This window comes from Citrobacter sp. S-77 (genome assembly GCF_963864895.1).
Lineage (GTDB): Bacteria > Pseudomonadota > Gammaproteobacteria > Enterobacterales > Enterobacteriaceae > Citrobacter > Citrobacter murliniae.
Genome location: NZ_CAWLWU010000002.1, coordinates 880,395 through 937,943 on the forward strand (window position 1 = coordinate 880,395; position 57,549 = coordinate 937,943).

Genomic DNA, 57,549 nt, shown 5'->3' on the forward strand with positions numbered 1-57,549 from the left:
CAGTCACGTGAAGCGTATCAGAACAACGTTTATTACCACCATGCAGCAGGACAGGATATTGTGCAGCGTGAGTGGGATGAGCCGCTGACTGCGCAGGCTGGCGGTTCCACGTTCTATGGCGGTGATCTGGACGGTATCAGTGAGAAACTGCCCTATCTGAAAACGTTGGGCGTAACCGCGCTATATCTGAACCCGGTGTTTACCGCACCAAGCGTACATAAGTACGATACTGAAGATTATCGTCATGTTGATCCACAGTTTGGTGGCGACAGGGCGTTACTGCGCCTGCGACACAATACACAGGCGCAGGGAATGCGGCTGGTTCTGGACGGCGTATTTAACCACAGCGGCGATTCGCACGCCTGGTTTGACCGGCATAGTCGGGGAACGGATGGCGCATGCCATAACCCACATTCCCCCTGGCGCGATTGGTACCATTTTTCAACGGAAGGCGTCGCGCTGGACTGGCTGGGGTATTCAAGCCTGCCCAAACTGGACTTTGCATCTGAAAGCCTGGTGAATGAAATCTATCGCGGCGAAGACAGCATTGTCCGTCACTGGTTAAAAGCACCATGGAATATGGATGGCTGGCGGCTTGATGTCGTACACATGTTGGGTGAAGCCGGTGGTGCGCGCAATAACCTCCAGCATGTTGCCGGGATCGCCCAGGCGGCTAAAGAAACTCAGCCAGAAGCATACATTGTTGGCGAACATTTCGGTGATGCGCGTCAGTGGTTGCAGGCTGATGCTGAAGATGCCGCGATGAACTATCGTGGCTTTACCTTTCCCATATGGGGATTTCTCGCCAATACCGATATCTCTTATGATCCGCAGTTTATTGATGCCCGAACCTGTATGGCGTGGATGGATAACTATCGTGCAGGCTTATCACATCAGCAGCAACTGCGTATGTTCAATCAGCTCGACAGCCACGACACGGCCCGTTTTAAATCGCTGCTAGGTAAAGATGTCGCGCGCCTGCCTCTGGCGGTAGTCTGGTTGTTTACCTGGCCGGGGGTTCCCTGTATCTACTACGGTGATGAAGTGGGGCTGGACGGTAATAACGATCCGTTTTGCCGCAAGCCGTTCCCATGGCAGAAGGACAAACAGGATTCTGACCTGCTGGCGCTGTATCAGCGGCTGGCTAAAATGCGTCATCAGAGTCAGGCGCTACGCCACGGCGGTTGTCAGGTGATTTACGCAGAGGATAACGTGGTGGTATTTGTACGAGTACTAAACCGACAGCGCGTGCTGGTAGCAATCAATCGTGGCCAGGCCTGTGAAGTGGTGTTGCCAGCCTCGCCATTGCTCAATGCCAGCCAATGGCTGCACAAAGAAGGCAAAGGCCAGCTCGCGGATGATATTCTGACACTACCTGCGATTTCTGCCTCAATCTGGATGTGTCATTGATACAAACGCGCAATCTCCTCACTGGTCAGCAGCGTTTCCCGCCACCAGCGCTGCGCCAGTCCGTCATTGCTATTGCGCCACGCCATATAGGCGACGTCTTTTTGACGAAAAGACAACACGGGTTTTTCCACCAGCTCGCCTGTGGCTAACCATGGGCTTGCGATGTGGCGTGGGAGAAATCCGCAACCGGTTCCCGCCCGCAGTAACATCACTTTACTGTGGAAATCATCGACACGAATCTGCGCCTGTTCATCCATCAGGTTGCTTTGTAACGGATGACAATAGCGGGCGCTGTCGCTGATGACTATCGCCCGGTGCAGGCACAGTTGTTCATTGGTTAAACTATCCGATGCCGCTGCCAGTGGATGCCCGGGTGCGACAACAAACACATTATCCAGCGTGCCGAGCATTTTGTAAGACCAGGCCGCTGATGTTGGTGGCTCATTAATAGCGCCCAGAATAATATCCGCTCCGTTATGGGTGAGTTCTTCCCAGGAACCTGCCAGCGTGTGGTGAGTAAAGTTGAGGCGAGTTTGTTTATTGAGTGCGTAAAAAGCTTCGATAATCGGCACCAGTGCGGCGAAGGGGAAGGAGGCATCCAGCGCAATTGCCAGCTCTTTTTCCCAGCCAGCGCTCAGTTGTAACGCCTGTTTTTCGAGGTCTTTGGCAGCGCTGAGGAGCAAACGTCCTTTTTCCAGCATCATCAGGCCGGTATCGGTAAATTTTGCCCGATGCCCGGAACGGTCGAGCAATTCGATATTCAGATCGTTTTCCAGCTTCTGAATCATATAGCTGAGTGCGGCAGGGGTTTTAAACAGTGATTCGGCAGCGGCAGCAAATGAACCATGCCTGTCGAGTGCGTCGAGGATGAGCAGAACGTCCAGATTGATGCGCATAAGCTGAATATATCCTGAAAATTAAACACCTCATTTTTACAGAATAGAGAAAAACAATGCCAGTGAATAAATTAGATAAGACATTCGCATTTTTTTGATGATGATTGAGATATATCTCAAGACAAAATTATTATCATCACTCGATGATAAGTTTTCTTTAATAACTCGTTAGAAAATTCCCGCTATACTCAACAAGCTTTCTGATTCAGGATCCTGCTGCTGACGGCAGTTACAGACCGTTGCCTTTTAACTCATTGATTAAGAAGGTGTGCTATGTCTATTCGGGAACTGATTGACCCACAAAACTCAACGCTTATTTTTATTGACCATCAACCGCAAATGTCATTTGGTGTGGCGAATATTGATCGCCAGACGTTGAAAAATAATACTGTAGCATTAGCCAAAGCCGGAAAAATATTTAATGTTCCAGTGATTTATACCTCGGTTGAAACGAAAAGTTTTAGCGGATATATCTGGCCGGAATTGTTAGCTGTTCATCCTGATGTCAAGCCTATCGAGCGTACTTCAATGAACTCCTGGGAAGATGCGGCCTTTGTTAAAGCCGTGGAAGCGACCGGGCGTAAAAAACTGATTATCTCCGCACTGTGGACCGAAGTTTGCCTGACATTCCCGGCGTTGATGGCGCTGGAAGCGGGTTATGAAGTGTATGTGGTCACCGACACTTCCGGCGGTACATCCGTGGATGCTCATGAACGTTCTATCGATCGTATGGTGCAGGCGGGTGCGGTACCAGTTACCTGGCAGCAGGTGCTGCTGGAGTACCAACGCGACTGGTCACGTAAAGAGACTTACGACGCGGTGATGGACCTGGTGCGTGAACACAGCGGTGCGTACGGTATGGGCGTGGATTATGCCTATACCATGGTACATGGTGCACCAGAACGTAAGATTTAATTCCGCTGGCGGGGCAATCCCGCCATTATCCTTCAGCAAGGAACCCTTCATGGCGCAGAATAAACATGTGACATTGGTGATTACTCACACCTTGCGGCCTGACCAGGCGCAGCGGTATGAGCAGTGGCTGGGGAAAATCATGCCAGTGGCCGCAGAGTTTCCTGGTCATCTTGGCGCTAACGTCATTCGCCCTACCGACGGACAAAACCTGTGGAACATTATTATCCGCTTTGACACCGTCGAGCATCTGTATAACTGGACCCAGTCTGATACGCGCCGTGCGCTGGTCGAGGAGATCGCGCCATTGCTGGCGGAGGGCGACAAAACCGAGATTCGTACGGAAGCGGCATTTTGGTTTACCCCGCCTGCATCACATGTTCGCCAGCCTAAACGCTGGAAGCAGTTCCTGATAACTCTGCTGGTGATTTTTCCCAGCACCAATCTGGTGCCGTGGCTGACCGGCATCGTGCTGCCCTCAATGAAGGGATCATTGCTCCTGCATCTGATTAATGATGCCTGTGTGGTTGCGCTGGTGGTCTGGTTCTGGATGCCTATCGTAACCCGTCTGTTTGCCGGCTGGCTGAAAAAAGCCTGACCGGTTTCTCAGGAGATTGTTATGTCTCAAACTGCAACACTTATTCTGACTCACGGAAAAATCCATACTCTTGATCGCCAAAGCCCTCAGGTGGACGCCGTGGCGATTAAAGATGGAAAAATTCTGGCGACCGGTTCTCATGATCAGATCATGAATTTTGCGACTGATGGGACACAGATTATTGATCTGAAAGGTCATACAGTGATCCCAGGTTTAAACGACTCACATCTGCATCTCATTCGCGGAGGGTTGAATTACAACCTTGAGTTACGTTGGGAAGGTGTGCCGTCGCTGGCGGATGCGCTACGTATGCTTAAAGATCAGGCTGACAGAACACCCTCGCCGCAATGGGTTCGCGTGGTAGGCGGCTGGAGTGAATTTCAGTTCGCTGAACGCCGTATGCCGACGCTGGAAGAACTCAATGAAGCCGCGCCGGATACACCGGTATTTGTGCTGCATCTCTACGATCGGGCGTTGCTAAATCGCGCGGCACTAAAAGCGGTTGGTTACACCAAAGCGACGCCGGATCCGGTAGGGGGAGAAATTGTTCGCGATGGCAATGGTAATCCTACGGGGATGCTGATCGCCAAACCGAACGCTATGATCCTCTACTCTACGCTGGCGAAAGGACCAAAACTTCCGCTGGAAATGCAGGTTAATTCCACCCGTCAGTTTATGCGAGAGCTAAATCGACTTGGGCTCACCAGCGCCATTGACGCCGGCGGCGGCTTTCAGAATTACCCGGAAGATTATGAAATTATCGAGCAACTACATGCCAATAAGCAGATGACGGTCCGTATTGCCTACAACCTGTTTACCCAGCGTCCTAAGCAGGAACTGGAAGATTTCGAACGCTGGACCGATATGCTCAAACCAGGGCAAGGGACTGATTTTTATCGTGCTAATGGAGCAGGGGAAATGCTGGTCTTCTCGGCGGCGGATTTTGAAGACTTCCTGCAACCGCGCCCGGATTTACCTGAAGGCATGGAGGATGAGCTGGAGCGTGTCGTCCGCCACCTGGTGGAACATCGCTGGCCGTTCCGTCTGCATGCAACCTATGATGAGTCCATCAGCCGGATGCTGGATGTCTTTGAGAAGGTGAATCGTGATATTCCGTTCAACGGCCTGCACTGGTTCTTCGATCACGCAGAAACGATTACCGAACGTAATATTGAGCGCGTAAAAGCGCTGGGTGGCGGTATTGCAGTTCAGCATCGGATGGCGTTCCAGGGCGAATATTTTGTCGATCGCTATGGAAAAGATGCGGTTAAACATACGCCACCGGTAGCAAAAATGTTGGCGGCTGATGTTCCGGTTGGACTGGGGACCGACGCAACCCGCGTGGCAAGTTACAACCCGTGGACGGCGCTCTACTGGCTGGTTTCCGGACGTACTGTCGGCGGGATGGCGATGTACGACGATAACAACCGACTGGCGCGCGATGTGGCGCTGGAACTGTGGACCGCAGGCAGTGCCTGGTTCTCCAGCGAGCAGGGTAAGAAAGGTCACATTGAAAAAGATCAACTTGCCGACCTGGTGGTGTTATCAAAAGATTATTTCAGCGTACCGGAAGAGGAGATCAAAGGTATTGAGTCGGTGATGACCATTGTTGATGGCAAAGTCGTTTATGCTGCCGGGCATTTCACGCCGCTGGCACCGCCTGCGATCCCTGTTGTCCCTGACTGGTCGCCAGTGGTAAACGTTCCGGGGCATTATCGCTCTGCGCCACCTACTACTGCGAAAGTTGGTGCTATGGTCCAGATGCATCAGTGTTGCGGTAGCTGTGGCGTTCACGGACATCAGCACGATATGGCGCGTAAATCGGGGATCCCGGTGTCAGACGATCGTGCGTTTTGGGGTGTGTTGGGTTGTTCTTGTTTCGCGTTTTAATCATTGCCCGGTGGCGCTTCGCCGCCATCCGGCAACAAAAAAGGCTCGCCTGCGCGAGCCTTTTTGCTAAACGTTAGCCGATTACAGGCTGGATACGTTTTCGGTCAGGTATTTTGCAACGCCGTCCGGAGACGCGTTCATACCTTCTTTACCTTTTTCCCACTGAGCCGGGCAAACGTCACCGTGCTCTTCGTGGAACTGCAGCGCGTCAACCATACGCAGCATTTCGTCAATGTTACGACCCAGCGGCAGATCGTTTACAACCTGGTGACGAACAACGCCGTTAGCGTCAATCAGGAAAGAACCGCGCAGAGCAACGCCCGCTTCCGGGTGCTCGATGCCGTAGGCTTTCTGGATTTCGCGCTTAACGTCAGCAACCATTGCGTATTTCACTGCACCAATGCCGCCTTTGTCGACAGGGGTGTTACGCCATGCGTTGTGGACGAATTCAGAGTCAAAAGAAACACCAACGACTTCAACGCCGCGTTTCTGGAATTCTTCGTAACGTTTGTCGAACGCGATCAGTTCTGACGGGCAAACGAAGGTGAAGTCCATTGGCCAGAAGAACAGAACGGTGGTTTTACCGTTGGTATGCTGTTTGAAGTTGAAGTTTTCAACAATCTCACCGCTACCCAGTACCGCAGCTGCTGTGAAATCCGGAGCCTGACGAGTTACCAGTACCATATAATTCTCCTGCAAAGTTAAGGGGTTTTTGGAACGCAACGCGGGCCAGTATAGAGACTGTTCGGGAATAAGACAAAGAGGCGCTGGCAATCAATGAGACAGGTTTTGGCTATCAATGCATTACCGGATAGCGGTTTCGCCTTATCCGGTCAGCAACCCCTGATACAACAGGCAGGCCTGATAAGTGTAGCGCCATCAGGCAATCAAAGAGCCTTGCTGCTGGCCTGCGCCATCATGCGCGGATAAAACTGCCAGAAACGTGCTTCCAGGGCATCGTAATGCGCATCCAGGTCATACCAGGAGTCGCGCAGTGCGTCGAGTTTTGGACGGCGGCTGGCCATGCCGTTTAAGACATTCTGAATAAAGTCCATATCGCGATAGCGCTCCAGCCATTTCTCTGACCACATAAAGTTGTTCAGATTCACAAAGCGCGGCGGCGATTCAGGCAGGATAGTGGCAACCTGCGTGTAGGCGTAGCTGACAAAGGCCGCGAGCGGGAAGTCCGGTGATATTTCTGACCAGTGACGCGACAGGAAGTGATCCCACATGACATCCAGCGTAATAGGCGCGACGCGGCGAGTCTCGCGGCGAAACCACTCTCGGGCTTCACGCACTTCAGGCAGGTTATCGGTCATTACGTCGATACGACGGTGCATAAAAATGCCTTCCACCACGTCAGGTGGAAAACTGGCTTCCGGGTTCCCCCGAACAAAATCGGCCAGTAAATTGCCAGAAAGCGAACTGTCGGCAAGATGGGCTAAGTGCAGGTGTGCAAGAAAATTCATATCCACTTCATCCTTCAAACTGCCCCTTTGTTGGCTGCTGAGTTACTCGTCTCATCCATGAGACTCGCCCATACGGACCGCCGCTCTGCGACGTTCAAATCTGTTCCCTACAGATTTGTCACTTACCCCAGTCACTTACTAGTGTAAGCGCCTGGGGACTCATTCACTTGCCGCCTCGATGCATCTTGAATGATTTTGCGTATAGATTATGTCACTCATCTTGAGGGGTAAAGGTTGCAGGGAGAGCGCCCCGGCACTAGACTACCCGCCTCTTATTTTAGTCTGAGTCAGTGTCATGCGCGTTACCGATTTCACCTTTGAACTACCCGAATCCCTGATTGCCCACTATCCGCAGGCAGAGCGCAGTAGCTGCCGCTTGCTGTCACTGGATGGGCCGACTGGCGCGCTGACACACGGTACTTTCACTGATTTGCTCGACAAGCTCAACCCCGGAGATTTGCTGGTCTTTAACAACACCCGCGTAATTCCGGCGCGTCTGTTTGGCCGTAAAGCCAGCGGCGGCAAGATTGAAGTGCTGGTCGAGCGTATGCTGGATGATAAACGTATTCTGGCACATATTCGCGCATCTAAAGCGCCGAAGCCGGGTGCTGAATTGTTGTTGGGCGACGATGAAAGCATTAAAGCGACAATGGTTGCCCGTCATGACGCACTGTTCGAAGTGGAGTTTGACGACGAGCGCAGCGTGCTGGACATCCTGAATGCTATCGGCCATATGCCACTGCCGCCGTATATCGACCGCCCTGACGAAGATGCCGACCGCGAACTGTATCAGACGGTCTACAGTGAAAAACCCGGTGCCGTGGCGGCGCCGACTGCTGGTCTGCACTTTGACGATCCGTTGCTGGCAAAACTGCGCGATAAAGGCATTGAGATGGCGTTCGTGACACTGCACGTTGGCGCGGGGACGTTCCAGCCGGTGCGTGTCGACACCATCGAAGATCACATCATGCACTCCGAATATGCGGAAGTGCCGCAGGATGTGGTCGACGCGGTGCTAGCGGCGAAAGCACGCGGTAATCGTGTTATTGCGGTGGGGACGACCTCAGTTCGCTCGCTGGAAAGCGCGGCGCAGGCGGCTAAAAACGACCTGATTGAGCCATTCTTTGGCGACACGCAAATATTTATTTACCCGGGCTATCAGTACAAAGTGATCGATGCGTTGGTGACTAACTTCCATCTGCCTGAATCAACATTGATTATGTTGGTTTCAGCGTTTGCGGGCTATAAAAACACCATGAACGCCTATCATGAAGCCGTAAAAGCGGAATATCGCTTTTTTAGTTACGGGGATGCCATGTTTATCACGTACAATCCGCAAGCTATTTCCGAGCGTGTCGGGGAGTAAATCCCCGGCATGAGTGTTTAACGTCAGACTGTTTTTCTGACGCAGGAGTTAAAATGAAATTTGAACTGGACACCACAGACGGTCGCGCTCGCCGCGGCCGCCTGGTTTTTGATCGTGGCGTAGTAGAAACGCCAGCCTTTATGCCGGTTGGTACTTACGGCACCGTGAAGGGCATGACGCCGGAAGAAGTTGAAGCTACCGGTGCACAAATTATTCTCGGTAACACTTTCCACCTGTGGCTGCGCCCGGGTCAGGAAATCATGAAGTTGCATGGCGATTTGCATGATTTCATGCAGTGGAAAGGGCCAATCCTCACCGATTCCGGCGGCTTCCAGGTCTTCAGCCTGGGCGACATTCGTAAAATTACCGAACAGGGTGTGCATTTCCGCAACCCGATCAACGGTGATCCGATTTTCCTTGATCCAGAAAAGTCGATGGAGATCCAATACGATCTCGGTTCCGATATCGTGATGATTTTCGACGAATGTACTCCTTATCCGGCTGACTGGGACTATGCTAAACGCTCGATGGAGATGTCTTTGCGCTGGGCGAAGCGTAGCCGTGACCGTTTTGACGGGCTCGGCAACAAAAATGCGCTTTTTGGCATCATTCAGGGCAGCGTTTACGAAGATTTACGTGATATCTCTGTCAAAGGTCTGGTAGATATCGGCTTTGATGGCTACGCTGTCGGCGGTTTGGCTGTGGGTGAGCCGAAAGCAGATATGCACCGCATTCTGGAGCATGTTTGCCCGCAGATTCCGGCAGATAAACCTCGCTACCTGATGGGCGTCGGCAAACCAGAAGATCTGGTTGAAGGTGTACGTCGTGGTATTGATATGTTTGACTGCGTGATGCCAACACGAAATGCCCGTAATGGTCATTTGTTTGTGACTGACGGCGTGGTAAAAATTCGTAATGCGAAACATAAAAGCGACACCAGTCCGCTCGATGCCGAGTGCGATTGCTACACCTGTCGCAATTATTCACGCGCCTACTTGCATCATCTTGACCGTTGCAACGAAATATTAGGCGCGCGACTCAATACGATTCATAACCTTCGTTACTACCAGCGCTTGATGGCGGGTTTACGCAAGGCTATTGAAGAGGGTAAATTAGAGAGCTTCGTGACCGATTTTTACCAACGTCAGGGTCGACCTGTTCCACCTTTGAACGTTGATTAATTTTAATAATGAGGGAATTTGAATGAGCTTTTTTATTTCTGATGCGGTAGCGGCAACAGGTGCTCCGGCGCAGGGCAGCCCGATGTCTCTGATTCTGATGCTGGTGGTGTTTGGTCTGATTTTCTATTTCATGATCCTGCGTCCACAGCAGAAACGCACCAAAGAACATAAAAACCTGATGAACTCCATTGCCAAAGGTGATGAAGTGCTGACTAACGGTGGCCTGGTCGGTCGCGTGACCAAAGTAGCAGAAACTGGCTACATCGCTATCGCGCTGAACGACACCACTGAAGTGGTTATCAAACGTGATTTCGTAGCTGCCGTTCTGCCGAAAGGCACGATGAAGGCGCTGTAATTTATTGTTTTCCCGAAGGGAACTGCCGTGTTAAACCGTTATCCTTTGTGGAAGTACATCATGCTGGTCGTCGTGATTATCGTCGGCCTGCTTTACGCACTTCCCAACCTGTATGGTGAGGATCCGGCTGTTCAAATCACTGGCGTGCGCGGTGCCGCCGCCAGTGAGCAAACGCTGATCCAGGTCCAGAAAACGTTACAAGAAGAAAAAATTACACCTAAGTCTGTGGCTCTGGAAGAGGGCGCTATTCTTGCGCGCTTCGACTCCACCGATACCCAACTGCGCGCACGTGAAGTGCTGCTGGGCGTGCTGGGTGATCAATATGTCGTGGCGCTTAACCTGGCTCCGGCAACACCACGCTGGCTGGCTGCCATTCACGCAGAACCGATGAAACTCGGTCTTGACCTGCGTGGCGGCGTTCACTTCCTGATGGAAGTGGATATGGACACCGCGCTGGGTAAACTGCAGGAACAAAATATCGACAGCCTGCGCAGCGACCTGCGTGAAAAAGGCATTCCTTATACTACCGTTCGTAAAGAAGATAACTACGGTCTGAGCATCACCTTCCGTGACAGCAAAGCCCGTGACGAGGCTATCTCTTACCTGAGCAAGCGTCATCAGGATCTGGTGATTTCAAGCCAGGGCAGCAATGCGCTGCGTGCGGTGATGACTGATGCGCGTTTGAGCGAAGCTCGTGAATACGCGGTACAGCAGAACATTAACATTCTGCGCAACCGTGTTAACCAACTGGGTGTCGCTGAGCCGGTTGTTCAACGCCAGGGCGCTGACCGTATTGTGGTCGAACTGCCTGGTATTCAGGACACCGCGCGTGCGAAAGAAATTCTGGGTGCGACTGCTACGCTGGAATTCCGTCTGGTAAATACCAACGTTGATCAGTCTGCTGCTGCATCCGGGCGCGTACCGGGTGACTCAGAAGTGAAACAGTCCCGCGAAGGACAGCCAGTTGTGCTGTATAAACGCGTGATCCTGACCGGCGACCATATCACCGACTCCACGTCGAGCATGGATGAGTATAACCAACCGCAGGTTAACATCTCGCTGGATAGCGCGGGTGGTAACATCATGTCTAACTTTACCAAGGACAATATCGGTAAGCCGATGGCGACCTTGTTCGTCGAGTACAAAGACAGCGGTAAAAAAGATGCCAACGGCCGTGCGATGCTGGTGAAACAGGAAGAGGTGATTAACATCGCCAACATCCAGTCTCGCTTGGGTAACAGCTTCCGTATCACTGGAATTAACAACCCGAACGAAGCGCGTCAGCTGTCGCTGCTGCTGCGTGCCGGTGCGTTGATTGCGCCGATTCAGATTGTTGAAGAACGGACTATCGGCCCGACTCTGGGTATGCAGAACATCAAGCAGGGTCTGGAAGCCTGTCTGGCTGGTCTGGTGGTTTCTATCCTGTTCATGATCTTCTTCTATAAGAAGTTCGGCCTGATTGCGACAAGTGCGCTGATTGCCAACCTGGTACTGATCGTCGGTATCATGTCGTTGCTGCCGGGTGCCACGCTAAGTATGCCGGGTATTGCGGGGATCGTCTTAACCCTTGCCGTCGCGGTCGATGCGAACGTACTGATCAACGAACGTATCAAAGAAGAGTTGAGCAACGGACGTTCGATACAGCAGGCGATCAACGAGGGCTATGCGGGCGCGTTCAGTTCCATCTTCGATGCGAACATTACGACGCTGATTAAGGTCCTGATCCTGTATGCAGTCGGTACTGGGGCAATTAAAGGGTTCGCGATTACTACCGGTATTGGTGTGGCGACGTCGATGTTCACCGCGATCGTCGGTACACGTGCCATCGTAAACCTGTTGTATGGCGGCAAGCGCGTCAAAAAGCTGTCAATCTGAGGAGTGCGATGTGGCACAGGAATATACTGTTGAACAATTGAACCACGGCCGTAAAGTCATCGACTTTATGCGCTGGGACTACTGGGCTTTCGGCATCTCTGGTTTTCTGCTGATTGCGGCCATCGTGGTGATGGGCGTACGCGGATTTAACTGGGGGCTCGATTTTACTGGTGGTACGGTAATTGAAATCACGCTGGAAAAACCAGCGGAAATGGACGTGATGCGCGATGCGCTGGAGAAAGCGGGCTTCGTTGAGCCGCTGCTGCAGAACTTCGGTAGTAGCCACGACATTATGGTTCGTATGCCGCCAACTGAAGGTGAAAACGGCGGGCAGGTACTGGGTAGTAAAGTGCTGAGTGTAATTAACGAAGCAACTAACCAGAATGCCGCTGTGAAACGTATCGAGTTCGTCGGACCCAGCGTGGGTGCTGATCTGGCGCAAACCGGTGCGATGGCGCTGATGGTGGCGCTGATTTCCATCCTTGTGTATGTCGGTTTCCGCTTTGAGTGGCGACTGGCCGCTGGGGTCGTGATTTCCCTTGCGCACGACGTGATTATCACCTTAGGGATCCTGTCGTTGTTCCATATCGAGATTGACCTGACAATCGTCGCATCGTTGATGTCGGTAATTGGTTACTCGCTAAACGACAGTATCGTGGTATCTGACCGTATTCGTGAAAACTTCCGCAAAATCCGTCGCGGTACGCCTTACGAAATCTTTAACGTGTCACTGACCCAGACGTTGCACCGTACGTTAATCACCTCCGGTACGACGTTAGTGGTTATTCTGATGCTGTACCTCTTTGGTGGTCCGGTGCTGGAAGGCTTCTCGCTGACCATGCTTATCGGTGTCTCCATCGGTACTGCCTCGTCTATCTACGTAGCATCGGCGTTGGCGTTGAAGCTGGGTATGAAGCGCGAGCACATGCTGCAGCAGAAGGTCGAGAAAGAAGGGGCGGATCAGCCGTCTATTCTGCCGTAACCGAAGCTGCGCGTAAAAGCTGGAATCCCGATCGCAAGGTCGGGATTTTTTTTGCCTGTAGCACGCTGATTTCGTGTGGATATTAGCGAGTGGAGTAGAATCGCCCCAAGCTGGGGTGACCCGGTGAGGCACAGTGTTGCGGGGCTTGATCCCCGTTGGCCTTGTCGCCGCGTGGCAACATGCGCCCGAAACGGGCCAGAGGGAAACTTTTGGCCCTTTTTGCAAACACTGCTGACAGTATGCTGTCAGTAGTCCTGTTTTATAGTCCTTCTGAGATTACCCACAAAGGCAGGAGGATGTATGAATAACGTGATTAACTGGTTTGAAATCCCGGTAGCGGAAATGGATCGTGCCATTGCTTTTTATGAACCGGTGATGCAGGTTTCGCTGCGTCGGGAGAATATGGATTGTGCTGAGCTGGCAGTGTTCCCGCATCAGGACCCAGCCCCCGGTGGCGCACTGGCTAAATTTGATGGTATTACGCCTTCGCAGCAGGGCGCTATTATTTATCTGCATACGGACGATCTCCCGGCTACGCTTGCGCGTGTCGAAACAGCGGGTGGTAAGTGTGTGTTTGGACCACTTGAGCTGGGGCAGGATATTGGCACGATTGCGTTATTTACCGATAGTGAAGGTAATCGCGTTGGCTTGCACCAGCCTGCATAATATTTCTAAATACAGAGGGTTAAGATGACCAGGCGCGCTGACCGTTTATTTCAGATTGTACAGATCCTGCGTGGCAGGAGGCTGACAACGGCGGCGCATCTGGCGGAGCGGCTCGAGGTTTCTCCTCGCACGATCTACCGCGATATCTGCGATTTATCAATATCCGGCGTGCCTGTTGAAGGGGAGGCGGGCAGCGGGTACCGTTTAATGGCAGGATTTGATCTGCCACCTTTAATGCTCACTCACCGTGAGTCAGAAGCACTGATGGTCGCAATCCGATTACTGAAAACCTGGGGCGGTGATTCGCTCTCGCGGGAGCTGGAATCGGCGCAGGAAAAAGTGTTGGCGATCCTGCCAGAAGAGAGTCGTCGCAGGGCAGAACAGACGCGTATTTTTGCCCCTGACTTTGGAACTCAATTACATTCTCGTAGCACATTTGATCTTATACACCGGGCTGTATCTACCCAACAGGTTCTGGCACTGCATTATCGTGACGAAGCCGGGCAACTCTCCTGGCGAGATGTGCAGCCGCTGGGGTTATTTTTCTGGGGAGAGCACTGGCTACTGGTTGCATGGTGTGAAAGGCGTGAGGATTATCGTTGTTTTCGTGTTGATCGTTGTCTCTGTGTTACCCCTGTGGACAGGCATTTTCGTGAGGATACCGGACGTTCGCTAAGCGACTTTTTGCGTAAAGTTCGCTGTGACGATAAGCCATAAAAAAGCCAGCGGTTAAGCTGGCTTTAACATGCTGGTCTCCGGGTCGGCGCAGTGCCGCCCGGTATCAGGCAAAATTAGAAGTTGTAACCGACAACCAGATAGCCACCCCAACCGGTAGAACGAACGTTTTCTTTCATCCAGCTCAGATCAGCGTCATCGTTCCACTGACCGCCGTTGTGCCAGTAACGAGCGACGACGGAATAGTGCCAATGGTCGTAGTTCAGTGCCAGAATGTGGCTGGAGGCGATAGAGTCGTTAGTACGCTGTTTAATACCATTCTCAGCATAAGCACTCTTATCACCGAGATCGGAACCCCAGTCAAAGTTAGTGAAACCAATGTAGCTCAGGTTACCACCCCACAGTTCGGTAATTGGCACAAAGTATTTCACTTTGAAACGGTAGCCGTCCCAATCGTTTTGATTTTCTGCACCGTAGTTCTGCCACTGATACTTAGCGTATACGTTCATGGACAGGCTCATCGGCAGGCCAGTGTCGATATCGGTACCCAGACCCATATACCAGGTGCTCTGACGGCCATCTTTGTTACGACCCATGTCGTAGATATAGTTGTTGGCGAAGTACCACTCTTTGAACGGACCAAAGCTCAGATCAGTACCGGTCAGTTTGTCGATGGAGAAACGCGGTTCAATTTCCATAAACAGCGGGGAACCGTGGTTCCAGATACCTTTCGCATCGGTGTTACCACCGAAGAAGACTGGCGCATCCATGTAACCATAGAAGTCGAACCAGTCTTTCTTAGCGAAAGCTTCATATTCCAGATAGGTATCGTTACGGATCTGTGGTCCGAAACGGGTGTGGTAGCTACCTACTACGTTAACGCTCTGATGCCACCAGTCGGAAAGATATTGCGGTTTGTCATTTTCTGCCGCATTAGCAGTAAAGGACGAGGAGAGCGCCAGTACTGCACCGGCTGCAAGTAATGTTTTTTTCATATGTATGCCACTGTTTGAAATCCCTTTCGGGAGTGAAAAAGGCGCAATTTGCGTTTCTAAATATTTCGTATTTCTTCGGAGCCTATTATAAAAATCATTGTTCACAAAAATATGTCTTGTTTCACAGTTCTATCATTTACGTAATCGATTGCGTTCACGTTTGCGTACTTTAGGCGGCGAATTGTACTGGCTCCCATGAATGTTGCCAAGTTTTACTAAAAATCTCGATGATGTCAGAGGAGTAACAAAATGAAGGCTGGTGATGTTGCGGAACGCACAAAACGTTCCGCAAAAAAGTTTATTGTGTCACAGGCTGGATGTCGTGGATGCGTACAAACCCCAGTTGCTCCGGAGACAGGCCATTAAGCTGTAACGAAATGTCTACGTCGCTGGGTGCAAGAATACTTGCCGGAGCGTTTATCAATTGATTCTGAACATTCACCTCCTGATAGTTGTCCGTGGTGCCCTGAATTTGTCCGTACTCTACGGTGGCGCTAAAAGCGGGTAAAGGGGTGTCGGATTCGCCCTGAATACGTAATGTCAGGCGCGTACCGTCTGCATTTGGTGCAATATTCACCAGTGACATGCGCAACGTACCGATCTGACTGTTCAGTCGGGCGGGGGTTTTGGAACCCGGTAGTAAATAGACGCCACTGGTGGATTTTGCATTCAACATATTCTGCTGCGTTATTTTCACCGTTTCCTGATTAAGCTGTGTCATCTCTTTGTTCAGCGTGCTGACGCTTTGATGCATTTGGCGTACTTCGCTTTGCTGTGCACAGGCGCTAAGACTAAAGAGACTTCCCACCAGGAGAATTCTTAGGTAACGTCTTGTCATGTAGGTTACTTCCTTTATTGTCGCGATAGCATAATGGTAGTGTGCAAAGAGCACGAAGGCATCGATCCTTTATCTCAAAAGTGCTCTGCCTTTGTTGTCACGCCAGTTCAGGGTAAAATAGATTTCTGTTAACCACCTGGTCAGGACGCCGTATGCATTGCCCATTCTGTTTCGCCGTAGACACTAAGGTAATTGACTCTCGTCTTGTAGGCGAGGGCTCCTCGGTACGCCGCCGCCGGCAGTGTCTGGTCTGTAACGAACGTTTTACCACTTTTGAAGTGGCTGAACTTGTCATGCCGCGCGTTGTAAAAAGCAATGATGTGCGTGAACCTTTTAATGAGGAAAAACTGCGTAGCGGTATGCTCAGAGCACTTGAGAAACGACCTGTTAGCGCTGATGACGTCGAAATGGCGTTAAACCATATAAAATCCCAGCTGCGCGCGACAGGCGAACGTGAGGTTCCGAGCAAGATGATCGGTAACCTGGTGATGGAGCAACTGAAAAAGCTCGATAAAGTCGCCTACATCCGCTTTGCCTCGGTCTACCGGAGCTTTGAAGATATCAAAGAATTTGGCGAAGAGATTGCTCGCCTACAGGACTAAGCCATGCAGGATGAATTTTACATGGCGCGAGCGCTGAAGCTTGCTGCGCGCGGACGTTTTACCACACATCCCAACCCCAACGTAGGCTGTGTGATTGTTAAAGATGGCGAGATCGTCGGTGAAGGTTATCATTATCGCGCAGGTGAACCGCATGCTGAAGTTCATGCGTTGCGGATGGCGGGTGAGAAAGCAAAAGGCGCAACGGCCTACGTTACGCTGGAACCCTGCAGCCACCATGGTCGGACTCCGCCGTGCTGTGATGCGCTGATCGCCGCAGGCGTGACGCGAGTTGTGGCCGCCATGCAGGACCCCAATCCGCAGGTCGCTGGGCGCGGGCTTTATCGCCTGCAACAGGCGGGCATTGACGTCAGCCACGGGCTGATGATGAGTGAGGTTGAACAACTTAATAAAGGCTTCCTCAAGCGGATGCGTACAGGATTCCCGTATGTGCAGCTTAAGCTTGGCGCATCGCTCGATGGCCGCACTGCGATGGCCAGCGGCGAAAGTCAGTGGATAACCTCGCCCGAGGCGCGCCGCGATGTGCAGCGCCTGCGCGCACAAAACCATGCCATTTTGACCAGCAGCGCCACGGTACTGGCGGACGATCCTCAGCTTACCGTCCGTTGGGAGGAGTTGGGGGAGTCAACCCAGGCTCTCTATCCGCAAGAAAATCTGCGTCAGCCGATCCGCATTGTCCTTGATAGCCAAAACCAGGTGACGCCGGAGCATCGTATTGTGCAGCAGCCGGGAGAAACCTGGATTGCCCGTACTCATGACGATCCTCGCAGCTGGCCGGAGGCGGTTCGTAGCCTGAAGATTCCTGAACATAACGGGCATCTGGACCTGGTGGTGCTGCTGATGCAACTGGGCAAGCAACAAATTAACAGCATTTGGGTTGAGGCTGGCCCGACGCTTGCGGGCGCGTTATTACAGGCCGGAGTGGTTGATGAGCTAATCATCTATGTTGCGCCTAAACTGTTAGGGAGCGATGCACGAGGATTATGTGTGCTGCCAGGGCTTGAGAAACTGGCTGATGCCCCCCATTTCAAATTCAATGAGATACGCCATGTAGGTCCGGACCTTTGCCTGCATTTAGTGGGCGCATGATCTCCCGGTTCGAAAGGGAAGCAGCGCACAGATTATTATGATAAAATCCGCCCCCCTGCGGGGTCTAGTGAATCCGAAGGAAGAATATGAACATTATTGAAGCTAACGTTGCTACCCCGGACGCTCGCGTCGCCATCACCATTGCGCGTTTCAACAACTTTATCAATGACAGCCTGCTGGAAGGTGCGATCGACGCCCTGAAACGTATTGGTCAGGTTAAAGATGAAAACATTACCGTCGTTTGGGTTCCAGGCGCGTATGAGCTGCCGCTGGCGGCAGGTGCGCTGGCAAAAACCGGTAAATACGACGCGGTGATTGCGTTAGGCACGGTGATTCGTGGCGGTACCGCACACTTCGAATATGTGGCTGGCGGTGCAAGCAATGGCCTGGCGCATGTCGCTCAGGACAGTGGCATTCCGGTAGCCTTCGGTGTTCTGACCACCGAAAGTATTGAACAAGCCATTGAACGCGCTGGCACTAAAGCCGGCAACAAAGGCGCAGAAGCTGCACTGACTGCACTTGAAATGATTAATGTATTGAAAGCCATTAAGGCCTGATTTTTGTAAGGGGAAATCCGTGAAACCTGCTGCTCGTCGCCGCGCCCGTGAGTGTGCCGTCCAGGCGCTCTACTCCTGGCAGTTGTCCCAGAACGACATCGCTGATGTTGAATACCAGTTCCTGGCGGAACAGGACGTAAAAGATGTCGACGTTCTGTATTTCCGTGAACTGCTGTCCGGGGTGGCGACTAACAGCGCGTACCTGGATGGACTAATGAAGCCTTACCTGTCTCGCCTGTTGGAAGAGCTGGGTCAGGTAGAAAAAGCCGTGCTGCGTATTGCGCTGTTTGAACTGTCTAAACGTAGTGATGTGCCGTATAAAGTGGCCATCAACGAGGCGATTGAACTGGCGAAAACCTTCGGCGCTGAAGATAGCCATAAATTCGTTAACGGCGTACTGGATAAAGCAGCACCTGCGATTCGCCCCAACAAAAAGTGATCTCCAGGCCGGTAGGATAGCGGAATTATATTTCCGCTGTCGCCGGCCTTTTCTTTTTTCCTGCTGAGGCATAACGTATGGCATGTGGCGAATTCTCCCTGATTGCCCGTTATTTTGACCGTGTTAGAAGCTCTCGTCTTGATGTCGAAACCGGTATTGGTGACGATTGCGCACTCCTGAATATCCCTGATAAACAAACCCTGGCGATCAGTACTGACACGCTGGTAGCGGGTAATCACTTCCTTCCTGACATCGATCCCACCGATCTGGCCTGGAAAGCGCTGGCAGTGAACTTGAGTGATCTGGCTGCGATGGGGGCTGATCCTGCATGGCTAACGCTTGCGCTCACTTTGCCTGACGTCGATGAAGCCTGGCTCGAAGCCTTCAGTGATGGCCTGTTTGAACTCCTCAATTATTATGATATGCAACTGATTGGCGGTGACACCACGCGTGGGCCATTGTCGATGACGTTGGGTATCCATGGCTACGTCCCGGTAGGACGGGCCTTAAAACGCTCCGGTGCGAAGCCAGGAGACTGGATCTACGTGACCGGTACGCCAGGCGACAGCGCAGCAGGGCTGGCGATTTTGCAGCACCATTTACAGGTTGCAGATGCAAAACATGCGGACTATTTGCTTAAGCGGCATCTGCGTCCAACGCCACGAATTTTGCAGGGCCAGGGCCTGCGCGACCTGGCGAGTGCGGCAATCGATCTTTCTGATGGTCTGATTTCTGATCTGGGGCATATCGTCAATGCCAGTGGCTGTGGCGCACGGGTTAACGTCGATGCCTTGCCATATTCGACAGCGCTTGCCCAATGCGTTGAGCCTGAACAGGCGTTGCGTTGGGCGCTCTCGGGTGGTGAAGATTATGAGTTATGCTTTACTGTACCGGAAATAAACCGTGGCGCCCTGGACGTGGCGCTGGGGCATCTGGGCGCATCATTTACCTGCATCGGACAGATGAGTGCTGACGTGGAAGGCATTCACTTTACGCGTGACGGCAAGCCTGTCACTTTTGACTGGAAAGGATATGACCATTTTGCCACGCCTTAAAAAAGATGTCGCAAAAAGCCGTTTGAGTATGCGCAATCCGTGGCACCTGCTGGCCACCGGGTTTGGCAGTGGGTTGAGTCCCATTGTACCGGGCACCATGGGATCGCTGGCGGCGATCCCGTTTTGGTATCTAATGACGTTTCTGCCGTGGCAGCTCTATTCTCTGGTTGTCATGCTGTCGATCTGCATCGGCGTCTATCTTTGCCATCAGACGGCGAAAGATATGGGGGTGCACGATCACGGCAGCATTGTCTGGGACGAGTTTGTCGGGATGTGGATAACCCTGATGGCGCTGCCGACCAATGACTGGCAGTGGGTTGCCGGCGGATTTGTGATCTTTCGTATTCTGGATATGTGGAAACCCTGGCCGATTCGTTGGTTCGATCGTAACGTGCATGGCGGTACGGGGATCATGATTGATGATATTGTGGCCGGGATCCTTTCTGCTGGGATCCTCTATTTTATCGGGCATCACTGGCCGATTGGGCTGTTCTGAGAGTGAACAGGTATGCCCGATAAGCGTAGCGCTATCGGGCAATTTGTTATTTAAATCCCACGACCGGATGCTGTTTGTACGGCATTTCCAGCTCAGCAATCTGCTCTGGTTTCAGCGTTAAATCCACCGCGTTAAGTAATTCATCTAACTGTTCTTCACGCGATGTGCCGATAATCGGTGCGGCAACACCGGGTTTGCTCAGCAGCCATGCCAGAGCCACCTGCGCACGTGTCGCGCCAAGTTCCTCACTGACTCGGGTCAGTCGTGCAGCAATTTGCGCGTCGTTTTCATCGCTCTCGTTGTACAAATTTTTGCCAACCTCATCAGAAACCAGCCGCGCTGTCGTCTCTCCCCATGGCCGCGTCAGGCGACCACGCGCCAGCGGACTCCACGGGATCACCGCGACACCTTCCTGAGAGCAGAGAGGCAACATTTCGCGCTCTTCTTCGCGGTAAATCAGGTTGTAGTGATCCTGCATGCTGACAAACTGCGCCCAGCCGTGTTGTTTTTGCAGGGCCAGCGCCTGAGCAAACTGCGAAGCGTGCATGGAGGATGCGCCGATATAGCGTGCTTTCCCGGCTTTCACCACGTCGTTGAGAGCTTCCAGCGTTTCTTCAATTGGCGTGTTGTAATCCCAGCGGTGAATTTGCAGGATATCGACATAGTCCATGCCGAGTCGTCTCAGGCTGTCGTCAATAGAACGCAAAATTTGCGCACGGGATAACCCTTCCGGCAGGTCGTCAACGCGGTGAAAAACTTTGGTTGCCACCACCACCTCCTCACGACGGGCGAAATCGCGCAGGGCACGACCGACAATTTCCTCACTGCTGCCTGCGGAGTAGCTGTTAGCGGTGTCGAAAAAGTTGATGCCACCCTCAAGGGCGTGTTTGATGATTAGGCGACTGCTTTCTTCAGGCAGCGTCCAGGCATGATTACCACGGTCAGGTTCGCCAAACGTCATGCAGCCCAGACAAAGACGAGATACCCGAAGGTCGGTTTTTCCTAAGGTGTTGTATTGCATGCTGCAGCTCCCGCTATGAATAATCTCTTAAGCATAGCAGGAGCGAAGAGGGGATTATGCCAGCCAGGCCTTGATTTTGGACTCAATTCCAGCGGCGTCAAGACCAAGATCTGCGCGGGCTTCGTCCTGGGTGCCTTGTGGAATAAAGAAATCAGGCAGACCAATATTGAGCACAGGAACCGGCTTGCGGTGTGCCATCAGCACTTCGTTTACGCCACTGCCAGCACCGCCCATAATGGCATTTTCTTCCAGCGTGACCAGCACCTCGTGGCGGGCGGCCATCTCCAGAATTAATGTTTCATCCAGCGGTTTGACAAAGCGCATATCGACCAGCGTAGCGTTCAGCGCTTCCGCAACTTTAGCGGCTTCTGGCATCAGTGTACCAAAGTTCAGAATTGCCAGTTTCTCACCGTGGCGCTTCACGATCCCTTTACCAATCGGTAATTTTTCCAGCGGTGCCAGCTCAACGCCAACGGCATTACCGCGCGGATAGCGTACGACGGTTGGGCCGTTATTGTAGTGATAGCCGGTGAACAGCATCTGACGGCATTCGTTTTCATCACTCGGGGTCATAATGACCATTTCCGGGATGCAGCGCAGGAAGGAGAGATCGAACGCCCCCTGGTGGGTTTGCCCGTCCGCACCCACGATCCCCGCGCGGTCAACGGCAAACAGTACCGGCAGTTTCTGAATGGCGACATCGTGCAGCACCTGATCGTAGGCGCGTTGCAGGAAGGTGGAATAGATAGCGACGACGGGTTTATAACCGCCAATCGCCAGACCAGCTGCAAAGGTCACCGCGTGCTGTTCGGCAATCGCCACGTCAAAGTAGCGGTCCGGGAACTTGCGTGAGAATTCCACCATCCCAGAGCCTTCGCGCATCGCCGGGGTGATTGCCATCAGCTTGTTGTCTTTCGCTGCGGTTTCGCACAACCAGTCACCGAAGATTTTTGAATAGCTCGGCAGACCGCCGCTGCTTTTCGGCAGACATCCGCTGGAAGGATCGAATTTTGGCACTGCGTGGAACGTGATCGGGTCTTTTTCTGCAGGCTCGTAGCCACGACCTTTTTTGGTCATGATGTGCAGAAACTGCGGGCCTTTCAGGTCACGCATATTTTTCAACGTGGTGATGAGTCCCAGTACGTCGTGACCGTCTACCGGGCCGATATAATTAAAGCCCAGTTCTTCAAACAGCGTGCCCGGCACCACCATGCCTTTGATGTGTTCTTCAGTGCGTTTGAGCAGTTCTTTAATTGGCGGCACGCCGGAGAAGACTTTCTTTCCGCCTTCGCGTAGCGAAGAATAGAGCTTGCCAGAGAGCAGTTGCGCCAGATGGTTGTTCAGCGCGCCGACGTTTTCCGAAATAGACATTTCGTTGTCATTCAGGATAACCAGCATGTCAGGCTTAATATCCCCCGCGTGGTTCATGGCTTCAAACGCCATTCCCGCAGTGATAGCTCCGTCGCCAATCACGCAAACGGTGCGGCGCTCTTTGCCTTCTTTCTCGGCGGCAACCGCAATACCAATGCCTGCGCTGATAGAGGTTGAGGAGTGCCCAACGCTTAATACGTCATACTCGCTCTCGCCGCGCCATGGGAACGGATGCAGGCCGCCTTTCTGACGAATGGTGCCGATTTTATCGCGGCGACCGGTAAGAATTTTGTGCGGATAAGCCTGATGTCCCACATCCCAGATTAACTGGTCGAAAGGGGTGTTGTAGACGTAGTGCAGCGCGACGGTAAGCTCCACAGTGCCCAGACCGGAGGCAAAATGCCCGCTGGAACGGCTCACGCTGTCGAGCAAATAGCGGCGCAGTTCGTCGCAAAGCTTTGGCAGGCTCTCTTTTGGCAGCAGTCTTAACTCCTGGGTGGAGTCGACCAGCGCCAGGGTCGGGTATTTGGCTATATCAAAACTCATCGCAAGCTCATTGGATATGTTAGTTTATTTATCACGCTGGATTATGTAGTCCGCTAGCGCTTCCAGTGCCGAGGTATCGAGTGACTGTGCGGCCAGCAAACTTAACGACTGGCGGGCTTCCTCAATCAAATCCCGGGCTTTATTCCGGGCTTGCTCAAGACCCAGAAGTGCAGGATAGGTACTTTTGCCAAGCTGCTGATCGGCACCCTGACGTTTACCCAATGTTGCAGTATCGCCTACCACATCCAGTATGTCATCCTGAACCTGGAAGGCCAGACCGATGCTTTCTGCGTATTTATCGAGTATTGCCAGGCATTCTCGCCCTTTATCACCCGCGCTTAACGCACCCAGACGAACGGCAGCGCGAATCAAAGCTCCGGTTTTATGGCGGTGAATACGCTCCAGCGCATCCAGCTCAACCTGGTGACCTTCTGCTGCCAGATCAAGTGCCTGTCCGCCGCACATACCGGCGATACCGCTGGCCTGAGCCAGTTCAGAGATCATGGCGATGCGGTCACGGTCAGCGACTTCCGGCATCGGCGCGTCGCTGATGATGGAAAACGCCAGCGTTTGCAGCGCATCTCCGGCCAAAATCGCGTTTGCCTCGCCAAATTTCACGTGGCAAGTTGGCAGGCCGCGACGCAGGTCATCGTCGTCCATGGCGGGCAAATCATCGTGCATCAGCGAATAAGCATGGATGCATTCGACGGCGGCTGCGGGAGCGTCAAGTGTACTCAGGCTCACGCCAAACATCTGACCGGTGGCGTAAACCAGGAACGGGCGCAGACGTTTACCGCCTAATAATGCGCCATATTGCATGGTTTCAACCACGGGAGTGTTCTGAAAGGGCAGTGGCGCGATAAAACGGCTCAGTGCCTGGTTGGCCTGCTCAACGCAAGCCTGAAGCTGCTGCGTAAAATCCATTTACTCATTATCCGGTGTAAAAGGCGTAAGGGCGGCGTCTTCCGTATCTGACAGCAGAATTTGCACGCGCTGTTCAGCCTGTTGCAACTTCACCTGTCCCTGACGCGCCAGCTGTACGCCACGTTCGAATTCGTTCAGCGCCTCTTCCAGCGGCAGGTCGCCGCTTTCCAGACGGGTAACAATCTGTTCCAGCTCGCTCAGCGATTTTTCAAAGCTGGCGGGCGCTTCATTTTTCTTCGGCATAATGAATGTCTGACTCTTAATATTTTCAGCCTGGTCATGGTAACGGACTCAGCGCAATTATCAAATAACGCGCAATGGTAAGGCAATGTGCACAGGATGACCATGATGGTGGTATACTTGCGCGCCTGGATGCAGCCGCAGGGTATGGGCTGCTGTATTTTTCCCATTACAAGTCGTTCAGACTTGCCAAAGAACCATTGCCGCCATGAAGTTTATCATTAAATTGTTCCCAGAAATCACCATCAAAAGCCAATCTGTGCGTTTGCGCTTTATAAAAATTCTGACAGGGAACATCCGTAACGTTTTAAAGCACTATGATGAGGACCTTGCCGTCGTCCGTCACTGGGATCACGTTGAGGTTCGCGCTAAAGATGAAAGCCAGCGCCTGGATATTCGTGACGCACTGACTCGTATTCCAGGTATCCACCATATTCTCGAAGTGGAAGACGTGCCGTTCACTGATATGCACGATATTTTCGAGAAAGCGCTGGTGCAATATCGCGATCAACTGGAAGGTAAAACCTTCTGTGTGCGCGTCAAGCGTCGCGGTAAACATGAGTTTAGCTCCATCGAGGTGGAACGTTATGTTGGCGGTGGACTGAATCAGCATATTGAATCCGCACGCGTGAAGCTGACGAAACCTGATGTGACCGTCAATCTTGAAATCGAAAATGACCGTCTGCTGTTGGTAAAAGGTCGCTATGAAGGTATTGGCGGTTTCCCTATCGGGACGCAGGAAGATGTTCTTTCCCTGATTTCCGGTGGTTTCGATTCCGGCGTCTCCAGCTATATGCTGATGCGTCGCGGCTGTCGCGTACACTATTGCTTCTTTAACCTCGGCGGTGCCGCGCATGAAATCGGCGTTCGTCAGGTAGCACATTACCTGTGGAACCGCTTTGGTAGCTCGCATCGCGTGCGTTTTGTCGCTATCAACTTTGAGCCGGTGGTCGGTGAGATCCTGGAAAAAGTCGACGATGGTCAGATGGGCGTGGTCCTCAAACGTATGATGGTTCGCGCGGCGTCTAAAGTGGCCGAGCGTTACGGCGTACAGGCGCTGGTGACAGGTGAAGCGCTGGGCCAGGTGTCCAGCCAGACGCTGACTAACCTGCGCCTGATCGACAATGTATCTGACACGCTGATCCTGCGCCCGCTGATTTCTCACGACAAAGAGCACATCATTAATCTGGCGCGGGAAATTGGTACTGAGGATTTTGCCCGCACCATGCCGGAATACTGTGGTGTGATCTCGAAAAGCCCAACGGTGAAAGCCATCAAAGCGAAGATTGAGGCCGAAGAAGAAAACTTCGACTTCTCGATCCTCGATAAAGTGGTTGAAGAAGCCAATAATATTGATATTCGCGACATCGCCCAGCAGACGCAGCAGACTGTCGTGGAAGTAGAAACCGTGAGTGGTTTCGGCCCGAACGATGTGATTCTGGATATCCGTTCTGTGGATGAACAGGATGACAAACCGCTGAAGGTTGAAGGTGTCGATGTGGTTTCTCTGCCGTTCTACAAACTCAGCACTAAATTCGGCGATTTGGACCAGAATAAAACCTGGTTGCTGTGGTGTGAACGTGGCGTGATGAGTCGTCTGCAGGCGCTCTATCTGCGCGAGCAGGGCTTCGAAAATGTGAAGGTGTATCGTCCTTAGTTCTTTTGTTGCCCGGTGGCGATTTGCTTACCGGGCTTACAAACGATAAATGACGTCATCCGGCAACGTTATTCAAATCGAACGGGGAGTGTCTTCCCGTTCGATTCCCAAACCCCCTGATAAACCCCCCCTTTTAAATCCAGCGTCATCTTCTCTTCAGAATCTGCAGAGGCTGTCGTTTTTAATTCATAATGCTGATTATTTTCAGCGTCACATTTACCAGTTAGTTCAATAGGTGCACCAAACTTCTCGTAGTAGTAGGCTCCGTTCAGATATCCATCTTTGCAGTTTGCCTGTAACACAATGCGCATACTTTTCCCCAGTGTGCCATAGAGCAACTTGCCGTTAAGACCCGGTGCAGAAGGGTGCGGTTTTTCACTGTTTGCGGTTGTCAGATACTGGCCATAAGGCGTGAGTTGACTGCGCAGCGTTGCGGTAGGAATCTTCGTCGTGAAGTCGCCCAGGTCGTCAAGTGCGTGGTTGGCATGATTGCTACAGCGTTCGTTCAGGAAGACCAGTTGCTCTTTTTGCAGAGAGTATTTGTCGACATAGTACAAACCGTCGGTGTAGGTGGCGCATGAGGCGTAGAAGTCGGCATAGTTAAAATCCTCGCCTTTCTCTTCTTTGAGCTGCTCAGGCGTCCGCGATTTATTTTGCTCAATAAACGCATCGATTTGGCCGCGAATATCTTTTCTGACGCGCGTATTTAATTCTGCGATGGTGGCTGAGGAAAACAGATCGTTGAGCGTAATATTCGCGCCGTTGGTTAAATCGAAATTTATCGGCACATTGTACGATTCACAATACGCCCCGCATCCTTCGGCGAATATGTTCAGCGACAGGATTTTGTCATCGCGATACTCAACTGTGTAGTCAAGGTTTGCCGTGCCATCAATGCCTGATCTGGCGAGCTGATCCAATGTGATCTGTGGGTTATTACCCGGTAACTGATTGAGGACGTTTGCGAAAACATAATCATTGATGCGCTTTGCGACCTTTGGGTTTTCAGTCGAGGAAAACCAGGGCAGGCGATACTGTATTTCAGTGCTATCAGGATAGCGGTACTCAATGTTCTTTATTTCAAGTTGGGTTGCTGTGGAGTAGCTGGAAAGGAGCATTAAAGCCACTCCGCTCAGATATCCTTTCATAACGGTTCCTTTTATAGGGAGTGGCCTGAAGTGTTACTCGTAGTAGTTATAAATACCCGCAGCTATGACCAGTTGTGACGCCACTTCATGGGCTTTTTCGCGTCCAACCAGCAGATCGATTATTTTCAAGCCGAAGTCGATAGACGTCCCTGGCCCCTGGCTGGTCAACAGGTTGACGCGAGGATCCCATACGACGCGCTTATCCTGCCACTGCTCCGCTGGAATGCGGTCTTTCAGCGCCGGGAAACCGGTCATGTTGCCGATGGGGAAAATATCATGTGGGACGAGTACGGTTGCCGCTGCGGCGCAAATCGCGGCGACAATTCTCCCGGAGCGGTGAAACTGTTTTACGGTTTCAATCAGCAGTGGGCTGTCACGGAAACATTCCGCGCCTTTAATACCGCCGGGCAGGATGATGATGTCATAATCGCCATCAGCGACTTCGACCAACGGCGCATCCGCCAGGAGCTTTACGCCGCGTGAGCAAACAATCGTCAGGTCGCCATCGCTGGCGACACTTGCGGTAGTTACCTGAATGCCGCCACGCACCAACAGGTCGATAGTGGTGACCGCTTCGGTCTCTTCACTACCAGGGGCGAGACATACCAGTGCTTGAGCGCTCATACTCACTCTCCTTTCGCTTAACCATTTCAAACAGGCGGGCATTTTCCGGGACGGCGATGCCGTGCGCACGTGCGCGTTTTAACAAATAGCCGGTAATGTAATCGATCTCGGTATGACGCAGGGCTTGAATGTCCTGCAGCATTGATGAGATGTTTTCCGCCGTACTGTCAATCACTTGCTCGACATAATAACGTAAATCATCCACTGATGTATGGTGACCTTCGCGTTCAATGACCGCAGCTACTTCCTGGCATATCAGCGCTATTTTTTCAGGATGTTGGCGTAGTTCGCCGTTAGGGCAGTCCCATAGCGCGGTGAGCGGGTTAATGACGCAATTTACTGCCAGTTTACGCCACAGCTCAGCGCGAATGTTGTTATGCCAGGCAACGTCCGGCAGCACATCCTGCAGGATTTCGGCCAGATAACTAAAATCACCATCTTGCTCACGCGCCGGGCCGATACGCGTTGTACCTTTCGCCACATGAATAATGACATTGCCGTCACGACGCGCTGCCTGCGTCGTGGTGCCTATTAACAATGGCTGCGGAATGTTATGCAGTTCTTCTATCGTTCCCATTCCATTGTGAATCAACAGAATAGGCGTGGTTTCAGGCAGAATTGTAGCCAGGCTCTTTACCGCATCAGAAACCTGCCAGGCTTTTAGTGTGACCAGCAACAGATCGCTTTTCGCCAAAAAGTCGGGGTCGTTTGCCGTCAGGGATTCATTAAAAACTGACCCATCCGTGTCAATCAGGTTAACGCTGCAATAAGGTTGTGGTACGCGTAGCCACCCTTGTACCTCATGTCCATGTTTGCACAGCGCTGTAAGCCAAAGTTGCCCTAAGGCTCCACATCCCAGTACGGTAATTTTCATTCTTCCTCCTCACCTGCAACAGCACCAGGTGTTAATCCATATCGGCCGCACCCTATTATTGTTCGCGGATATCAGTACCACGTACAATTAAAAGGTACAGCCTAGTATAGCGCTGTCTGTTGAGTAACTTTGCAGGTATTATGCTTCGCATCAAAAATGAAGGGAGAAGAAAAGATGCCATCTTTCGATATTGTCTCTGAAGTTGATCTTCAGGAAGCCCGTAACGCGGTCGATAATGCGAGCCGCGAAGTAGAGTCACGTTTTGATTTTCGTGGCGTAGAGGCTACTTTTGAGCTGAACGAGTCAAATAAGACCATTAAGGTGCTGAGCGAATCTGATTTCCAGGTTAATCAGTTGCTGGATATTTTGCGTGCCAAGCTCCTGAAGCGTGGTATTGAAGGGACTTCGCTGGACGTGCCGGAAACCTTCGTGCACAGCGGCAAAACCTGGTTTGTGGAAGCGAAACTGAAGCAGGGCATTGAAAGCGCAGTGCAGAAGAAAATTGTGAAGCTGATTAAAGACAGCAAGCTGAAGGTGCAGGCGCAGATTCAGGGCGAAGAAATTCGTGTGACTGGTAAGGCTCGTGACGATCTGCAAGCCGTTATGGCGTTGGTTCGCGGTGGCGATTTGGGGCAGCCATTCCAGTTCAAGAACTTCCGCGATTAAGTTCTTATGCCGGATGGTGGGTTACTCACTATCCGGCAAGCTCACGATCACGCCTGGCTTATCGCCTGCTCAACTTCAAATCGATTGGTCACTTTACTGTCGATTTTCACGTAGGCCGAATGTTCATTCGCCACAATCAACACTTCGCTCACCCCTTCTTTGGCCAGCAAACGCTGCTTAAGTGTGTCATCCGCGGCAATTTCCGGTGGAATTTCGACACGCAGGCTACTGACATACGGCGGCTCTTTCATTGTGCTTGCGACCAGCAGCCAGACCGCTGCCAGCAATGCACCGGCGAGGAATACAGCCTGGCCATCAAACATCTCGACAACCCATCCACCAAGTGAGCCGCCAATCGCGACACCGAGAAACTGGCTGGTGGAGTAAACGCCCATTGCCGTCCCTTTATAACCTGCGGGAGACTCTTTGCTGATAAGCGAAGGGAGGAGGGCTTCCATCAGGTTAAAGGCAAGGAAGAATAACTGAACACCCGCAATCAGGCCCCAGAAATGAATGTTTGCGATCCACAATACAATCTCAGCGGCAAGAATTAGTACCACACACGACAGGAAAACCCGTTTCATCCGACGTTTTACTTCGGCATAGATGATGAATGGCACCACGGAAACAAAAGATAGCAGCATCGTTACCAGATAAATTTTCCAGTGTTCCGCTGCGGGGAAACCCGCTTTCGCAAGCTGGCCAGGCAACGCGACAAAGGTGGACATTAGCAAGATGTGCAGGCACATGATGCCGAAATTGAGCTTCAGGAGTTTAGGCTCTGCCAGCACTTTGCGGAAGCTGCTTTTTACCATGCCCGATTCGCGGTTCAGCACATGGGTGGTGCTATTGGGGACTACCCAAATCGTCAGCACGATGCCGGTGGTGGCGAGGGCTGCAATCATCCAGAACAGCGCGTGTAATCCCAGCGCATGGGTGACGATCGGACCTAACACCATTGCAATGGCAAAAGTGATACCGAAGCTGACGCCGATAAACGCCATCGCTTTAGTGCGGTTTTGCTCACGCGTTAAGTCGGACAGTAACGCCATCACGGCGGCAGCAATCGCCCCGGAACCCTGCAGCGCGCGACCGAGAATAATTCCCCAAATGGAGTCTGAAAGTGCAGCAATCACGCTGCCAAAAACGAATATCGCCAGCCCGCCAACGATAAGCGGTTTTCGACCAATGCGGTCAGAGACCAAACCAAAGGGGATCTGGAAAACGGCTTGCGCCAGGCCATAAATGCCGATGGCAAGACCAATAAGCGCTTCGCTGGCACCCTGTAGCGCCATACCGTATGTGGTCAGAACCGGTAGGACCATAAACATGCCAAGCATGCGCAACGAGAATACGGTCCCTAAACCCCAGGTGGCGCGCAACTCACCAGGCGTCATTTTATAATCGTTCATTCCCACCTCTGTATTAATTTCGCGCCTAGTGTAAAGCGGTATGGTGGCGGGGTAAATACACGGTTAATGAGTAAATATTACGTTTCAGGAGGGATTGTGACGCACATAAAAAAGGGTGCCTAAGCACCCTTTTTCGCATCAGCAGATTTTACCAGACGTAAGTCAGCAGGTTCTGCGAGTTTGGCACCATAAAGTCGACGGACATCATCACGCTCAGCGCAGTAATGGCGATGATGGAGAAACCGAACAGCTTACGTGCCCAGACCCGGTCATCTTCCACTTTATAACCACGCAACGCCATGCCTAGCCACCAGACACTCACTGCTGCTGCAACCACCAGATATTTGTATCCAGCGTAACCACCCAGTGAGAGCATCAGCGTAGCGATGGCAAACGCAATGATATACAGAGTGATATGGTTCTTCGCGACTGAAATGCCTTTTACCACCGGCAGTACCGGGATGTTGGCTGCCTGATAATCCTTAAAGCGGAAAATCGCAATCGCGTAAGAGTGCGGCATCTGCCACAGGCTGAAAATAGCCAACAGAATCAGTGCACCGCTATCGAACTCACCAGTTACCGCACAGTAGCCAATCACCGGCGGCGCAGCGCCGGAGAGTGAGCCAATCAGCGTGCCGTAAACCGAGTGACGCTTCATGTACAGACTATATACGCCAACATACACGACGAAGCCCATAACCCCTAGCCAGCAGGCCAGAGGGTTAGCGCCAAACCACAGCAGCATAAAGCCAGCAATACCCAGCAGGGTGGCGTATACCAGCGAGACCGCAGGGGAAATCAGACCCTTAACCAACACGCGGTTTTTGGTCCTCTCCATCTTCCTGTCGATATCCCTGTCGATGTAGTTGTTAAATACACAACCCGACGCCACAACCAGTGACACCCCAACCAACGTGTAGATAAACAGGGGATAGTCAATGCTGCCTTTAGAGGCCAGCAGGAATCCCCCAATCACCGAGATCAGGTTGCCAAAGATGATGCCTGGTTTCGTTACTTGCAGGTATTGCTTAAACATCATAATCGCCGCTCTTAGTGCATCATCATGTTGTAGTTGAGGTTCCACATAATCCAGATGGAGCCCACAACCAGGATGGCGATGATAAGCACAGTAAAGACAAAGGCCGTCATGTTCCAACCTTCATCAGATTTGGTATTCATGTGCAGGAAGCACACCAGGTGCACCAGAATCTGTACCACTGCCATCGCCAGAATAGTCCCCAGAATGACGGCCGGAGAGGCAGAACCTGTCATTACCATCCAGAACGGAATGACCGTCAGGATGATCGACAGGATAAAACCTGTCATGTAGGTTTTTACGCTGCCATGGGATGCGCCGCCGCTCTCGTTAGAATGACTCATTACATCGCCCCCATCAGATAAACAACAGTGAACACACAGATCCACACCACGTCCAGGAAGTGCCAGAACAGGCTCAGGCACATGATACGGGTACGGTTAGTACTGGTAAGGCCACGACGAGCAACTTGCACCATCAACACTGCCATCCAGATAAGACCGGAGGTGACGTGCAGACCGTGGGTACCGACCAGCGCGAAGAATGCTGACAGGAAGCCGCTACGATCCGGGCCCATACCGTTAACAATCAGGTGATGGAATTCATAGAGTTCCATCCCGATAAATCCGGCACCAAACAAGAAGGTCAACGCCAGCCAGGAGATAACCTGGCTCTTGTTGTTCTTGTACATGGCGATAGCCGCCATGCCGTAAGTAATGGAGCTGAATAACAGCAGGAATGTTTCAACCAGAACGAACGGCAGTTCAAAAATGTCCTTACCTGTTGGGCCACCTGCGGTGCCGTTCACCAGAACGGCATAGGTTGCAAACAGAATAGAGAACAGAATGCAGTCGCTCATCAGGTAGATCCAAAATCCGAAGATTTTGGTCTGGCCTGCATCGTGGTGCCCGTGTTCGTGCGCGTGGGCATTCGCGTGCGTCAAAGTATCAGTTGCCATTTTTCAGCCCTGCCTTAGTAATCTCATCGAAATGCTGGTTTTCCAGTTTTTCGACTTCCGGTACCGGCACGTAGTAATCCACGTCTTCATCAAAGCTTTTCACAATCCAGCTGATGATCATGCCTGCGAAGCTTGCAATCGCCAGCCACCAGATATGCCAGATCATGGCGAAACCAAACAGTGTTGCGAAGGCGGTAATGACGATACCTGCACCGCTGTTTTTCGGCATATGAATCTCTTCATAGTGCGCAGGCTGTTTGTACGCTTCACCTTTTTCTTTCATTTCCCAGAAGGCATCACGCTCGTGAACGTGCGGCACAACGGCAAAGTTATAGAACGGAGGCGGGGAAGAGGTTGCCCATTCCAGTGTACGGCCACCCCATGGGTCACCGGTCAGGTCACGGTTCTGCTCGCGGTCGCGAATAGAAACGAAGATCTGAATCAGCTGGCACAGGATACCCAGTGCAATCAGCGCGGCACCGCAAGCGGCAACGACCAGCATCGGATGGAACTGAGGGTCAATCTGCTGGCTGAGGCGACGGGTCATCCCCATAAAGCCCAGCACGTACAGCGGCATAAATGCCACGAAGAAGCCGATGATCCAGAACCAGAATGCGCGTTTGCCCCAGGTTTCGTTCAGCGTGAAGCCGAACGCTTTTGGCCACCAGTAGGTCATACCCGCGAAGCAACCGAACACGACGCCGCCGATGATAACGTTATGGAAGTGCGCAATCAGGAACAGACTGTTGTGCAGTACGAAGTCTGCACCCGGAACCGCCAGCAGCACGCCGGTCATACCGCCGACTGAGAAGGTTACGATGAAGCCAATCGTCCACAGCATTGCTGAGTGGAATACGATGCGGCCCTGATACATGGTGAACAACCAGTTGAAGATCTTCACCCCGGTCGGGATGGCGATAATCATCGTGGTGATACCGAAGAAGGCGTTTACGTTAGCGCCCGCACCCATGGTGAAGAAGTGGTGCAGCCAAACAACGAACGACAGTACGGTGATACACACGGTTGCCCACACCAGCGAGGTGTAACCAAACAGGCGTTTACGCGAGAAGGTTGCAGCGATTTCGGAGAAAACACCGAAGACCGGCAGAACCAGAATGTACACTTCCGGATGGCCCCAGGCCCAAATCAGGTTGATGTACATCATCATGTTGCCGCCCATATCGTTGGTAAAGAAATGGGTACCCAGATAGCGATCCAGGGTCAGCAACGCGACGGTGACGGTCAGGATTGGGAAGGAGGCGATAATCAGTATGTTTGCGCACAGAGATGCCCAGCTAAATACTGGCATCTTGAACATAGTCATACCTGGTGCACGCATCTTAATGATGGTCACAAAGAAGTTGATACCGGTCAGTGTTGTACCGATACCGGACAGCTGGACCGCCCATATCCAATAATCGACCCCGACGCTTGGACTGTACTCTATTCCCGAGAGTGGCGGATACGCCAGCCAACCGGTCTGTGCGAATTCACCTACGCCCAGAGACAGGTTAACCAGGATTACGCCGACAACGGTGAACCAGAAGCTCAGGTTGTTCAGGAATGGGAATGCAACGTCACGTGCGCCGATCTGCAGTGGAACCACCAGGTTCATCAGACCGATAACAAATGGCATTGCTACGAAGAAGATCATGATCACGCCGTGAGCCGTGAAGATCTGGTCGTAGTGGTGAGGAGGCAGGAAGCCCGCTTCACCCGCAGAAGCCAGCGCTTGCTGACTACGCATCATGATGGCGTCAGCAAAGCCACGGATCAACATGACGATTGCGACGATGACATACATGATGCCAAGGCGTTTGTGGTCAACCGAAGTTAGCCACTCTTTCCACAGGTAGGTCCACTTACCAAAGTAAGTGATAAGGCCTAGTAAGGCCGCTCCACCGATGATAATGGCAGCGATCGTAACCATGACGATTGGTTCATGGAACGGGACTGCATCCAGTGTCAATTTTCCGAACATCGTATTCTTCCTCGGCCCCTTAGTGAGCGGATTCCGCGTGGCTCATGTCCATGCCTTCCATCCCTTCGTGTGCGCTGTGCTCACCTTCTGGTTTGGTCATGTCCATGCTCTTACCGTGAGCCATAAATTTGTTAATAACGTCTTTAAACAAATCCGGTTTCACGTTGGAGAAGTATTCCACCTGGTTGTATTCACTTGGCGCAGCCACTTTCTCGAACGCCGCCATGTCACTCATGGTGTTCGTGGACTGTTTCGCTTTAGCAACCCATTGGTCGAATTCGGCGCGGTCCTTTGTTGCGATAGCCTTGAACTTCATACCGGAGAAGCCTGGTCCGCTGTAGCTTGCGGAGATACCATCATAAGTACCGACTTCGTTAGCGATCAGATGCAGGCGAGTCTGCATACCGGCCATGGCATAAATCTGGCTACCCAGACGCGGGATAAAGAAGGAGTTCATCACGGAGTTGGATGTCACTTTGAATTCAACCGGAGTGTTCGCCGGGAAGGCGATTTCATTCACGGTAGCGATACCCTGTTCCGGATAGATGAAGAACCATTTCCAGTCCATGGAAACCACTTCGATGGTAATGGGCTTCTCGTCATGCGCCAGCGGTTTGCTTGGCTCAAGTGCGTGAGTGGTTTTCCAGGTGAGTACAGCAAGGAAAATGATGATCAGAATCGGCACCGTCCAGACCACAGCTTCCACTTTATTGGAGTGTGACCAGTTCGGGCTGTACTTCGCATCTTTATTGCTTGCACGGTACTTCCAGGCAAAACCAACAGCCATCAAGATGGCAGGAATAACGACAATCAACATCAGGCCAAATGCCGTCAGTATCAGTGAACGTTGTTCCAGTCCAATCTGTCCTTTAGGGTCAAGCAGCGCAGAATTACAGCCACTGAGTAATGCAGTGCCTGCAATTAATGACAACCATCCCAAACTTTTATTGTATTTCCTGAGTCTCATTTAACGACCTCAATTCCACGGGACCGGGTGGCGTTTAAAGTGTGAGGGCATTTTACGGGAAGGTTACATTACTGTAAACATCATTGGATCTGTGTTACCGGGTTCTGCCGTGCGTGTCACATATGTTGCAATATATGTCAGGTTGGCTTTAAGAACCTGTTGCAACATCATGTTATAACGAAAGCGGGTTCATGGAGAAGGTATAGAGGGCAATTGGTATAACCAATGGTAAAATAAAACAATTGTTTAACAATTGATTATCAATAAAGAGACAATTGAAGGGCGGAAAATAAATCAGTCTTGGCTGAATCGAGTAAGGAAAATAGAATTTATAAAAGGCGTCAATAATTTCCAAATTCTATGGGGCACAAAACAACAAATATTATTTTTATCAATCGTTGTTTATTTAGCCGTTATAATTACGCAGGGTGATTACAACGGCCAAATAAACCGGTCAAATTACGCCAGACGCGTTTTGCGTAGAGCCAGGTAATCCAGCAGTCCACCGAATACGATCCCACAGACGGCGATCAGGACCGCAACTTCAAGGAGTTCCGACAGGAAGGAGAAATTGGTGTAATCGAGGGCGTTCATCGTTAGCAGTAACAGCCATACAGCCAGTAGACAGCAGCCCACCAATAGCGTCATTAATGCCAGATTGTATGCTCCGCGGAATTCCGTGCGCGGGATAAAACTTTCGTTTTGCCAGCTATGTTCCAGCGTCTGACGGCAAACCAGCAACAACACGAGACCTGGGATCGCGGCAAACACAGAGAACAGATAAAATGTTGGCCAGCCGTGCGCTTCGACAAACCAACCCGCTACCGGACCTACGTAAACGCGTCCAACTGCGGAAAGGGCTGAGAGCAGGGCGAATTGCGTTGCAGAAAAAGATTTATTACACAACGTCATTAACAGGGCGACAAACGCCGCTGTCCCCATGCCGCCGCAGAGGTTTTCGAAGAATACTGCCGCGCCCATACTGAACATGTGTTTATCAGTAATGGAAAGTAACCAGTAGCCTGCATTTGACGCCCCTTGCAGAACGCCGAAAATCAGCAATGCACGGAACAGCGACAGACGCTGCATTAGGATCCCGCCGTAGAGTGCGCCAACAATTGTGGCCAGCAGCCCCAGCGTTTTATTGACGACGCCGACTTCGCCTGCGTCAAATCCAACGCCGCGAATTAAAAATGTCGTGGTCAGGCTCATGGCGAAGGCATCGCCAAGTTTATACAGCACAATGAGCAGCAGGATAAGCCAGGCGTTGTTACGCCCAAAGAAGTCACGTAGTGGGGCGACAACCGCTTGTTCCAGCGTTTTGGGAACCGGAATAGTATCTGTGGGTTCGGGGGCCAACAGGGTGGCGATAATACAAGGAATGAGTAGTGCTGCCATCAACCAGTACATTCCTTGCCAGCCCAACCAGCGATCGGCCATCCACAGGGCCAGTCCACCGGAAACCAGCATCCCCAGGCGGTAACCCAGCACGCTGATTGCCGCGCCGGTTCCTCGTTCTTCTGCGGGCAAAACGTCCGTTTTCCATGCGTCAAAGACGATATCCTGTGAGGCTGAGCAGAACGCGATGACTACTGCGAGTGCAGCCATCCAGCGTAGTTGCGAGCCAGGTTCCAGGAATCCCATTGCGGCGATAGAAATGAGTAGTAATAGCTGGGTAGTGAGCAGCCAGCCGCGACGTCGCCCTAAAAAAGGTGGCGTGTAGCGGTCCATAACCGGGGACCAGAGGAACTTAAAGACGTAGGCCTGGCCGACCAGAGAAAAGAAGCCGATGGTTTTAAGGTCGATATTCTCAACCGTCATCCATGCCTGGAGCGTACCGGAGGTCAGTGCGAGTGGTAAACCGGAGGCAAAGCCTAGCATCAGCAGAATAGCTGATTTCGGTTGCTGGAAAATGCGTAAATAGTGACTGGGCATGAGTATTTAAAGCTGACCCGGCGTTAGCCGGGTCAGGATGCAGAAATTAACGTGCGTTCTGCTTGATGAAATCATGAACGCTGGTGTCCTGAGACATATCAGAGATGGTGTCTGTCAGGACGCTGTTAACGGCGTCCGCAATATTTTTGTTAGAGGCCTGGAATGCGCCTTCAACAGAGTAGCTTGCGCGGTAGTTTTTCGTCATCTTGTTGCCGTTTGCCGCGGTTGCGATAATAGCGATGTCGGCTTTGGTGGCGATGTTATAGCGCACGCTACCTTGAGACACATCAGCATACAGTTGGCTAACGATGATTTGCAGGTTAACTGCACCGTTCGGACCTACCATGTAACCGCGCGCGGTCATCTGTTTCTCCAGTACTTCTTGCAGCAGGAATCGCAGATCGCGGGAAGCAGTCAGAGTAACCAGTTGATTGTCGCGGGTCACTTTCGCCAGTGCCTGATCCTGACGCTGGTCAGCGCCGTTGATGCTGACAGTCACACCCATCAGGCTAGGATCCTGCTGCGGCAGGGTAATTCTCGGAGAAACGTTAATGGTGGTGGGTGGAGTTGCGCAGCCAGCCAACATAAACAGCGCGACTAAAGGAAAGAGGATTTTTTTAAACATGCCAGGGCTCTCAGCGAATCTAAATTGTATGGTTAGAGAAATTTCCCGCCATCATAACATCGCCAACGACGAGGGGAAGTGGGTAACGCATGTAAATTCATCGCGTTGTCCGTTTAGTTACTTTGTAGATACCATAAGTGGAGTTTTTGCAATCAAACGAACAGATGAACCAGTGAACTTCATTCGTTTGAATGAGAAAATCAGACAAACGCTAATTATTTGTTGCTTAGGTGTAATGAAAACGGTAAAAGCGGCTAGTATTTAAAGGGATGGGTGACATCTCAGCGTTGTCGGAGGAAATATTTCATGATGATTCGTGAGCAAATAGAAGAAAAATTAAGGGCAGCGTTCCAACCCGTGTTCCTCGAAGTTGTGGATGAAAGCTATCGTCACAATGTTCCGGCAGGTTCTGAAAGCCACTTTAAGGTTGTGCTGGTCAGCGATCGCTTTGCAGGTGAGCGTTTTCTTAATCGTCATCGGATGATTTACGGTACGTTAACGGCGGAGCTCTCCACAACCGTGCATGCACTAGCCCTGCATACCTACACGACTAAGGAGTGGGAAGGGTTGCAGGATACTGTTTTTGCCTCTCCTCCCTGTCGTGGAGGTGGAGCGGGAAGCATCGCGTAGAAAAACGGATTTGCAACAACCGGCGCTTTTCCAGTATGTTGCTACAGATTATGTGAAAACGGCCTACGGGCCGTTTTGTTTTGTCTGAATTCTGAGCGAGTCGTATAGTATTCAGACAAAAATTAGCCGGGAATTGTGAAAAAAGCCGCAGCAACGCGCGATAACCGTTCTCGACTCATAAAAGTGATGCCGCTATAATGCGCGTCTTATTTTTCGGAATGTCTTCGGGATGATTCTGACGACAGGGAATGTGATTGATTATGAGAACATCCCGGTTCCGCGAAGCCAACAACCTGTGCTTGCGGAGAAGAGTTGACCGAGCACTGTGATTTTTTGAGGTAACAAGATGCAAGTTTCAGTTGAAACCACTCAAGGCCTTGGCCGCCGTGTAACGATTACTATCGCTGCTGACAGCATCGAGACCGCTGTGAAAAGCGAGCTGGTCAACGTAGCGAAGAAAGTGCGTATTGACGGTTTCCGCAAGGGAAAAGTACCGATGAATGTTGTTGCTCAGCGTTATGGCGCATCTGTTCGCCAGGACGTTCTGGGTGACCTGATGAGCCGTCACTTCGTTGACGCAATCATTAAAGAAAAAATTAATCCGGCTGGCGCACCGAACTACGTTCCGGGCGAATACAAACTGGGTGAAGATTTCACTTACGCGGTAGAATTCGAAGTATACCCGGAAGTTGAATTGACCGGTCTGGAAGCTATTGAAGTTGAAAAACCGGTTGTTGAAGTGACCGACGCTGACGTTGACGTTATGCTGGACACCCTGCGTAAGCAGCAGGCAACCTGGAAAGACAAAGACGGCGCTGCTGATGCAGAAGACCGTGTAACCATCGACTTCACCGGTTCTGTAGACGGTGAAGAGTTCGAAGGCGGCAAAGCATCTGATTTCGTACTGGCGATGGGCCAGGGTCGTATGATCCCGGGCTTTGAAGAAGGTGTTAAAGGTCACAAAGCTGGCGAAGAGTTCACTATCGACGTGACCTTCCCGGAAGAGTACCACGCTGAAAACCTGAAAGGTAAAGCCGCTAAATTCGTTATCAACCTGAAAAAAGTTGAAGAACGTGAACTGCCGGAACTGACTGAAGAATTCATCAAACGTTTCGGCGTTGAAGATGGTTCCGTTGCCGGTCTGCGCGCTGAAGTGCGTAAAAACATGGAACGCGAGCTGAAAGGTGCCGTGCGTAACCGCGTTAAGACTCAGGCGATCGAAGGTCTGGTGAAAGCCAATGACATCGACGTTCCTGCTGCTCTGATTGACAACGAAATCGATGTTCTGCGTCGTCAGGCTGCTCAGCGTTTTGGTGGCAACGAGAAACAAGCTCTGGAACTGCCGCGTGAACTGTTCGAAGAACAGGCTAAACGCCGCGTAGTTGTTGGCCTGCTGCTGGGCGAAGTGATTCGTACCAATGAGCTGAAAGCTGACGAAGAGCGTGTTAAGGGCCTGATCGAAGAGATGGCTTCTGCTTACGAAGATCCGAAAGAAGTTGTTGAATTCTACAGCAAAAACAAAGAGCTGATGGAAAACATGCGCAACGTCGCTCTGGAAGAACAGGCTGTTGAAGCGGTTCTGGCGAAAGCGAAAGTGACTGAAAAAGCCACTTCTTTCAACGAGCTGATGAACCAGCAGGCGTAATTCGTCGCTTTTTTAGCACGAAATATATACGCAAGCCCGTCACCTTCAGGTGGCGGGTTTTTTTTTGTCATGGATTTTGCATGGGAAGAGTGCGAAAACAGCGTTTCAGTGTTAGCGTTACAACAAAAGATTGTTATGCTTGAATTATGGCGATGTCGTACCCATTACAGAGGGACTAGCTGATAATCCGTCCATAAGGTTACAATCAGCACAGCAGGTTTTTTCAAATTTTATCCAGGAGACGGAAATGTCATACAGCGGCGAACGAGATAACTTTGCACCCCATATGGCGCTGGTGCCGATGGTCATTGAACAGACCTCACGTGGTGAGCGCTCTTTTGATATCTATTCTCGTCTACTTAAGGAACGCGTTATTTTTCTGACTGGCCAGGTCGAAGACCATATGGCTAACCTGATTGTGGCGCAGATGCTGTTCCTGGAAGCGGAAAACCCGGAAAAAGATATCTACCTGTACATCAACTCCCCTGGTGGGGTGATTACCGCAGGGATGTCTATCTATGACACCATGCAGTTTATTAAGCCGGACGTCAGCACCATTTGTATGGGCCAGGCGGCCTCAATGGGCGCGTTCCTGCTGACTGCAGGGGCAAAAGGTAAGCGTTTTTGCCTGCCTAACTCTCGCGTCATGATCCACCAGCCTCTGGGCGGTTACCAGGGCCAGGCGACGGATATTGAAATTCATGCCCGTGAAATCCTGAAAGTGAAAGGGCGCATGAATGAACTTATGGCGCACCATACGGGTCAATCTCTTGAGCAGATTGAGCGTGATACTGAGCGCGATCGCTTCCTCTCCGCTTCTGAAGCGGTGGAGTATGGTCTGGTCGACTCGATTTTGACCCATCGTAATTGATGCCTGAGGTGCAGGTGTGCCGCTACACACTTTATCCTTAAAGTTACCTCTTTGTAGGCTGCCAGTGCTTACCCCTGTTACTTACTTATGTAAGCGGCCGGGGATTTGCTTAGTTGCCGCCTCGATGTAGCTCGAATGATTTTGTGTATATACTAATGAAGGGCGGCACAACGCTGACAAGCGGCCTTGCGCCTGAGAATGGCATTTGCGTCGTCGTGTGCGGCACAAAGAACAAAGAAGAGGTTTTGACCCATGACAGATAAACGCAAAGATGGCTCGGGCAAATTGTTGTACTGCTCTTTTTGCGGCAAAAGCCAGCATGAAGTGCGCAAGCTGATTGCCGGTCCATCCGTGTATATCTGCGACGAATGTGTTGATTTATGTAACGACATCATTCGCGAAGAGATTAAGGAAGTAGCACCGCACCGTGAACGCAGTGCGCTGCCGACGCCACACGAAATTCGCAACCACCTGGACGATTACGTTATCGGTCAGGAACAGGCGAAGAAAGTGCTGGCGGTCGCGGTATACAACCATTACAAACGTCTGCGCAATGGCGACACCAGCAATGGCGTCGAGTTGGGCAAAAGTAACATCCTGCTGATTGGCCCGACGGGTTCCGGTAAAACGCTGCTGGCTGAAACGCTGGCGCGCCTGCTGGATGTTCCGTTCACTATGGCTGATGCCACCACCCTGACCGAAGCCGGTTATGTGGGTGAAGACGTTGAAAATATCATTCAGAAACTGTTGCAGAAGTGCGATTACGACGTACAGAAAGCGCAGCGCGGGATTGTCTATATTGATGAGATCGACAAAATCTCGCGTAAATCAGACAACCCGTCTATTACGCGTGACGTTTCCGGCGAAGGCGTACAGCAGGCGCTGCTGAAACTGATCGAAGGGACAGTTGCTGCAGTTCCGCCTCAGGGGGGACGTAAGCATCCGCAGCAGGAGTTCTTGCAGGTTGACACCTCTAAGATCCTGTTTATCTGCGGTGGTGCTTTCGCAGGGCTGGATAAGGTGATTGCTAACCGTGTTGAAACCGGCTCCGGCATTGGTTTTGGTGCGACGGTAAAAGCCCAGTCTGATAAAGCCAGCGAAGGTGAACTGCTGTCGCAGGTCGAACCGGAAGATCTGATCAAGTTTGGTCTGATCCCTGAATTCATCGGTCGTCTGCCGGTTGTGGCAACTCTGAGCGAACTGAGTGAAGAAGCGCTGATCCAGATCCTGAAAGAACCGAAAAACGCCCTGACCAAACAGTATCAGGCGCTGTTCAATCTTGAAGGTGTCGATCTGGAATTCCGTGAAGAAGCTCTGGATGCGATTGCTAAAAAAGCGATGGCGCGCAAAACCGGTGCCCGTGGCCTGCGTTCTATCGTGGAAGCTGCGCTGCTCGACACAATGTACGATCTGCCTTCTATGGAAGACGTCGAAAAAGTAGTGATCGACGAGTCCGTGATCAGTGGCCAAAGCAAGCCGTTATTGATTTACGGTAAGCCGGAAGCACAGCAGGCATCTGGTGAATAATTAACCATTTTATACAATCGGTTAATCAAAAAGGGGGGATTTTATCTCCCCTTTTATTTTTCCGTAAACATGGCGTTGAATGTGTGGGAAACATCCCCATATACTGACATACATGTTAAAGGTGGTATGAAGCACAGCAATGCCATCCGATTACCTGGCGGACACTAAACTAAGAGAGAGCTCTATGAATCCTGAGCGTTCTGAACGCATTGAAATCCCCGTATTGCCGTTGCGCGATGTGGTGGTTTATCCGCACATGGTCATACCCTTATTTGTAGGGCGGGAAAAATCTATCCGTTGCCTTGAAGCGGCTATGGACCATGATAAAAAAATCATGCTGGTCGCGCAGAAAGAAGCTTCAACGGATGAGCCGGGTGTAAACGATCTTTTCACCGTCGGGACCGTGGCCTCTATTTTGCAGATGCTGAAACTGCCTGACGGCACCGTAAAAGTGCTGGTCGAGGGGTTACAGCGCGCGCGTATTTCTGCGCTGTCTGATAACGGCGAGCATTTCTCTGCGAAAGCGGAGTACCTTGATTCGCCAGCCATTGATGAGCGCGAACAGGAAGTGCTGGTGCGGACCGCAATCAGCCAGTTCGAAGGCTATATCAAGCTGAACAAGAAAATCCCACCAGAAGTGCTGACGTCGCTTAACAGCATTGACGATCCTGCGCGTCTGGCGGACACCATCGCTGCCCATATGCCACTGAAGCTGGCGGACAAACAGTCCGTTCTGGAGATGTCCGACGTTAACGAACGTCTGGAATATCTGATGGCGATGATGGAATCTGAAATCGATCTGCTGCAGGTTGAGAAACGCATTCGCAACCGCGTTAAAAAGCAGATGGAGAAGTCCCAGCGTGAGTACTATCTGAACGAGCAAATGAAAGCCATTCAGAAAGAGCTCGGCGAGATGGACGATGCGCCGGATGAAAACGAAGCGCTGAAACGTAAGATCGACGCGGCGAAAATGCCGAAAGAGGCAAAAGAGAAAGCGGAAGCTGAACTGCAGAAGCTGAAAATGATGTCTCCAATGTCGGCAGAAGCGACTGTAGTACGTGGCTACATCGACTGGATGGTACAGGTTCCGTGGAATGCGCGTAGCAAGGTCAAAAAAGACCTGCGTCAGGCGCAGGAAATCCTTGATACCGACCATTACGGTCTGGAGCGCGTGAAAGACCGTATTCTCGAGTATCTTGCGGTTCAAAGCCGTGTGAACAAAATCAAGGGGCCGATCCTGTGCCTGGTTGGACCGCCGGGGGTGGGTAAAACCTCTCTGGGCCAGTCCATCGCTAAAGCGACCGGGCGTAAATACATTCGTATGGCGCTGGGCGGCGTGCGTGATGAGGCTGAAATTCGTGGTCACCGCCGGACTTATATTGGTTCGATGCCGGGTAAACTGATCCAGAAAATGGCCAAAGTGGGCGTTAAAAACCCGCTGTTCCTGCTTGATGAGATCGACAAAATGTCTTCCGACATGCGTGGCGATCCGGCTTCCGCACTGCTTGAAGTGTTGGATCCAGAGCAGAACGTGGCGTTCAGCGATCACTACCTGGAAGTGGATTACGATCTCAGCGACGTCATGTTCGTTGCGACCTCTAACTCCATGAACATTCCGGCGCCGTTGCTGGATCGTATGGAAGTGATCCGTCTGTCCGGTTATACCGAAGACGAGAAGCTGAATATCGCCAAACGTCACCTGCTGCCGAAGCAGATTGAGCGTAACGCGCTGAAAAAAGGCGAGCTGACGGTCGACGATAGCGCCATTGTGGGCATTATTCGTTACTACACTCGTGAAGCAGGCGTACGTAGTCTGGAGCGTGAAATCTCCAAACTGTGCCGTAAAGCGGTTAAACAACTGTTGCTCGATAAGTCACTGAAGCATATCGAAATCAATGGCGATAACCTGCATGATTACCTGGGGGTACAGCGCTTTGACTACGGCCGTGCGGACAACGAAAACCGCGTTGGTCAGGTTACGGGGCTGGCATGGACGGAAGTAGGTGGCGATCTGCTGACCATTGAAACCGCTTGTGTACCGGGTAAAGGCAAGCTGACCTACACCGGTTCTCTGGGTGAAGTGATGCAGGAATCCATTCAGGCAGCGCTGACCGTGGTTCGTGCGCGTGCGGAAAAACTGGGCATTAATCCGGATTTTTACGAAAAACGCGACATCCACGTCCACGTACCTGAAGGGGCAACACCGAAAGATGGTCCGAGTGCGGGTATTGCCATGTGTACTGCGCTGGTGTCTTGTCTGACTGGTAACCCGGTGCGTGCAGATGTAGCAATGACCGGCGAGATCACTCTGCGTGGTCAGGTTCTGCCTATCGGTGGTTTGAAAGAAAAATTGCTGGCAGCACACCGTGGCGGCATCAAAACGGTCTTAATTCCAGATGAAAACAAACGTGACCTGGAAGAGATTCCGGACAACGTAATTGCCGATCTGGACATCCATCCGGTGAAACGCATTGAGGAAGTTCTGACTCTCGCACTGCAAAATGAACCGTCTGGAATGCAGGTTGTAGCGGCAAAATAGTGACCTCGCGCAAAGAGCACTAATAAAAACAGGGCTGGCAGGTCATTTCGGACTTGCCAGCCTTTTTTTGTATAGCTAATTTAGATGACGGATTAGGTCTGCCATCATTAACGGGTGTTGTAAGGGCATGGCAGGCCTGATATAACTGCTGCGCGTTCGCACTTTGAAGGATTCAGGTGCGATATAAATTATAAAGAGGAAGAGAAGAGTGAATAAATCTCAACTGATCGACAAAATTGCTGCAGGGGCTGATATCTCTAAAGCTGCGGCTGGCCGTGCGTTAGATGCAATTATTGCTTCTGTTACCGAATCTCTGAAAGAGGGTGATGACGTAGCGCTGGTAGGTTTTGGTACTTTTGCCGTTAAAGAGCGTGCTGCCCGTACTGGTCGCAACCCGCAAACTGGTAAAGAGATCACCATCGCCGCGGCAAAAGTACCGGGTTTCCGTGCAGGTAAAGCACTGAAAGACGCGGTAAACTAAGAGTGATCCCCTTGGGGATGTGACAAAGTACAAGGGCGCATCAACTGATGTGCCTTTTTTATTTCCCATTCCGGGACTTTCTACGTGTTGTGGGCTGACAATTGCCCCTGTTTCTTGTCACAATAGACCTTTCCGCGCAGCGTTCAGAAAACGCTATGCTGCGTGAGGTATACAGTCACCTACAGCGGAGTGTGGTTACACCATGATGGACAGCTTACGCACGGCTGCTAACAGTCTCGTGCTCAAGATTATTTTCGGTATCATTATCGTGTCGTTCATTTTGACCGGCGTGAGTGGTTACCTGATTGGCGGAAGCAACAACTACGCCGCAAAAGTGAATGGCCAGGAAATTAGCCGCGGGCAGTTTGAGAATGCGTTTAACAGCGAACGTAATCGCATGCAGCAGCAGTTGGGCGATCAGTACTCTGAACTGGCGGCAAACGAAGGCTACATGAAAACGCTGCGTCAGCAGGTGTTGAATCGTCTTGTGGACGAGGCTCTACTGGATCAGTACTCCCGTGAGCTTAAGCTCAGCATCAGCGACGAGCAGGTTAAACAGGCTATTTTTGCTACTCCTGCTTTCCAGGTTGATGGCAAATTTGATAACAACCGCTACAACGCGATTGTGAATCAGATGGGGATGACTGCAGACCAGTATGCTCAGGCACTGCGTAACCAGCTCACCACGCAGCAACTGATCAACGGCGTTGCCGGGACAGATTTCATGCTGAAAGGTGAAACGGATGAGCTGGCGGCGCTGGTCGCACAACAACGTGTCGTGCGTGAAGCGACGATTGACGTCAACGCCCTTGCTGCGAAGCAATCGGTGACCGACCAGGAAGTAGCCAGCTACTACGAGCAGAATAAAAATCGCTTTATGACGCCGGAGCAGTTCCGTGTGAGTTACATCAAGCTGGATGCTGCAGCAATGCAGGAAACAGCCAGCGATGCTGATATTCAGTCTTACTATGACCAGCATCAGGATCAGTTCACCCAACCTCAGCGTAGCCGTTACAGCATCATTCAGACTAAAACGGAAGATGAAGCCAAAGCGGTACTGGATGCGCTGAACAAAGGCGGTGATTTTGCCGCTCTGGCCAAAGAAAAATCCGCCGACATTATCTCTGCCCGTAACGGCGGTGATATGGGATGGCTGGAAGAATCTACTACGCCGGATGAGTTGAAAAATGCTGGCCTGAAAGAAAAAGGTCAGCTGTCAGGTGTGATCAAATCTTCGGTTGGTTTCCTCGTTGCCCGCCTGGACGATATCCAGCCAGCACAGGTTAAACCTCTGAGCGAAGCGCGTGATGATATCGCGGCGAAAGTGAAGCAGGAAAAAGCGCTGGATGCTTACTATGCGTTGCAACAGAAAGTGAGCGATGCTGCAAGTAACGATAACGAATCCCTGGCGGGGGCTGAGCAGGCTGCTGGCATGAAAGCGGTCGAAACGGGCTGGTTTAGCCGTGACACCCTGCCGGAAGAGCTGAATTTCAAACCTGTCTCTGACATCATTTTTAACGGTGGTCTGATTGGTGAGAATGGTTCTCCGGGCAGTAATTCTGACATCATCACAGTGGATGGCGATCGTGCGTTTGTGCTGCGTATTGCGGAGCATAAAGCAGAGGCTGTTAAGCCACTGGCGGATGTGAAAGAGCAGGTCATCGCGCTCGTTAAGCATAATAAAGCTGAGCAACAGGCGAAACTGGATGCAGACAAACTGCTGACTGAGCTGAAAGCCGGTAAAGGTGATGAAGCAATGAAAGCAGCCGGTCTTAGCTTCGGCGAAGAGAAGACGCTGAGCCGAACTGGCCAGGATCCCGTGAGTCAGGCTGCATTTGGCCTGGGGCTGCCAGCGAAAGACAAGCCGAGCTACGGTGTGGCGAACGATATGCAGGGCAATGTAGTTCTGCTGGCGCTGGAAGAAGTGAAAGCGGGTTCTATGCCTGAGCAGCAGAAGAAAGCGATGGTTCAGGGGATTACCCAGAATAACGCACAGATTGTCTTCGAAGCGCTGATGAGCAACCTGCGTAAAGCTGCAAAAATTAAAGTCGGTGATGCGCTGGAACAGCAGCAGTAACCGAGGCTCTTCGCAAAAAATTGCAAAAAGTTGTATTCCCCAAAGGCCGCTTTCGCGGCCTTTTCCATTTCTGATATTTGCTATTTGTCTGCTGTTCTTCACCTCGCTATCGTGACTCTACTGTTAACAAACAAGGAGCAAACAGTATGAAACATGGAATCAAAGCACTGCTTATTACCCTTTCGTTGACTTGTGTGGGTATGACACAAAGTGCGCTGGCGGCGGAACCTGTCGCAAACAGTCAGATGACCCAGACCAAAGCAGATACCTCTGGTGCGGCGCATGGAAAAGCAACTGCACCGGCAAAATCCAGCGATGATGAAGGCACCAGGGTAAGTATCAATACAGCCTCTGCGGAGGATTTAGCGCGGGTTATGAATGGTGTGGGATTGAAGAAGGCGCAGGCGATAGTCAGTTATCGGGAGGAGTACGGACCGTTTAAAACCGTCGATGATTTAAAGCAGGTGCCGGGAATGGGAAGTTCACTGGTGGAACGTAATCTGGCATTTTTAACACTTTAATAACTTGCGCAGTGGCAAAAATTTGCCAGACTATAGAGGTCATACCAGTTATGACCTCTATACTCGTCGCATTTCAAGCTGTAGATGCGTTGGTTACGCTCACTTGCCCGAATTATACGCTTGCTGAGTTACTCGGTCTGCGACCTCCCTCTTAGGGGCCAGCGCAAGCGCTGTTCAAAACACAGCGTGTTTTGTCCTGCAACTCGAAATCCTTAGAGTATGTTCTTATAAAAAAATTAGGGTTCCCGCGCTATGCAAACACAGATTAAAGTCCGTGGTTATCATCTCGATGTCTATCAGCACGTCAACAATGCCCGTTATCTTGAGTTTCTGGAAGAAGCCCGCTGGGACGGTCTTGAAAACAGTGATAGCTTTCAGTGGATGACCGCACACAACATCGCTTTTGTGGTGGTTAACATCAATATTAACTACCGGCGTCCTGCTGTGCTGAGCGATCTGCTGACCATAACCAGCCAGGTACAACAGTTAAACGGAAAAAGTGGAGTTTTAAACCAGACAATCACTCTGGAGCCGGAAGGGCAGGTCGTAGCCGATGCGTTAATTACTTTTGTCTGCATTGATTTGAAAACTCAGAAAGCGCTACCGCTGGAAGGAGAGTTGCGAGAAAAGCTGGAGCAGATGGTGCAGTAATTGTCGGTTGCCTGATGGCGTTTTTCTTATCAGGCCCAGAAGTTCATTATTTGTAAGCCGGATTAGGCGGTTATGCCGCAATCCGGCTCAATTCAAAAATTACTTTAACCCGGTCTTGCGCTTCATTGCAGCCATAATCTCGGATTTATCCGCCAGATAATGGTTCAGACCGTTAGCGCGCAGATTACAGGCGGCACAATGACCACAACCGTCGCCCTTAATTCCGTTGTAGCAGGTCAGTGTCTCATTACGCACCAGATCCAGCTTGCCCCAGTAATCGGCCAGCGCCCAGGTTTCAGCTTTATCAATCCACATCAGCGGGGTTTCAAAGCGGATGTCTTTTGCCATCCCCAGACTAACGGCATGGTTCAGCGCTTTGACAAATTCATCGCGACAATCCGGATAACCGGAGAAATCGGTTTCGCAGACGCCGGTAATGACAGCCTCCGCTTTCACCTGGTAAGCATAAATAGCCGCCAGCGTTAAAAACAGAATATTGCGCCCTGGCACAAAGGTATTGGGGATGCCGTCAGCATCCGGTTCATAATCCGGAACCGGAATATTATCCCGGGTCAGACTACTGACAGCCAGTTCGCTGAGCAGCGTGACATCAAGGACTTTGTGTGCACGGGCACCAAGTTTTAAGGCCAGGTCACGTGCGACATCAATCTCAGCGCGATGGCGCTGACCATAATCAAAGGTCACGCAGTGCACTTCATCATACTGATGCAGCGCTTGCGCCAGACAAGTGGTGGAGTCCTGACCTCCACTAAATACTACAACGGCACGTTTCATGGCTTTTCCTGACAAATAACAAAAATCCTATGGTAGCGCCTGGGCGCGGCGCCGACCAGCTTCTTCACGCTGAAGGGGGTGGGAGCCAGGCCTCGGCGAACTCAAACCAGCCTCGTGGGTTCAGGCGTACGCCATTTACGCCTGGTGGAGCGCTAATGCGATAGTGATAATTGAACAGCGGCGTTAGAGTGGCGTCATTCATAAGGCTGGCGAAAACCTGTTGTAAAGCCGCGTGTCGATGGCCCTCATCAGCCTGAATTTGCAGTGCATCCAGCGTCGCTTGCAGATGGGAGAACGCTGGAGCGTCCAAAACATGCGGCCATAGCTGATCGCAGCGCAACCACTGTTCGAGGGTATATTCTGGCGCCTCGCCAATTAGCCTGTCACCCATCATCAGGTCGGCCTGGGCCAGAGGATGGTCGCCATCCCAGTTCTTCGCATTATGAAAAATCAGCGTTAATTCACAGCCCAGTATTGCCAGCGCCTGGCGAAGCTGTTCGGCCATAGCGTGCAGTTCAACCGGAAGGTGATAGGCCAATGTCAGTTTTTCCGGCAGTGGTACTTCGTCCAGGTTATCCCATTGTGGGATGGTCCACCCGGGCAACAGCGCATTGCTTGGGGTAATGAGATTTTCATCCACATCAAGAGTTTGTAGCAGGGAAGAACGATGAATGATATTGACCAACCGGCGAGCCTGGAGCGTGTTCAGACGAGAACTTTTCCGCAGCGTCAAATAGCAAAATCCGAGGCTGATCCCGCTGCTAACCTGACTTAGCATGGCAAGCTCGTCAGGTTTACCAATCGCAATTTGCACCGGATGACGACAGCTGGTACCCAGGTCCTGGGCGAAAAGTTGCGGGGTGATCCAGTATTCAATAGCTTTCAGCAACGGATGGTTTAGATGATAGTGCTCATGGCTCTCTATGCGTACCAGATCGGGTGTAAACAGCGTCAGCCGGAACGGACCGGTGCCGACGAGTGGCTGTTCAGGATGGGCAAGGTGGCTGCTGTAGCTTGCCAGACGGTGCGCCAGCCAGAAATCAGGGCGATGGAGAATAAAGGTCAGGCATTGAGGATGCGTTACTTCAATGCGTTTAATGCTGATAAACAATTTATTGAGCGCAGGAAGTTCGAGCAGCATTAACAGGCGCTGATGTAGCTGTGCAGTATTTACCGCATCACCATTATGCCAGTACAGCGTGGAGCGAATGTAGAAATCCCAGCGCAGGCCGTCGGCGGAGATATCCCAGTGATGAGCTAAATCTCCACAGGGGCGTTGGGTATAACTATCAAAGCGGGTCAAGCCAGAGAATATCTGCCCGGCGAGGTGTTGTTCAGCACGACCGGGGAGAAAGCCTGGATGTAGCGGATCAAGCTGGCGGTAATAGGGGATACGCAATGTCGGCGTATCGTTTTGCCACTGCCCCCCCATAAACGGTTGCAGCAGAGTTCTTAACTCTCCGGGAGCCAGCTGGGCCAGTTCCAGTACGCTGAGTTGTTCTCCCTTTTGTAGTGCCTGTTCCATCATCGTGTTGCGCAGTGAGTCGGGTGTTACCAAAAAGCGCAACAGGCCCCGTTTTCCGCGCCCGGGCTGTGCTTCCCATATCAGCCACCCGGCATGCTGCGCCTGTTTCAGTAACGTTCTTGCATGGCGCTCGCTGCAAAAACATCGCTCAGCCAGTTCGCCAACGGTGACCGACTGGGGTTCTCCGCTCGACGGCTGCCAGAGGCGTTGGTACTGGTTCAGGCGATTTAAAAGTCGCATTTATACTTCATCATTCAAGCTGCCTCTTTGTTGGCTGCACATTACCCGCCCCTTAAGGGGCCGCTACAGGTAGAGTTCAAATCTGCTCCGCCCCTGTCACATACTGGAATATATGTTCCTGGGAATTCCTTCACTTGCCGCCTCGATGCTTCTCGAATGATGTTGTTTAAAGAAACCCGGAACAATTTGTTTTATCTATTCACTATTACTTCCGTATATCTCAGGTGATACTGAACCACAAGTTAACTGCGTCACAGTGTGGAGAAAGAAATGGCTCGTCTGGCTGCGTTTGATATGGATGGCACCCTTTTGATGCCGAATCACCATTTAGGTGATGAAACGCTCTCAACGTTGGCACGCCTGCGTGAACGCGATATCACTCTGACGTTTGCCACCGGTCGCCATGTCCTTGAGATGCGCCATATTTTAGGTACGATCTCGCTGGATGCCTTTTTGATAACGGGCAACGGGACGCGCATTCATTCGCTGGAAGGCGATGTACTTCACCGTCAGGATCTGAACCCCGCTGTGGCTGATATTCTCCTGCATCATGTGTGGGATACGCAGGCCAGCATGCATGTCTTCAACGATAACGGCTGGTTTACCGGACAAGAGATCCCGTCGATCCTGAAAGCGCATGTATACAGTGGATTTCGCTATCAGATAGTTGATGTGAAACGAATTCCGGCCCATCAGGTAACGAAGATCTGTTTCTGCGGCGATCATGACGATCTCATCCGCCTGCGTATTCAATTAAATGAGGTGCTGGGCGAGCAGGCAAATCTCTGTTTTTCCGCCGTAGATTGTCTGGAGGTTCTGCCGCTGGGCTGCAATAAAGGCTCCGCGCTGGCGGTGTTGAGTGATCATTTAGGTTTTTCGATGGCAGAGTGCATGGCATTTGGTGACGCCATGAACGATCGTGAAATGTTGGGCAGCGTCGGGCGCGGGCTGATTATGGGGAACGCCATGCCGCAATTGATTGCTGAACTTCCTCATTTATCGGTGATTGGGCATTGCCGCAATCAGGCTGTATCTCACTTTTTGACGCATTGGCTGGATAATCCGCATCTACCTTATTCCCCCGAATGAGAGATCCCTTCCAGCAAGCCAGACCTTTAGGTCTGGCTTTTTTTTATCTGCTTTAGTCGATATTCAGTAACCGGGATATTTCCGCTTTCCATGGCGCTAAATCACCGATATGCACACTGACCCATTGCGGGTTGTAGTAAGTCTCAAGATAGCGTTCGCCGCTGTCGCACAGAAGCGTCACCAACGAGCCAGTTTCTCCTGCATCGCGCATGCGGGCGGCAAGTTGTAACGTTCCCCACATATTGGTTCCTGTTGAGGCACCGACTTTTCGGCCCAACTGTGTTTCCAGCCAATGTGCAGTGGCAACGCTGGCTGCATCCGGTACGCGCAGCATTTCATCGACGACATCGGGAATGAAAGACGGTTCTACGCGCGGGCGACCGATACCCTCAATTTTACTTCCCACAGGGCTGCGTAACGTGGCATCACGATCCTGCCAGTATGGCAGAAAGACAGAGTTTTCCGGGTCAACTACCATCAGATGAGTGTCATAACCCTGGCAGCGAATATAGCGGCCTATCGTTGCTGATGTACCACCGGTTCCGGCGCTCATCACGATATGTCTGGGAACGGGGTTGGGTTCACATTCCATCTGGCGGAAGATGCTGTCGGCAATGTTGTTATTGCCACGCCAGTCGGTAGCGCGTTCGGCGTAGGTGAATTGATCCATGTAATGACCGTTTAGTTCACGTGCCAGTTGCTCGGACGCAGCATAAATTTCGCAGGCGCTTTCCACAAAATGACAACGGCCGCCGTAAAACTCAATCTGTTCAATTTTACGTTTTGCCGTACAGGAAGGCATAACGGCAATAAACGGCAGTCCTAACAGCCGGGCGAAATAGGCTTCTGAAACCGCCGTTGACCCCGAAGACGATTCAATAATGGTGGTGCCTTCTTTGATCCAGCCATTACACAATCCGTACAGGAACAATGAACGCGCCAGTCGATGCTTCAGGCTGCCAGTTGGATGCGTACTCTCATCTTTCAGGTAGAGCTGAATACCTGGAAACGCCGGGAGTGACAGGCGAATGAGATGCGTATCTGCGGAGCGCTGATAATCCGCATTGATTTCATTAATGGCGTTTTTAACCCAGGATCTATTCATCATTAATATCCATTTGTCATTTTGTGCCTAGATTAGCGAAAAGCACGGAAAAAATTGTTGCCATTTAGCCTTTAAAATAGAATGTAAGGAGAAAATTCTTCTCTGTGGAGTGGATATGTTAGACAAAATTGACCGTAAGCTGCTCGGCTTACTGCAACAGGACTGCACCCTTTCTTTGCAGGCATTGGCGGATGCCGTTAATCTGACCACCACTCCCTGCTGGAAGCGACTCAAGAGGCTGGAGGATGACGGCGTACTCCTCGGTAAAGTCGCGCTACTGGATCCGGAAAAACTGGGGCTGGGTTTAACCGCATTTGTGTTGATTAAGACCCAGCATCACAGCAGTGAATGGTATTGCCGCTTTGTCACTGAAGTCACCGGCATGCCGGAGGTACTGGGTTTCTGGCGTATGGCGGGGGAGTACGACTACCTGATGCGGGTTCAGGTCGCCGATATGAAACGTTATGATGATTTCTACAAGCGCCTGGTGAACAGCGTACCGGGGCTATCGGACGTTACCTCAAGCTTTGCCATGGAACAGATTAAATATACTACTGCTCTACCTATTGAATAATTCTTCCGGCGGTCATTGCCGAAAATCAAGTCAGGACATAACGCGTGCGATTATTTGCTCAATTAAGCTGGTACTTTCGTCGGGAGTGGCGTCGCTACCTCGGGGCAGTGGCCTTGCTTATCATCATCGCTATCCTTCAGCTTATTCCACCAAAAGTTGTGGGTATTATTGTGGATGGCGTCAGCACTCAGCAGTTCACGACTGAACAAGTGCTCTTGTGGATCGGCACGATTGCTCTGATTGCTGTGGTGGTCTATTTGCTGCGCTATGTCTGGCGCGTGCTGCTGTTTGGTGCTTCCTATCAACTTGCTGTCGAGCTGCGGGAAGATTATTACCGCCAGCTTAGCCGCCAGCATCCTGAGTTTTATCTGCGCCATCGCACGGGTGATCTGATGGCGCGCGCCACTAACGATGTCGACCGGGTGGTGTTTGCTGCCGGGGAAGGTGTACTGACGTTGGTGGACTCACTGGTGATGGGATGTGCGGTATTGATCGTGATGTCGACGCAAATTAGCTGGCAGCTTACGCTAATCGCCTTATTGCCGATGCCGGTGATGGCACTGATGATTAAACGTTACGGCGATAGGTTGCATAACCGCTTTAAACTGGCGCAGGCGGCATTCTCCAGCCTTAACGATCGTACTCAGGAGAGCCTGACCAGCATTCGCATGATTAAAGCCTTTGGCCTGGAAGACCGTCAGTCGGCCTTATTTGCGGCAGACGCCGAAGATACCGGGAAGAAAAATATGCGCGTTGCGCGTATTGATGCCCGCTTTGACCCAACAATTTATATCGCTATTGGCATGGCGAACCTGCTGGCAATTGGCGGCGGAAGCTGGATGGTGGTTCACGGATCGCTGACGCTAGGTCAGTTGACCAGTTTTATGATGTATCTCGGTTTGATGATTTGGCCAATGCTGGCGCTGGCGTGGATGTTTAACATCGTCGAGCGCGGTAGCGCTGCGTACAGCCGCATTCGTGCCATGCTTGCCGAAGCTCCTGTGGTAGATGATGGCGTGGAGTCGGTGCCGGAAGGTCGTGGAGAATTGTCGGTAGCGATCCGCGAATTCAGCTATCCGTTAATGACTCACCCAACTCTTGAAAACGTCAGCTTTCAGCTTAAGCCTGGGCAGATGCTGGGTATCTGTGGTCCGACAGGTGCAGGAAAAAGTACCATTCTGGCGCTGATCCAGCGCCACTTCGATATTACGCAGGGCGATGTGCGTTTTCATGATATTCCGTTAACGCGCTTACAGCTTGATAGCTGGCGCAGTCGGCTGGCAGTTGTTAGTCAGACACCATTTTTGTTTTCGGATACGGTCGCCAACAACATTGCTCTTGGACGCCCGCAGGCGACGCAGGACGAGATTGAACATGTGGCGCGCTTAGCCAGCGTACACGAGGATATTTTACGTCTTCCCCAGGGGTATGACACCGAGGTCGGTGAGCGTGGCGTTATGCTGTCAGGTGGGCAAAAACAGCGTATTTCCATCGCCCGCGCGTTGCTGCTCAATGCGGAAATCCTGATTCTGGACGATGCCCTGTCGGCGGTAGATGGTCGTACTGAGCATCAGATCCTGCACAACCTGCGGCAGTGGGGCGAAGGGAGAACCGTTATTATCAGCGCTCACCGCCTGTCTGCTTTGACGGAAGCCAGCGAGATCATTGTGATGCAGCATGGACATATTACCCAGCGTGGAGAACATGATTATTTGGTGCAGCAACCTGGCTGGTATCGTGATATGTACCGTTATCAACAGCTGGAAGCGGCGCTGTCTGACGCCCCGGAAATAAATGAGGAGGCGGCTAATGCGTAGCTTTGGGCAATTATGGCCGACCCTGAAAAGGCTGCTGGTGTATGGATCACCGTGGCGAAAACCGCTGGCCATTGCGGTGGTCATGCTGTGGGTAGCCGCGGCGGCCGAAGTCAGTGGTCCGCTGTTGATTAGCTATTTCATCGATAACATGGTGGCGAAAAACAACCTGCCGTTAGCGATGGTCGCCGGGTTGGTCGCGGCTTACATAGGTCTGCAACTGCTGGCTGCGGGTTTGCACTACGCGCAGTCGCTGTTGTTTAACCAGGCCGCTGTCGGTGTGGTGCAGCAGCTACGTACGGATGTTATGGATGCCGCGTTGCGCCAGCCACTGAGCGAATTTGACACCCAGCCAGTCGGGCAGCTTATCTCCCGCGTAACCAACGACACTGAAGTTATTCGCGACCTGTACGTGACGGTAGTGGCGACGGTTCTGCGCAGTGCCGCCTTAATTGGCGCTATGCTGGTGGCAATGTTCAGTCTGGAATGGCGTATGGCGCTGGTGGCAATGGCTATTTTCCCCGCTGTGCTGGTGGTGATGGTGATCTATCAGCGTTACAGCACACCTATTGTGCGCCGCGTTCGCGCCTATCTGGCGGACATTAACGATGGCTTTAACGAAGTCATTAACGGTATGAGCGTGATCCAGCAGTTCCGCCAGCAGGCGCGCTTTGGTGAAAGAATGGGCGAGGCCAGCCGTTCGCACTATATGGCGCGAATGCAGACCCTGCGACTGGACGGTTTTTTATTACGACCGTTGCTTAGCCTTTTTTCTGCGCTGATCCTTTGTGGCTTATTAATGCTGTTCAGCTTCACGTCTGGCAGCACAATTGAAGTCGGGGTTCTGTATGCGTTTATCAGTTATCTCGGGCGTCTGAACGAACCTCTGATCGAGCTGACGACTCAGCAATCGATGCTGCAACAAGCAGTTGTCGCCGGTGAACGTGTTTTTGAACTGATGGATGGGCCGCGCCAGCAATATGGCAAGGATGAGCAGCCTCTGAGGAGTGGAAATATTGAGGTTGATAATGTGTCATTTGCTTATCGCGATGACAATCTGGTCCTGCAAAATATCAACCTGTCTGTTCCTTCGCGCAGTTTTGTGGCACTGGTCGG

General features: G+C 51.7%; 55 protein-coding genes (1 of these 55 cut by a window edge). 32 read left to right on the forward strand and 23 right to left on the reverse strand.

Annotated elements, in window-relative coordinates; genetic code table 11:
• The coding region (gene malZ, locus AACS05_RS04760; RefSeq protein ID WP_045440463.1) for a maltodextrin glucosidase at positions 1-1,410 on the forward strand (1,410 nt) is incomplete at its 5' end.
• On the opposite strand, the gene AACS05_RS04765 is transcribed toward malZ, so the two are convergent.
• Positions 1,404-2,306: a LysR family transcriptional regulator gene (locus AACS05_RS04765; RefSeq protein ID WP_045440465.1), complete on the reverse strand. Its 903-nt coding sequence runs from the start codon at positions 2,304-2,306 to the stop codon at positions 1,404-1,406. The two genes, malZ and AACS05_RS04765, sit on opposite strands and share 7 nt — an antisense overlap.
• A 273-nt stretch (positions 2,307-2,579) precedes the next feature.
• Between AACS05_RS04765 and AACS05_RS04770 the strand changes: the two genes are divergently transcribed.
• Genes AACS05_RS04770 through AACS05_RS04780 form a run of 3 tightly spaced genes read left to right on the forward strand, consistent with a single transcriptional unit; the run spans position 2,580 to position 5,706 of the window.
• On the forward strand, positions 2,580-3,221 hold the full coding sequence (locus AACS05_RS04770) for a hydrolase (RefSeq protein ID WP_045440467.1): 642 nt from the start codon (positions 2,580-2,582) through the stop codon (positions 3,219-3,221).
• Between the two features lie 49 nt (positions 3,222-3,270).
• Entirely contained in the window at positions 3,271-3,816 is a 546-nt protein-coding gene (locus AACS05_RS04775) for an antibiotic biosynthesis monooxygenase (protein ID WP_045440468.1), read from the forward strand.
• A gap of 21 nt (positions 3,817-3,837) precedes the next feature.
• Positions 3,838-5,706: an amidohydrolase gene (locus AACS05_RS04780; protein WP_045440469.1), complete on the forward strand. Its 1,869-nt coding sequence runs from the start codon at positions 3,838-3,840 to the stop codon at positions 5,704-5,706.
• Positions 5,707-5,787: 81 nt separating this feature from the next.
• On the opposite strand, the gene AACS05_RS04785 is transcribed toward AACS05_RS04780, so the two are convergent.
• Positions 5,788-6,390, reverse strand: a complete 603-nt coding sequence (locus AACS05_RS04785; protein WP_045440472.1) for a peroxiredoxin — start codon at positions 6,388-6,390, stop codon at positions 5,788-5,790.
• A 203-nt stretch (positions 6,391-6,593) separates the two neighbouring features.
• Positions 6,594-7,175 (reverse strand): ACP phosphodiesterase, encoded by a 582-nt coding sequence (acpH, locus tag AACS05_RS04790; protein WP_045440475.1) that lies wholly within the window; start codon positions 7,173-7,175, stop codon positions 6,594-6,596.
• A 295-nt stretch (positions 7,176-7,470) separates the two neighbouring features.
• On the opposite strand from acpH, the gene queA reads away from it, so the two are divergent.
• The 7 genes from queA to AACS05_RS04825 all read left to right on the forward strand — a co-directional run bounded on the left by queA (position 7,471) and on the right by AACS05_RS04825 (position 14,317).
• On the forward strand, positions 7,471-8,541 hold the full coding sequence (queA, locus tag AACS05_RS04795) for a tRNA preQ1(34) S-adenosylmethionine ribosyltransferase-isomerase QueA (RefSeq protein WP_045440477.1): 1,071 nt from the start codon (positions 7,471-7,473) through the stop codon (positions 8,539-8,541).
• A 53-nt stretch (positions 8,542-8,594) separates the two neighbouring features.
• Positions 8,595-9,722, forward strand: a complete 1,128-nt coding sequence (gene tgt / locus AACS05_RS04800) for a tRNA guanosine(34) transglycosylase Tgt (protein ID WP_045440480.1) — start codon at positions 8,595-8,597, stop codon at positions 9,720-9,722.
• A gap of 22 nt (positions 9,723-9,744) precedes the next feature.
• A complete protein-coding gene (yajC, locus tag AACS05_RS04805) occupies positions 9,745-10,077 on the forward strand; it encodes a preprotein translocase subunit YajC (RefSeq protein ID WP_002890398.1) in 333 nt (110 codons plus the stop codon).
• Positions 10,078-10,104: 27 nt separating this feature from the next.
• Positions 10,105-11,952, forward strand: a complete 1,848-nt coding sequence (secD, locus tag AACS05_RS04810) for a protein translocase subunit SecD (protein WP_071828898.1) — start codon at positions 10,105-10,107, stop codon at positions 11,950-11,952.
• 10 nt (positions 11,953-11,962) lie between these two features.
• Positions 11,963-12,934, forward strand: coding sequence for a protein translocase subunit SecF (secF, locus tag AACS05_RS04815; RefSeq protein ID WP_045440487.1), 972 nt, complete (start codon positions 11,963-11,965; stop codon positions 12,932-12,934).
• Positions 12,935-13,234: 300 nt separating this feature from the next.
• Positions 13,235-13,600, forward strand: coding sequence for a VOC family protein (locus tag AACS05_RS04820; RefSeq protein WP_045440489.1), 366 nt, complete (start codon positions 13,235-13,237; stop codon positions 13,598-13,600).
• Between the two features lie 24 nt (positions 13,601-13,624).
• Positions 13,625-14,317 (forward strand): helix-turn-helix transcriptional regulator, encoded by a 693-nt coding sequence (locus tag AACS05_RS04825; protein WP_045440491.1) that lies wholly within the window; start codon positions 13,625-13,627, stop codon positions 14,315-14,317.
• Positions 14,318-14,391: 74 nt separating this feature from the next.
• Here the strand turns inward: AACS05_RS04825 and AACS05_RS04830 are convergent, their stop codons facing one another.
• Both AACS05_RS04830 and AACS05_RS04835 read right to left on the reverse strand, forming a co-directional pair.
• Positions 14,392-15,270 (reverse strand): nucleoside-specific channel-forming protein Tsx, encoded by an 879-nt coding sequence (locus AACS05_RS04830; RefSeq protein ID WP_045440493.1) that lies wholly within the window; start codon positions 15,268-15,270, stop codon positions 14,392-14,394.
• A 298-nt stretch (positions 15,271-15,568) separates the two neighbouring features.
• Complete coding sequence (locus tag AACS05_RS04835) at positions 15,569-16,108, reverse strand: DUF3251 domain-containing protein (RefSeq protein ID WP_045440494.1); 540 nt, start codon at positions 16,106-16,108, stop codon at positions 15,569-15,571.
• Positions 16,109-16,260: 152 nt separating this feature from the next.
• Between AACS05_RS04835 and nrdR the strand changes: the two genes are divergently transcribed.
• From nrdR to pgpA, 6 genes are all read left to right on the forward strand, one after another.
• Complete coding sequence (nrdR, locus tag AACS05_RS04840; RefSeq protein WP_003021571.1) at positions 16,261-16,710, forward strand: transcriptional regulator NrdR; 450 nt, start codon at positions 16,261-16,263, stop codon at positions 16,708-16,710.
• Between the two features lie 3 nt (positions 16,711-16,713).
• Complete coding sequence (gene ribD, locus AACS05_RS04845; RefSeq protein WP_045440497.1) at positions 16,714-17,817, forward strand: bifunctional diaminohydroxyphosphoribosylaminopyrimidine deaminase/5-amino-6-(5-phosphoribosylamino)uracil reductase RibD; 1,104 nt, start codon at positions 16,714-16,716, stop codon at positions 17,815-17,817.
• A gap of 86 nt (positions 17,818-17,903) precedes the next feature.
• Positions 17,904-18,374 carry a 6,7-dimethyl-8-ribityllumazine synthase gene (ribH, locus tag AACS05_RS04850; protein WP_045440500.1) on the forward strand — a complete coding sequence of 157 codons (471 nt, stop codon included), beginning with the start codon at positions 17,904-17,906 and terminating at the stop codon, positions 18,372-18,374.
• Between the two features lie 19 nt (positions 18,375-18,393).
• On the forward strand, positions 18,394-18,813 hold the full coding sequence (gene nusB, locus AACS05_RS04855; RefSeq protein WP_045440503.1) for a transcription antitermination factor NusB: 420 nt from the start codon (positions 18,394-18,396) through the stop codon (positions 18,811-18,813).
• A 77-nt stretch (positions 18,814-18,890) separates the two neighbouring features.
• Positions 18,891-19,868 (forward strand): thiamine-phosphate kinase, encoded by a 978-nt coding sequence (gene thiL / locus AACS05_RS04860; protein WP_045440505.1) that lies wholly within the window; start codon positions 18,891-18,893, stop codon positions 19,866-19,868.
• Positions 19,846-20,364 (forward strand): phosphatidylglycerophosphatase A, encoded by a 519-nt coding sequence (gene pgpA, locus AACS05_RS04865; protein ID WP_045440507.1) that lies wholly within the window; start codon positions 19,846-19,848, stop codon positions 20,362-20,364. Before thiL ends, pgpA begins: the two co-directional genes overlap by 23 nt.
• Positions 20,365-20,410: 46 nt before the next feature.
• Here pgpA and yajO read toward each other — a convergent pair whose 3' ends face one another.
• From yajO to xseB, 4 genes are read right to left on the reverse strand one after another with little or no spacing between them, the layout of a single operon-like run.
• Complete coding sequence (gene yajO / locus AACS05_RS04870; RefSeq protein ID WP_045440509.1) at positions 20,411-21,385, reverse strand: 1-deoxyxylulose-5-phosphate synthase YajO; 975 nt, start codon at positions 21,383-21,385, stop codon at positions 20,411-20,413.
• A 54-nt stretch (positions 21,386-21,439) separates the two neighbouring features.
• Complete coding sequence (dxs, locus tag AACS05_RS04875; protein ID WP_045440511.1) at positions 21,440-23,302, reverse strand: 1-deoxy-D-xylulose-5-phosphate synthase; 1,863 nt, start codon at positions 23,300-23,302, stop codon at positions 21,440-21,442.
• Positions 23,303-23,326: 24 nt separating this feature from the next.
• Entirely contained in the window at positions 23,327-24,226 is a 900-nt protein-coding gene (gene ispA / locus AACS05_RS04880) for a (2E,6E)-farnesyl diphosphate synthase (RefSeq protein WP_045440514.1), read from the reverse strand.
• Positions 24,227-24,469 carry an exodeoxyribonuclease VII small subunit gene (gene xseB / locus AACS05_RS04885; RefSeq protein WP_045440516.1) on the reverse strand — a complete coding sequence of 81 codons (243 nt, stop codon included), beginning with the start codon at positions 24,467-24,469 and terminating at the stop codon, positions 24,227-24,229.
• A gap of 205 nt (positions 24,470-24,674) precedes the next feature.
• On the opposite strand from xseB, the gene thiI reads away from it, so the two are divergent.
• On the forward strand, positions 24,675-26,123 hold the full coding sequence (gene thiI, locus AACS05_RS04890) for a tRNA uracil 4-sulfurtransferase ThiI (RefSeq protein ID WP_045440518.1): 1,449 nt from the start codon (positions 24,675-24,677) through the stop codon (positions 26,121-26,123).
• Positions 26,124-26,191: 68 nt separating this feature from the next.
• On the opposite strand, the gene AACS05_RS04895 is transcribed toward thiI, so the two are convergent.
• From AACS05_RS04895 to panE, 3 genes are read right to left on the reverse strand one after another with little or no spacing between them, the layout of a single operon-like run.
• Positions 26,192-27,271 (reverse strand): hypothetical protein, encoded by a 1,080-nt coding sequence (locus tag AACS05_RS04895; RefSeq protein WP_045440521.1) that lies wholly within the window; start codon positions 27,269-27,271, stop codon positions 26,192-26,194.
• Positions 27,272-27,304: 33 nt separating this feature from the next.
• Positions 27,305-27,895, reverse strand: a complete 591-nt coding sequence (gene yajL / locus AACS05_RS04900; protein ID WP_045440523.1) for a protein deglycase YajL — start codon at positions 27,893-27,895, stop codon at positions 27,305-27,307.
• Positions 27,858-28,769 carry a 2-dehydropantoate 2-reductase gene (gene panE, locus AACS05_RS04905; RefSeq protein ID WP_045440527.1) on the reverse strand — a complete coding sequence of 304 codons (912 nt, stop codon included), beginning with the start codon at positions 28,767-28,769 and terminating at the stop codon, positions 27,858-27,860. Before panE ends, yajL begins: the two co-directional genes overlap by 38 nt.
• Positions 28,770-28,943: 174 nt before the next feature.
• On the opposite strand from panE, the gene AACS05_RS04910 reads away from it, so the two are divergent.
• Entirely contained in the window at positions 28,944-29,435 is a 492-nt protein-coding gene (locus AACS05_RS04910) for a YajQ family cyclic di-GMP-binding protein (protein ID WP_045440528.1), read from the forward strand.
• Positions 29,436-29,482: 47 nt separating this feature from the next.
• On the opposite strand, the gene AACS05_RS04915 is transcribed toward AACS05_RS04910, so the two are convergent.
• From AACS05_RS04915 to AACS05_RS04950, 8 genes are all read right to left on the reverse strand, one after another.
• A complete protein-coding gene (locus AACS05_RS04915) occupies positions 29,483-30,847 on the reverse strand; it encodes an MFS transporter (RefSeq protein WP_045440531.1) in 1,365 nt (454 codons plus the stop codon).
• A gap of 148 nt (positions 30,848-30,995) precedes the next feature.
• Complete coding sequence (gene cyoE, locus AACS05_RS04920) at positions 30,996-31,886, reverse strand: heme o synthase (RefSeq protein WP_144243050.1); 891 nt, start codon at positions 31,884-31,886, stop codon at positions 30,996-30,998.
• 11 nt (positions 31,887-31,897) lie between these two features.
• Complete coding sequence (locus AACS05_RS04925; protein WP_045440536.1) at positions 31,898-32,227, reverse strand: cytochrome o ubiquinol oxidase subunit IV; 330 nt, start codon at positions 32,225-32,227, stop codon at positions 31,898-31,900.
• On the reverse strand, positions 32,227-32,841 hold the full coding sequence (locus AACS05_RS04930) for a cytochrome o ubiquinol oxidase subunit III (RefSeq protein WP_045440539.1): 615 nt from the start codon (positions 32,839-32,841) through the stop codon (positions 32,227-32,229). The genes AACS05_RS04925 and AACS05_RS04930 overlap by 1 nt, the downstream gene beginning before the upstream one ends.
• Complete coding sequence (cyoB, locus tag AACS05_RS04935) at positions 32,831-34,822, reverse strand: cytochrome o ubiquinol oxidase subunit I (RefSeq protein ID WP_003831008.1); 1,992 nt, start codon at positions 34,820-34,822, stop codon at positions 32,831-32,833. Before cyoB ends, AACS05_RS04930 begins: the two co-directional genes overlap by 11 nt.
• Positions 34,823-34,841: 19 nt before the next feature.
• Positions 34,842-35,789 carry a cytochrome o ubiquinol oxidase subunit II gene (gene cyoA / locus AACS05_RS04940; protein ID WP_045440542.1) on the reverse strand — a complete coding sequence of 316 codons (948 nt, stop codon included), beginning with the start codon at positions 35,787-35,789 and terminating at the stop codon, positions 34,842-34,844.
• Positions 35,790-36,248: 459 nt separating this feature from the next.
• Positions 36,249-37,724 (reverse strand): muropeptide MFS transporter AmpG, encoded by a 1,476-nt coding sequence (ampG, locus tag AACS05_RS04945; protein ID WP_045440544.1) that lies wholly within the window; start codon positions 37,722-37,724, stop codon positions 36,249-36,251.
• Positions 37,725-37,770: 46 nt separating this feature from the next.
• Complete coding sequence (locus AACS05_RS04950; protein ID WP_045440546.1) at positions 37,771-38,349, reverse strand: lipoprotein; 579 nt, start codon at positions 38,347-38,349, stop codon at positions 37,771-37,773.
• A gap of 306 nt (positions 38,350-38,655) precedes the next feature.
• Here AACS05_RS04950 and bolA point away from each other — a divergent pair, with 306 nt between their 5' ends.
• The 9 genes from bolA (at position 38,656) to fadM (ending at position 49,291) form a co-directional block, all read left to right on the forward strand.
• The gene (gene bolA / locus AACS05_RS04955; protein WP_045440548.1) at positions 38,656-38,979 is read left to right on the forward strand and encodes a transcriptional regulator BolA; all 324 of its coding nucleotides are present in this window, start codon (positions 38,656-38,658) and stop codon (positions 38,977-38,979) included.
• Positions 38,980-39,325: 346 nt separating this feature from the next.
• A complete protein-coding gene (tig, locus tag AACS05_RS04960; RefSeq protein WP_045440551.1) occupies positions 39,326-40,624 on the forward strand; it encodes a trigger factor in 1,299 nt (432 codons plus the stop codon).
• Positions 40,625-40,871: 247 nt separating this feature from the next.
• Complete coding sequence (gene clpP / locus AACS05_RS04965; protein WP_003021624.1) at positions 40,872-41,495, forward strand: ATP-dependent Clp endopeptidase proteolytic subunit ClpP; 624 nt, start codon at positions 40,872-40,874, stop codon at positions 41,493-41,495.
• Between the two features lie 252 nt (positions 41,496-41,747).
• Positions 41,748-43,022, forward strand: a complete 1,275-nt coding sequence (gene clpX / locus AACS05_RS04970) for an ATP-dependent protease ATP-binding subunit ClpX (protein ID WP_045440553.1) — start codon at positions 41,748-41,750, stop codon at positions 43,020-43,022.
• A gap of 184 nt (positions 43,023-43,206) precedes the next feature.
• Complete coding sequence (gene lon / locus AACS05_RS04975; protein ID WP_045440556.1) at positions 43,207-45,561, forward strand: endopeptidase La; 2,355 nt, start codon at positions 43,207-43,209, stop codon at positions 45,559-45,561.
• Positions 45,562-45,751: 190 nt separating this feature from the next.
• A complete protein-coding gene (gene hupB, locus AACS05_RS04980; RefSeq protein ID WP_219352570.1) occupies positions 45,752-46,042 on the forward strand; it encodes a nucleoid-associated protein HU-beta in 291 nt (96 codons plus the stop codon).
• Positions 46,043-46,244: 202 nt separating this feature from the next.
• Positions 46,245-48,119, forward strand: coding sequence for a peptidylprolyl isomerase (gene ppiD, locus AACS05_RS04985; RefSeq protein WP_045440559.1), 1,875 nt, complete (start codon positions 46,245-46,247; stop codon positions 48,117-48,119).
• A gap of 146 nt (positions 48,120-48,265) precedes the next feature.
• Positions 48,266-48,640, forward strand: a complete 375-nt coding sequence (locus tag AACS05_RS04990; RefSeq protein WP_045440561.1) for a helix-hairpin-helix domain-containing protein — start codon at positions 48,266-48,268, stop codon at positions 48,638-48,640.
• 252 nt (positions 48,641-48,892) lie between these two features.
• Entirely contained in the window at positions 48,893-49,291 is a 399-nt protein-coding gene (fadM, locus tag AACS05_RS04995) for a long-chain acyl-CoA thioesterase FadM (protein WP_045440562.1), read from the forward strand.
• Between the two features lie 99 nt (positions 49,292-49,390).
• On the opposite strand, the gene queC is transcribed toward fadM, so the two are convergent.
• A complete protein-coding gene (gene queC / locus AACS05_RS05000) occupies positions 49,391-50,086 on the reverse strand; it encodes a 7-cyano-7-deazaguanine synthase QueC (RefSeq protein WP_045440563.1) in 696 nt (231 codons plus the stop codon).
• A gap of 64 nt (positions 50,087-50,150) precedes the next feature.
• Positions 50,151-51,851: an SgrR family transcriptional regulator gene (locus AACS05_RS05005; protein ID WP_045440565.1), complete on the reverse strand. Its 1,701-nt coding sequence runs from the start codon at positions 51,849-51,851 to the stop codon at positions 50,151-50,153.
• Between the two features lie 270 nt (positions 51,852-52,121).
• Here AACS05_RS05005 and cof point away from each other — a divergent pair, with 270 nt between their 5' ends.
• A complete protein-coding gene (gene cof, locus AACS05_RS05010) occupies positions 52,122-52,940 on the forward strand; it encodes an HMP-PP phosphatase (protein WP_045440571.1) in 819 nt (272 codons plus the stop codon).
• A gap of 52 nt (positions 52,941-52,992) precedes the next feature.
• Here the strand turns inward: cof and AACS05_RS05015 are convergent, their stop codons facing one another.
• Positions 52,993-54,048: a PLP-dependent cysteine synthase family protein gene (locus AACS05_RS05015; RefSeq protein ID WP_136345282.1), complete on the reverse strand. Its 1,056-nt coding sequence runs from the start codon at positions 54,046-54,048 to the stop codon at positions 52,993-52,995.
• A 112-nt stretch (positions 54,049-54,160) separates the two neighbouring features.
• Between AACS05_RS05015 and decR the strand changes: the two genes are divergently transcribed.
• The 3 genes in view from decR to AACS05_RS05030 are tightly spaced (at most 44 nt apart) and all read left to right on the forward strand, a layout consistent with a single transcriptional unit that may run on beyond the window.
• Entirely contained in the window at positions 54,161-54,619 is a 459-nt protein-coding gene (gene decR / locus AACS05_RS05020; protein ID WP_045440577.1) for a DNA-binding transcriptional regulator DecR, read from the forward strand.
• Positions 54,620-54,663: 44 nt separating this feature from the next.
• Positions 54,664-56,436, forward strand: a complete 1,773-nt coding sequence (locus AACS05_RS05025) for a SmdA family multidrug ABC transporter permease/ATP-binding protein (RefSeq protein WP_045440579.1) — start codon at positions 54,664-54,666, stop codon at positions 56,434-56,436.
• Positions 56,429-57,549: the 5' portion of a SmdB family multidrug efflux ABC transporter permease/ATP-binding protein gene (locus AACS05_RS05030; protein ID WP_045440582.1), read on the forward strand. It continues 658 nt past the right edge of the window; only the first 1,121 of its 1,779 coding nucleotides appear in the window; it begins with the start codon at positions 56,429-56,431; its stop codon lies off the right edge, out of view. The genes AACS05_RS05025 and AACS05_RS05030 overlap by 8 nt, the downstream gene beginning before the upstream one ends.

Excerpts from the sequence above, each read along its gene's own strand:
- AACS05_RS04765 (WP_045440465.1), bottom strand. The coding sequence starts at position 2,306 with ATGCGCATCAATCTGGACGTTCTGCTCATCCTCGACGCACTCGACAGG.
- AACS05_RS04770 (WP_045440467.1), top strand. The coding sequence starts at position 2,580 with ATGTCTATTCGGGAACTGATTGACCCACAAAACTCAACGCTTATTTTT.
- AACS05_RS04775 (WP_045440468.1), top strand. The coding sequence starts at position 3,271 with ATGGCGCAGAATAAACATGTGACATTGGTGATTACTCACACCTTGCGG.
- AACS05_RS04780 (WP_045440469.1), top strand. The coding sequence starts at position 3,838 with ATGTCTCAAACTGCAACACTTATTCTGACTCACGGAAAAATCCATACT.
- AACS05_RS04785 (WP_045440472.1), bottom strand. The coding sequence starts at position 6,390 with ATGGTACTGGTAACTCGTCAGGCTCCGGATTTCACAGCAGCTGCGGTA.
- acpH (WP_045440475.1), bottom strand. The coding sequence starts at position 7,175 with ATGAATTTTCTTGCACACCTGCACTTAGCCCATCTTGCCGACAGTTCG.
- queA (WP_045440477.1), top strand. The coding sequence starts at position 7,471 with ATGCGCGTTACCGATTTCACCTTTGAACTACCCGAATCCCTGATTGCC.
- tgt (WP_045440480.1), top strand. The coding sequence starts at position 8,595 with ATGAAATTTGAACTGGACACCACAGACGGTCGCGCTCGCCGCGGCCGC.
- yajC (WP_002890398.1), top strand. The coding sequence starts at position 9,745 with ATGAGCTTTTTTATTTCTGATGCGGTAGCGGCAACAGGTGCTCCGGCG.
- AACS05_RS04820 (WP_045440489.1), top strand. The coding sequence starts at position 13,235 with ATGAATAACGTGATTAACTGGTTTGAAATCCCGGTAGCGGAAATGGAT.
- AACS05_RS04825 (WP_045440491.1), top strand. The coding sequence starts at position 13,625 with ATGACCAGGCGCGCTGACCGTTTATTTCAGATTGTACAGATCCTGCGT.
- AACS05_RS04830 (WP_045440493.1), bottom strand. The coding sequence starts at position 15,270 with ATGAAAAAAACATTACTTGCAGCCGGTGCAGTACTGGCGCTCTCCTCG.
- AACS05_RS04835 (WP_045440494.1), bottom strand. The coding sequence starts at position 16,108 with ATGACAAGACGTTACCTAAGAATTCTCCTGGTGGGAAGTCTCTTTAGT.
- nrdR (WP_003021571.1), top strand. The coding sequence starts at position 16,261 with ATGCATTGCCCATTCTGTTTCGCCGTAGACACTAAGGTAATTGACTCT.
- ribD (WP_045440497.1), top strand. The coding sequence starts at position 16,714 with ATGCAGGATGAATTTTACATGGCGCGAGCGCTGAAGCTTGCTGCGCGC.
- ribH (WP_045440500.1), top strand. The coding sequence starts at position 17,904 with ATGAACATTATTGAAGCTAACGTTGCTACCCCGGACGCTCGCGTCGCC.
- thiL (WP_045440505.1), top strand. The coding sequence starts at position 18,891 with ATGGCATGTGGCGAATTCTCCCTGATTGCCCGTTATTTTGACCGTGTT.
- pgpA (WP_045440507.1), top strand. The coding sequence starts at position 19,846 with ATGACCATTTTGCCACGCCTTAAAAAAGATGTCGCAAAAAGCCGTTTG.
- yajO (WP_045440509.1), bottom strand. The coding sequence starts at position 21,385 with ATGCAATACAACACCTTAGGAAAAACCGACCTTCGGGTATCTCGTCTT.
- dxs (WP_045440511.1), bottom strand. The coding sequence starts at position 23,302 with ATGAGTTTTGATATAGCCAAATACCCGACCCTGGCGCTGGTCGACTCC.
- ispA (WP_045440514.1), bottom strand. The coding sequence starts at position 24,226 with ATGGATTTTACGCAGCAGCTTCAGGCTTGCGTTGAGCAGGCCAACCAG.
- xseB (WP_045440516.1), bottom strand. The coding sequence starts at position 24,469 with ATGCCGAAGAAAAATGAAGCGCCCGCCAGCTTTGAAAAATCGCTGAGC.
- thiI (WP_045440518.1), top strand. The coding sequence starts at position 24,675 with ATGAAGTTTATCATTAAATTGTTCCCAGAAATCACCATCAAAAGCCAA.
- AACS05_RS04895 (WP_045440521.1), bottom strand. The coding sequence starts at position 27,271 with ATGAAAGGATATCTGAGCGGAGTGGCTTTAATGCTCCTTTCCAGCTAC.
- yajL (WP_045440523.1), bottom strand. The coding sequence starts at position 27,895 with ATGAGCGCTCAAGCACTGGTATGTCTCGCCCCTGGTAGTGAAGAGACC.
- panE (WP_045440527.1), bottom strand. The coding sequence starts at position 28,769 with ATGAAAATTACCGTACTGGGATGTGGAGCCTTAGGGCAACTTTGGCTT.
- AACS05_RS04910 (WP_045440528.1), top strand. The coding sequence starts at position 28,944 with ATGCCATCTTTCGATATTGTCTCTGAAGTTGATCTTCAGGAAGCCCGT.
- AACS05_RS04915 (WP_045440531.1), bottom strand. The coding sequence starts at position 30,847 with ATGAACGATTATAAAATGACGCCTGGTGAGTTGCGCGCCACCTGGGGT.
- cyoE (WP_144243050.1), bottom strand. The coding sequence starts at position 31,886 with ATGATGTTTAAGCAATACCTGCAAGTAACGAAACCAGGCATCATCTTT.
- AACS05_RS04925 (WP_045440536.1), bottom strand. The coding sequence starts at position 32,227 with ATGAGTCATTCTAACGAGAGCGGCGGCGCATCCCATGGCAGCGTAAAA.
- AACS05_RS04930 (WP_045440539.1), bottom strand. The coding sequence starts at position 32,841 with ATGGCAACTGATACTTTGACGCACGCGAATGCCCACGCGCACGAACAC.
- cyoB (WP_003831008.1), bottom strand. The coding sequence starts at position 34,822 with ATGTTCGGAAAATTGACACTGGATGCAGTCCCGTTCCATGAACCAATC.
- cyoA (WP_045440542.1), bottom strand. The coding sequence starts at position 35,789 with ATGAGACTCAGGAAATACAATAAAAGTTTGGGATGGTTGTCATTAATT.
- ampG (WP_045440544.1), bottom strand. The coding sequence starts at position 37,724 with ATGCCCAGTCACTATTTACGCATTTTCCAGCAACCGAAATCAGCTATT.
- AACS05_RS04950 (WP_045440546.1), bottom strand. The coding sequence starts at position 38,349 with ATGTTTAAAAAAATCCTCTTTCCTTTAGTCGCGCTGTTTATGTTGGCT.
- bolA (WP_045440548.1), top strand. The coding sequence starts at position 38,656 with ATGATGATTCGTGAGCAAATAGAAGAAAAATTAAGGGCAGCGTTCCAA.
- tig (WP_045440551.1), top strand. The coding sequence starts at position 39,326 with ATGCAAGTTTCAGTTGAAACCACTCAAGGCCTTGGCCGCCGTGTAACG.
- clpP (WP_003021624.1), top strand. The coding sequence starts at position 40,872 with ATGTCATACAGCGGCGAACGAGATAACTTTGCACCCCATATGGCGCTG.
- clpX (WP_045440553.1), top strand. The coding sequence starts at position 41,748 with ATGACAGATAAACGCAAAGATGGCTCGGGCAAATTGTTGTACTGCTCT.
- lon (WP_045440556.1), top strand. The coding sequence starts at position 43,207 with ATGAATCCTGAGCGTTCTGAACGCATTGAAATCCCCGTATTGCCGTTG.
- ppiD (WP_045440559.1), top strand. The coding sequence starts at position 46,245 with ATGATGGACAGCTTACGCACGGCTGCTAACAGTCTCGTGCTCAAGATT.
- AACS05_RS04990 (WP_045440561.1), top strand. The coding sequence starts at position 48,266 with ATGAAACATGGAATCAAAGCACTGCTTATTACCCTTTCGTTGACTTGT.
- fadM (WP_045440562.1), top strand. The coding sequence starts at position 48,893 with ATGCAAACACAGATTAAAGTCCGTGGTTATCATCTCGATGTCTATCAG.
- queC (WP_045440563.1), bottom strand. The coding sequence starts at position 50,086 with ATGAAACGTGCCGTTGTAGTATTTAGTGGAGGTCAGGACTCCACCACT.
- AACS05_RS05005 (WP_045440565.1), bottom strand. The coding sequence starts at position 51,851 with ATGCGACTTTTAAATCGCCTGAACCAGTACCAACGCCTCTGGCAGCCG.
- cof (WP_045440571.1), top strand. The coding sequence starts at position 52,122 with ATGGCTCGTCTGGCTGCGTTTGATATGGATGGCACCCTTTTGATGCCG.
- AACS05_RS05015 (WP_136345282.1), bottom strand. The coding sequence starts at position 54,048 with ATGATGAATAGATCCTGGGTTAAAAACGCCATTAATGAAATCAATGCG.
- decR (WP_045440577.1), top strand. The coding sequence starts at position 54,161 with ATGTTAGACAAAATTGACCGTAAGCTGCTCGGCTTACTGCAACAGGAC.